This is a genomic window from Mesorhizobium sp. 2RAF45, from assembly GCF_052115225.1.
GTDB lineage: Bacteria > Pseudomonadota > Alphaproteobacteria > Rhizobiales > Rhizobiaceae > Mesorhizobium > Mesorhizobium jarvisii.
The window spans coordinates 114,643-169,895 of sequence record NZ_JBFRGG010000013.1 but is presented as its reverse complement, the minus strand read 5'-3'; the positions used below and the strand labels follow the sequence as shown (position 1 = coordinate 169,895).

Here is a 55,253-nt window from a genome sequence, read left to right as displayed (position 1 = left end):
TCCCCAAGGTTACGGCACTCTCGTTCGCGGGAATCGTTGCAAAGCTAGAAATGATTGTCGGCGCCGACCGGGAGATTGGCGACCCGACGGATTTCCCATGGCCGCACATCGCGTCCGTTTTGCGCGACCTGAAGGCGATTGCTGGCGACCTGCCGGCCTACCGGTCACACGCGCTGCCACCCGCGCAGATGTTGCACGGCATTGGGAGGAGGCAGCCAAGCTCGTCGCGGCCTTGAAGGCGCTCGCGTGAACGGCTCAACTGGCTATATCGACAGCGACCGCGCTAACGTGGAAAGCAGCGATCGGAACGTGGAATGTGCGTACGACTAGCGGCCCGCTTTTAGGGTATCTAGTAAATCCCCCCACTCCTGCATCATTGTGACCCGCTGCTCCCAATAGGTCGCTCGGTTGTAGGTTCGCCGGATGGCGTTCGTGTCCTGGTGCGCCAGGACCGCCTCAATGACGTCCGGATCGTAGTTGCGGGCGTTGAGGATGGTGCTGGCGGTCACCCGGAAACCATGGGCGGTCACTTCGTCCTTTCCGTAGCCCATACGCCGCAGCGCGGCATTCATGGCGTTTTCGGAAAGCGGCCGCTTTGTCGAGCGGATCGAAGGAAAGACCAAGCCGCCGTCCTCGGAGAGCGGCCAGACCTCGTCCAAGACCAAAAGCGCCTGTTTGGATAGCGGCACGTCGTGCGGAGCACGCATCTTCATGCGCTCGGCTGGAATATGCCAGACGGCGTTCTTTAGATTGAACTCGTCGCGCATGGCGCCCCGTACCTCGCCGGGACGGACACAGGTCAGGGCGAGGACCTGGAGGGCGGCTTTGATGGTTGGCCAGCCGTCGTACTCATCGATCGTCATGAGGAGCTGGCCGAATTTCCTTTGATCGATGATCGCGGCACGACCGTTGACTTTCGGCGGTTGGAGAGCGCCTCGCAGGTGAAGAGTCGGGTCTGTTTCCGCCCGTAAGGTGACGATGGCCAGCCGAAAGACGCTGCCGATCACGCCGCGTAAACGTCGCGCTGTTTCTCTTCGACCACTCTTTTCGATCTTCTGGAGGAGCTGGAAAATTTCGGCTGGAGTGATCTCTCTGATCGGGCGCCTGGCGATTGGGCTGGCTAGGTCTTCGAGGAGCCATTTGGTTTTGGTGACGGTAGCCGCCGCAGCGTCCCGTTCCTCCATCCGCGTGATATAGTCCTCGGCGATCAGGCCGAAGGTGGTGCGGGCTTCCGTGATGGCCGCATCCTTCTCCTCCTTGCGTTTGGTGGAGGGGTTGATGCCGGCGATCAGCAGCCTCTTGGCGTCGTCGCGCTTCCCTCTCGCGTCGAGAAGGGACACCAACGGGTATTTTCCAAAGGAGAGGATGTTTTCCTTCTCTAGGTAGCGGTACCGCAATTGCCAGAGTTTGGAGCCGTTGTTCCGGACGAGGAGATAGAGCCCGTCGCCATCAGCAAGGCGATACGGCTTGCCTCGGGGCTTGGCGTTCTTACAGGCGAAGTCGGAGAGCGACATGGGTAACAGACCTCCCAGGTATGGGTAACGTCCGGATCGTTACCCACAAACCGATGCGTTGCAACGGTACGCGGCGGGTCGGTATGAGCAGCTAAGAAAAGCCAACTTATTGATTTTGTTGACTAGCGGGATGCTATGAGAAGCGATGGGAAAAGGAAATGGTGCCCAGAGGCGGATTCGAACCACCGACACGCGGATTTTCAGTCCGCTGCTCTACCAACTGAGCTATCTGGGCCTGTTCCGGCAAACGAAAACGCGTGAACCGGATTTCATGAAGGCGCCGTGGGGCGCCCCTTGAAAGCGCGTGGGTTATAGCACGGGAATTTAGCCTGTCCAGCGCCTAGGTGGCGATTTCCGGCAGGAAAAGCGAGGCTGTGGAAAGGCCGGCTTCCTCAGGCGCTTTCACAACCGCAATGGCGCGCGGGCTGGCCTCCTTCTGCCCTTTGGCCTCTGTCCTAGCGCCGCCATGCCGCGCTGCAACCGCCGGGATCCGTCGTTAGCCGACGGTGGAGATGCCGCGGGGGGGCAACGAGCTGTCGCCCTACCTGGCGCCGGCCACGCCTTTGCGGAAGTCGGAGGGGGTCATGCCGGCCAGCTTGCGGAAGGACTTGTTGAAGGCGCTGAGCGAGCCGAAACCGGAGTCCATGGCGACGCGCAGCACATTGGCATCCTGATGCATCAGAAGCGCCTGCGCGTAGCTCAGCCGCAAAAGGTTGACATATTCGTTGAGCGTCATGCCGGTCGATTTCTTGAACAGGCTCATGGCGTATTTGGGATGGATATCGGCCGCCGCCGCTATGTTCATGCAATCGATGTCGTAGAGGAAATTCTCGGCGATGAAATCGCACATGCGCCCGACATTGCGCGAGGATTGCTGGTCGAACGCACTGCCGGCTTCCTGCCCGGCCGCCGTCTCTGGCACCAGCCTGTAGGGTTCGAACCGCACCCGCTCCAGCCGCAGCAGAAGCTCGTTGACGGCGTGTTCGGCCTTGGCCGGATCGCCCGAGCGGGCATAGCGGTTCCAGCGGGCGAAATTGTCGTTGTCGGATTGGTCGGTGGCGCTGGTCACCAGCGTCGCGCCCGTCATCAGCCGGTGGCGCACGTCCGCCGGCAGATGCAGCCGGAAGAAATGCACCAGCGGCAGATGCGCGCCGGCATAGATGGCGTCGTCGCTGAGATCGTCCATCTGGTGCGGCAGGCCGCCCCAGAAGAAGCACATCTCGCCGGCCGAAAGTGAGATTTCGTGCTCGTTCATGCGGTAGTGCACGCTGCCGCGCACGATGAAATTCACCTCGACCTGGGCATGCCAGTGCGGCTTGAGCATCACCAGCGGAGCGGTGTGAAACATCTGCAGGAGCAGCGGCAGGCCTTCCACGCTGCTGGCCCCCGGCTGGTAAAACGGCCGTTCCGGCATCTTACTTTCCGCCAATTCCGTATTCCCTTTGTCGGCGACAAGCCTTCCGCGCCGAATAGTGTAGCCACGCTCGCAGAGAGAGCAAATGAAATGGGAGGATTTCAATGCGCATCACACTGACTTGCGCCGCGCTCGCGCTTGCCCTGGGCTCAGCCCCGGCCTTTGCGCAGTCCGGCGAAATCACCATCTGGAGCTGGAATGTCGCCGCTTCGTCGCTGAAGGCGACGGTTGCCGGCTTCAACAAGCTGCATCCCGACATCAAGGTCACGGTTCAGGATCTCGGCAACCAGCCGACCTACGACAAGTCGATCGCCGGCTGTGCGGCCGGCGGCGTCGGTCTGCCCGACATCGTCACCATCGAGAACGGCGAAGCCGAGAATTACTGGAGCCAGTTCCCCGACTGCTTCGTCGACCTGCATACGCTGGGCTACAGTGCCGAGGACCAGAAGAAATTCCCCGATTTCAAACGCACCGAACTTGAGGTCGGCGACAAGGCCTATGCCATGCCGTGGGATTCCGGGCCCGTCGCCGCCTTCTATCGCCGCGACTTCTACGAGAAGGCCGGCGTCGATCCGGCATCGATCAAGACCTGGGACGATTTCATCGCCGCCGGCAAGAAGATCCAGGCGGCCAATCCGGGCGTCTCGATGACCAATGCCGATTTCAACGGCGACAGTGAATTCTTCCGCATGATCTCCAACGAGCAGGGCTGCGCCTATTTCGCCGAGGACGGCCAGTCGATCACGGTCAGCGAACCCAAATGCGTCGACGCCATGACCAAGGTCAAGGAGATGAAGGACGCCGGCATCGTCTCGTCCGCCGACTGGGGCACCAAGATCACCAACAACACGGCGGGCACCGTCGCCACCCAAGTCTATGGCGGCTGGTATGAAGGCACCATCCGCACAGAATCGGCCGGCGAGAACGGCAAATGGGGCGTCTATCTGATGCCGAGCCTAACCGCCGACGGTCCGCGCGCCGCCAATCTCGGCGGCTCGTCGCTGGCCATCACCTCGGCCTCGAAGAACAAGGAAGCGGCCTACGAGTATCTGAAATACACGCTCGGAACCAATGAAGGCCAGATCACCATGCTGAAGGAGTTCGGCCTCGTCCCTTCGCTGGTCTCGGCGCTGGATGATCCTTATGTCAGCCAAGGCCTGCCCTATTGGGGTGGCCAGGCGGTGTGGAAGGATATTCTGGGTACCTTGCCCAAGGTCGTCCCCAGCCGCGGCACGCAGTTCCAGAGCGATGCCGAAATCATCGTCCGCGCGGTGCAGACCAAATATCTGGCCGGCGGCTATCCCGACGCCAAGGCGGCACTCGACGATGCGGCAAAACAGATCGCCGCGGCGACCGGACTGCCGGTCAAGTCATAACCTCCCAGGGATGGGGTCCGGGACGACTCTTGCCGCCCGGACCCTGTCGCCTGCGAGCTTGGCTGAAACACCGGATATGAAGGAGGAGGAGCAGGATGCGCAACCGCAACGCCACGGCCTATCGTTTCCTGGCGCCTTATCTGCTGATCTTCTCCGTCTTCTGGGTGTGGCCGATCATCTCGTCGTTCATGATCTCCTTCCAGGCGACACGCACCGTGCCCTGGCGTTTCGCGCCGGGCTTCAACTGGGGCCGTCTGATCGGCGATCCGGCCTTCTTCAACGCGCTGAAGAACACGCTGCTCATCCTCGTCATCCAGGTGCCGGTGATGATCGCGCTGGCCATGGTGATGGCCGTGCTTTTGAATTCGCCGCTCCTCAAGGCGAGGGGCCTCTATCGCTTCGCCTTCTTCGCCCCGGTGGTGGTCGGTGAGGTCGCCTATTCGGCGGTGTTCCGGCTGATGTTCAGCCTCGATTTCGGCATCGTCAACAAGCTCCTGAACAGCATCGGGCTGCCCAAGATCGACTGGTTCTCCAATGTCACGCCGGCCATGGCGCTGATCATGATCGCTGTCACCTGGCGCTGGGCCGGCTACAACGCCATCATCCTTCTGGCCGGCATGCAATCCATCCCCGAGGATGTCTACGAGGCGGCGACGCTCGACCGCGTCAGCAAGCTCAAGCAGTTCTTCCACATCACCTTGCCGCTGTTGAAGCCGGTCATCGTGTTTTGCCTGGTGCTGTCGATCATCGGCACCATGCAATTGTTCACCGAGCCCTTCCTGATCACCGAGCGCGGCGGGCCGGGCGGCGGCACCGAGACGCTCGGCCTGCTGCTCTACCGCCAGGGGTTCCGGTCGCTCAATTTCGGCTATGCCTCGGCCGTCGCCTACACCATGGCGGCGCTGGCGATCGCGATCACGCTGGTGCAGCTGTGGCTGACGAGGGAAAAGCAATGAGTTCGCTCTCCTCCGCCCGCCTGAGGCGCAGCATCGCGCTGCATCTTTTCCTCACACCGCTGGCGCTGATCTGGCTGTTCCCGCTGTGGATGATGGTGGTGTTCTCGACGATGCCCGACAACGGCATCTTCAGCCCCGGCATCGAGCTCTTGCCGCACGGCAATTTCGTCGACAATTTCAACAATCTGCAGCGCGACACCAATTTCGTCGGCGCCATCGGCATCTCCGTCTCGGTGGCGGTGACCTACACCTTCCTGTCGGTGCTGTTGACGTCGATGGCCGGCTGGGCGCTGGCGCGCTACCAGTTCTCCGGCAAAGGCGTGGTCGTCGGCATCATCTTCGGCACCATCACGCTGCCCTATGCGGTGGTGCTGATCCCGCAATTCATCATGGTGGCGCGCGACTTCCAGCTCGCCAACACCTGGGTGGCGCTGATCGTGCCGCCGCTGTTCAATTCACTCGGTGTGCTGTTCATGCGGCAAAGTTTTTCGATGATGCCGGACGACCTCTTCGACGCCGCCCGCGTCGAAGGTGTGAAGGAGTGGCGCATCTTCCTCTTCGTCGCGCTGCCTCTGGCGCGGCCGATGCTGGCCGCACTCGCCATCATCCTGTTCCTCGCCTCCTGGAACAATTACCTCTGGCCGCTTTTGATCAACAGCCAGCCCGGTTCGATGACAGCGCCGGTGGCGCTCGGCACCCTGATCGGCCTCACCAAAGTGTCGTGGGGCGGCATCATGGCGGGCGCCGTGATGCTCACCGTGCCGATGCTGATCGTCTTCGTGCTCCTGCAGCGTCATTTCATCGCCGGCATCGCCGCCGGCGCAGTCAAGTAAGAGGCAGCATGGCAACCGTTACGCTGAGCAATGTGGTCAAGCGCTTCGGCGCCTTCGAAGTCGTCCATGGCGCCTACATCGACATCAAGCACGGTGAGTTCGTCGTCTTCGTCGGCCCGTCCGGCTGCGGCAAGTCGACCCTGCTCAGGATGATCGCCGGGCTCGAGGACATCAGCGGCGGCGAGATTGCCATCGGCGGCAAACTGGTCAACGATGTCGAGCCGGCCGATCGAGGCATCGCCATGGTGTTCCAGTCCTACGCGCTCTATCCGCATATGAGCGTCGAGCAAAATCTCTCCTTCGGGCTGCGCATGACCGGCAACCCCAAGGCCGACACCGACCGGCGGGTGAAGCGCGCGGCCGAGATCCTGCGCATCAGCGAATTGATGGACCGGCGCCCGAGGAAACTCTCCGGCGGCCAGCGTCAGCGCGTCGCCATCGGCCGCGCCATCGTGCGCGAGCCGCAAGTGTTCCTGTTCGACGAGCCGCTCTCCAATCTCGACGCCGAACTGCGCGTCCAGATGCGGGTCGAGATCTCGCGCCTGCACAAGGAACTCGGCGCCACCATGATCTACGTCACGCACGACCAGACCGAAGCGATGACGCTCGCCGACCGGATCGTCGTGCTGCGCGCCGGCCATATCGAGCAGATCGGCCGACCGCTCGATCTCTATGACGATCCCGACAATCTGTTCGTGGCCGGGTTTGTCGGCTCGCCGAAGATGAACTTCATCAAGGCGCAAATCGTCGGGCAGGATGCGCGTGGCGTCGTGGTCGAACTGGCGGGCCAGGAGAAGACCCGTATCACCCAGCCATTGGCCGGCGCCGCGCCAGAAGTGGGCAGCAAGGTCATCGTCGGCGTGCGGCCCGAACATTTCGGCAGCGCCGGGGAAGGCGACACCGACCTTGTCGTCGCCATCGACGTGGTCGAGCATCTCGGCGGCACGAGCTTCCTCTACGCCCGAACGGCCCATGGCGAAGACGTGGTGATCCAGCGCGACGCGGCGAAGGTTCCCACAACCTCCGAAGTCACCGTTTCCATCCGCAAATCCTACCTGTTCGACGAAAAAGGGCTGCGGCTGCGCTGACCGGCCGCCCCCTTCCAGCCTTCAAGGAGAATGACAATGACCGCAACCACGCCCATTCGCTGGGGCATTCTCGGCCCGGGCAGCATCGCCCAGGCCTTCGCCGGCGGCGTGGCCGCTTCGCGCACCGGAAAACTGGTCGCCATCGGCGCGCGCAATCCGAGCAAGCCGAGCCTCGCCGGGAATTTTCCCGGCGCCCGCATCGTCGACGGCTACGAAGCGTTGCTAGCCGATCCCGACATCGATGCGATCTACATCGCGGTTCCACATCCCGGCCATGCGCAATGGGCGATCCGGGCCGCGGAAGCGGGCAAGCACGTGCTGTGCGAAAAGCCGCTGGCGCTGACCGCCTTCGAGGCTGACGCCATGTTCCATGCCGCGCGCAAGGCCGGCGCCTTTCTCGGCGAAGCCTTCATGTACCGGCTGCACCCGCAGACGCTGAAGCTGGTGGAACTGATCAAGTCGGGCGTCATCGGCGAGGTCAGGATGATCAAGTCCAGCTTCGGCTTCGCCATGCCGGGCTTCATGCCGCGGCATCGGCTCTACGCCAATGATTCCGCCGGCGGCGGCATACTGGACGTCGGCGGCTATACCGTCTCCATGGCGCGGCTGATTGCCGGGGCAGCATCGGGACAACCTTTTGCCGAGCCCGACAAGGTGGTTGGCACGGCTCATCTTGGCCAGTCCGGCGTCGACGAATGGGCCTCGGCGCTGCTGCATTTTCCCGGCGGCATCGTCGCCGAGGTTTCCTGCAGCATCTCGCTGAACCAGGACAATGTGCTGCGTATCCTCGGCACCAAGGGCCGCATCGAAGTGCCGGACTTCTGGTTCGCCGGGGGAAATCGCGATGTCGGCCTCGGTCGGATCGACGTGATCGGCGCCGACGGCTCGCGCGAGACGATCAGCGTCGATGAAAAGCGCCATGTCTATTCCTTCGAGGTCGACGGCGCCGGCGAGGCCATCCTCGCCGGGCGGCAGGAGTTCGCCTGGCCGGGCATGGATTGGGCCGACAGTCTCGGCACCTTGCGGGTGCTCGACAGATGGCGCGCTGCCGTCGGGCTGGAGTACGAGATCGAAAAGGCCCCGCTGCGCACCAGCACCATCTCCGGCAGGCCATTGCGGTCGGGCGGCACGGCGATCGGCAAGCGCGCCATTCCGGGCCTGGCCAAGCCGGCGTCGGTGGTGGCGCTCGGCTTCGAGGATTTCCGCACCTTCTCCTCGGGCTCGATCCTGCTCGATGCCTTCTTCGAGGCCGGCGGCAATCTCTTCGACACCGGTTTTGTCTACGGCGGCGGCTACACCGAGACGCTGCTTGGCCAGTGGTTACAGAACCGCGGCGTGCGCGAGCAGTCGGTGATCATCGCCAAGGGCGCGCATTCGCCGCTCTGCTATCCCGACGTGATCGGCAAGCAGCTTGCCCAGTCGCTCGACCGCCTGCAGACCGACCATGTCGACATCTATTTCATGCACCGCGACAATCCGGATGTGCCGGTCGGCGAGTTCGTCGATGCCATGGACCGTGAGGTGAAGGCCGGGCGCATCCGTGGCCCGTTCGGCGGCTCGAACTGGACGATGCAGCGCATGGACGAGGCGATTGCCTATGCCGAGCGCGCCGGCAAGCAGAAACCCGGCGCGCTCTCCAACAATTTTTCGCTGGCCGAGATGCTGGAGCCGATCTGGGCGGGTTGTGTGGCTTCGTCCACCGACGACTGGAAGGCCTGGCTGACATCCAGGCAGATGCCGAATTTCGCCTGGTCGAGCCAGGGCCGTGGCTTCTTCACCGAGCGCGCCGGGCGCGACAGGCGCGACAGCGAGGAACTGGTGCGGGTATGGTATTCGGAGCGCAATTTCGGCCGCCGCGACCGCGCCATCGAGCTCGCCGCGCGCCTGCGCAAGAGCCCGATCCATGTTGCTTTGGCCTATGTGCTCAACCAGCCTTTCCCGTCGGTTCCATTGATCGGGCCGCGCACGCTGGGCGAGTTGGAAGACAGCCTGCGGGCGCTGGACATCGCGCTTTCGCCGGCCGATCTCGAGTGGCTGGACGGCGGCAGCCTTCACGCGGCCTGATAGAACAGGCCGCAAAAAGCGGCGTCAGGTCTCGTCGTCCGACACCCTGACGCCGCGCCTGGCCGGAGTCCGCAGACTGGCATACATGCCGGTGGTGCGGAACTGGCTGGGCGTGGTGCCGTAGAGGCGGCGGAAGACCTTCGAAAAATAATTCGCATCCTCGAAGCCGCTCAGGATGGCGACTTCCTTCACCGGCAGGAAGTCCGCCTTGGTCAACAGCTTCGCCGCCCGCTGCAGGCGCTGCTGCAGCACGAACTCGGCGGGCGGCAGGCCTTCGCTCTCGGCGAAGCAGCGCGAAAAATGGGCCCGGCTGAGACCACTGATCTGGACGAGGTCCGCCACCGGCAGCGGTTTGTCGAGATTGGCGTTGATATGATCGATGACCGGCTGCATGGCGCTCTGTTTTTCGGCAAAGGCATGCGAGCCGAAGACATCGTCATAGAGCGCCATCGCCGCCTCGTAGGCGATAGCGGACGCGGCACCCGCTGAGGCCGCCCCCTTGATGAGGCGCAGGCTGCAATCGGCAAGGTGGTCGATCGTCGCTGGCTTAAGCCGGAACACCGGACCGGAGATGCTGAGGATCGACTTGTGGATGCGCAGCGCCTCCTCGCCGTTCATCGAGATCCAGAAATATTCCCAGCGCTCGTCGCTCGCCAGCCAATAGCGGTGGTTGTGCGGCACCAGCACCAGCAGCGTGTCGTTCTCTTGCAGGCGATAGTTGCGGTTCTCGTAGCGCAGCCGGCCGGTGCCGCTGATCGTGTGCTGGAGCACGGTGAACGGCGTCTGGCCGCGTTTGCGTCCGTCCCAGTCATAGATCTCGTCCTCGCGCACCTCATAGCCGGTGCTTGTCGGCATGGCATGCAGGCGCTGCCGGCCGCGCGGCAGCGAGATCGTGCGCATCGACTGTCCGTTGGCGATCAAATCTCGTAGCACAAAATTACCCTTGAAAGCATAATCCTTCTCTGGTCGCGCTCGTGAATAAGGGCATAATCCCCCTCGAAAAGCGAGAGAGATCCGCAGGCGAGGAGCGGACAGGGAGGTTGGCAGGCCGGAATCCGGCTTGTCCCGTACACCTGCCATGGCATGTGGCTGCGACCCACCCCTGTCATTCCCGGCCTGTCACTGGAATAGGATGAGGTACGGCTGATGAGTTTCAAAATCGCTATCATCGGTGCCGGCAGTGTCGGATTCACCAAGAAACTGTTCACCGACATCCTGTGCGTGCCCGAATTCAGGGATATCGAATTCGCGCTGACCGACCTCAGCGAACACAATCTCGGGATGATCAAGGCTATTCTCGACAAGGTCGTCGAGGCGAATGGGTTGCCAACCAGGGTGACCGCGACAACCGATCGCCGCAAGGCGCTCGAAGGCGCGCGCTATATCATCAGCTGTGTGCGGGTCGGCGGTCTGGAAGCCTATGCCGACGATATCCGCATTCCGTTGAAATATGGCATCGACCAGTGCGTCGGCGACACGATCTGCGCCGGTGGTATCCTCTATGGCCAGCGCAACATTCCGGTGATCCTCGACTTCTGCAAGGACATACGCGAGGTCGCCGCGACGGGCGCCAAATTCCTCAACTATGCCAACCCGATGGCCATGAACACCTGGGCGGCGATCGAGTACGGCAAGGTCGACACGGTCGGCCTCTGCCACGGCGTCCAGCATGGTGCCGAGCAGATCGCCGAGGTGCTTGGTGCGAAGTCCAGGCACGAGCTCGACTATGTCTGTTCCGGCATCAATCACCAGACCTGGTTCATCGATTTGCGGCTGAATGGCCGCAAGATCGGCAAGGATGAGCTGGTTGCCGCCTTCGAGGCGCATCCGGTCTATTCGCAGCAGGAAAAGCTGCGCATCGATGTCTTGAAGCGCTTCGGCGTCTATTCGACCGAGAGCAACGGCCATCTCTCCGAATATCTGCCATGGTACCGCAAGCGCCCCGACGAGATCACGCGCTGGATCGACATGTCGGATTGGATCCATGGCGAGACCGGCGGCTATCTCCGCTACTCCACCGAAACCCGCAACTGGTTCGAGACGGAGTATCCGCAATTCCTCGAAGCGGCGTCGAAGCCGATCGATCCGGCCAAGCGCTCCAACGAACATGCCAGCCACATATTGGAGGCGCTGGAGACCAACCGCGTCTATCGTGGCCACTTCAACGTCAGGAATGACGGCGTGATCACCAATTTACCGCAGGATGCCATCATCGAGTCGCCCGGCTTCGTCGACCGTTTCGGCATCAATATGGCCGCCGGCATCACGCTGCCGGAGGCCTGTGCGGCCACCTGCATGTCCTCGATCAACGTCCAGCGCATGTCGGTCCATGCCGCGGTATCAGGCGACATCGATCTCTTGAAACTGGCCGTGCTGCATGACCCGCTGGTCGGTGCGGTATCGACGCCGGAGGAAGTCTGGCAGATGGTGGACGAAATGGTCGTCGCCCAGGCTCAATGGCTGCCGCAATATGCGCATGCCGTTCCGGCCGCCAAGGAGCGGCTGTCGAAATCCGCGGTCAAGACCCGCGAATGGGCCGGTGCTGCGCGGCGAAACGTGCGCTCGATCGAGGAATTGCGCGCCGAAAAAGCCGCGCTCAAACAGGCCGGCTGAAAAACCCGGGCGCGGCGGCGGACCTTGGGAGGCAGGTCCATCGCATTGAGCCGTCCGAGCAGAGACGAGCAGCAGAAAACGTCTGAACATGAGGGAGGAGACTATGAGAAACCTACGCAGCATTGGCATTGCCGCCGGACTGGCGCTGAGCGTCTCGGTTCCGGCACTCAACGCTTTCGCTTCAGAGCCGACAGTCCCGCCGGTGCCGGCGACCTTTCCGGCCGAGGGCAAGATCAAATACGTGGCGCGCGACTCCATCCTGGAGTTCAAGGCCCTGCCGGAATATCACGAGCCGGATTGGGTGACCGAAAAATACGTCAAGACCGGCAAACTGCCGCCGGTCAAGGACAGGTTGCCGAAGGAGCCGCTGGTCTTCAAGACGGCCAACATGCCAAACGGCATCGGCGTCTATGGCGACACCATGCGCCATGTCATCGGCGGCCGGCCCGAAGGCTGGAACTACGGCGCCGGCCAAACGCAGGGCTGGGGCGGCATCGATATCGGCCTCTCCGAATGCCTGACGCGCACGGCGCCGCTGTTCCAGGTCGAAGCCAAGGACACCGAGCCGCTGCCGAATCTGGCCAAAAGCTGGGACTGGTCGAAGGACGGCCACAAGCTGACCATGCATCTGATCGAGGGCGCGAAATGGTCCGATGGCGTGGCCTTCAACGCCGACGACGTCATGTTCTATTGGGATGACGAGGTGGTCGACCCGAACGTCTCGCCGCTCAATGGCGCGACGCCCGAAACCTTCGGCGTCGGCACGACGCTGAAGAAGATCGACGACTACACTGTCGAATGGACGTTCAAGGACGCCTTTCCGAAACAGTACCTCTACGCCATGGCTTACGGCACCTTCTGTCCCGGCCCGGCGCACATATTGAAGCCGCAGCATCCGAAATATTCGAAGAACACCTACGACCAGTTCAAGAACGCCTTCCCGCCGGAATTTATGAACATGCCGGTGATGGGCGCCTGGGTTCCGGTCGGCTACCGGCCGGACGACATCATCGTCATGCGCCGCAACCCCTACTACTGGAAGGTCGATGAAAAGGGAAACCAGCTGCCCTACCTCAACGAACTGCAGTACAAGCTGTCGACCTGGGCCGACCGCGACGTCCAGGCGGTCGCCGGCTCGGGCGACTTCTCCAACCTCGAGCAGCCGGAAAACTTTGTCGCCTCGCTGAAGCGCGCCGCTGAAGCGAACGCGCCGGCACGGCTCGCCTTCGGTCCACGCCTCATCGGCTACAATCTGCGCATGAATTTTTCAGCCAACGGCTGGGGCAACCCGGACGAACGCAGCCAGGCGGTTCGCGAGCTGAACCGCAACGAGGATTTCCGCAAGGCCATCACCATGGCGCTCGACCGCAAGGCGCTGGGCGACTCCCTGGTCAAGGGGCCGTTCACCGCCATCTATCCCGGCGGCTTCTCCTCGGGCACCAGCTTCTATGACCGCAAGTCGACCGTCTACTATCCGTTCGACCTCGCTGGCGCCAAGGCCGAACTCGCAAAGGCCGGCCTCAAGGATACCGACGGCGACGGTTTCGTGAACTTCCCGGCCGGCACCGCCGGCGGCAAGAACGTCGAGATCGTGATGCTGGTCAACAACGACTACGGCACAGACAAAAGCCTCGCCGAAGGTGTTGTCGCCCAGATGGAAAAGCTGGGCTTGAGGGTCGTGCTCAACGGCCTCAACGGCACCCAGCGCGATGCCTCGCAATACTCCGGCCGCTTCGACTGGCTGATCAGGCGCAACGACCAGGAACTGACCTCGGTCGTGCAGAACACGGAGCAGCTCGCGCCTGTCGGTCCGAAGACCAGTTGGAACCACCGCGCGCCGGAAAGCGGCGAGGTCGACCTGATGCCTTTCGAAAAAGACCTGGTCGACATTGTCAACAAGTTCGTCGCGTCGGAAGACAATGACAAACGCGCCAGCCTGATGAAAGAGTTCCAGAAGATCTCGACCGAACATGTCTACAATGTCGGCCTGACGGAATATCCCGGCGCGCTGATCGTCAACAAGCGCTTCTCGAACATTCCGCAGGGCACGCCGATCTTCATGTTCAACTGGGCCGAGGATTCGATCGTCCGCGAACGCGTCTTCGTCGCGGCCGACAAGCAGGCGAAATACGAATTGTTCCCGCAGGAGCTCCCGGGCAAGCCCGGAGACAAGGGTCCGATGTAAGTTTACCTCCCCTGACCAAAGGAGACCCGGCCGCGCCGCTGGCGCGGCCGGGGCAAACCAACCCTCCGAACGACCCTCGATGGGAGCGTCCGGCGAAATGAGGAAGCCGACCGTCCATGCTGCGATTCTTGACTATGCGCATAGCGTCGGCAATACCGGTCCTCGCAATCCTGAGCCTCGTCACCTTCGCCATCATCCAGGCACCACCTGGTGACTATGCCGACTACATCCGTTCGCAGCTGGTCAACCAGGGCGGTGCCTCCTTCGCCGAGGCCGATGCGCAGGCCCAGGCCTACCGCGTCGAACACGGCCTCGATAAGCCGCTGCCCGTCCAGTACCTCAACTGGATCGGCGGGATCATCACTCGCGGCGATTTCGGCTACAGCCTCTACTACAACAAGCCGGTCGCCGATGTGGTGGGCGAGCGCCTGCCGCGCACGCTGCTCCTGGCGCTGGTCTGCCATTTGCTTGCCTCGGTGCTGGGCATCACCTTCGGCATATGGGCGGCGACAAGGCAATACACCTGGATCGACTCGACGCTTTCGGCCATCGCCTTCCTCGGCATGACCGTGCCGCGCTTCCTGATGGCGCTGATCATCGTCTATCTGCTGGTCTTCCAGTTCAACGTGTCGGAGATCGGCTCATTCTTCTCGCCGCAATATGGCGGTGCGCCATGGTCGTGGGCGAAGTTCGTCGACCTGGTCAAGCATGTCTGGCCGGTGGTCGCGATCGCCACTTTCGGCGGCCTCGCCTACAATATGCGGGTCATGCGCGGCAATCTGCTCGATACCCTCAACGCGCAATATGTCGAAACCGCGAGAGCCAAGGGCCTGACCGGCAGCGCCGTCGTCATGCGCCACGCAGTGCCCAATGCGCTGCATCCGCTCGTCATGTATCAGGGTGTGGTGTTGCCCTACATGCTCACCGGCGAGATCGAGACGGCAATCATCTTCGCGCTGCCGACCGTCGGCCCGGCGGTTGTCGGTTCGATGGCGGTCGGCGATGTCTACGTCACCGCCACCTTCATGATGGTGCTGGCGGCGACGCTGATCGTCGGCAACATCATCGCCGACATGCTGCTCGTCCTGCTCGACCCGCGCATCCGCCAATACGGAGAGAGCTAGATGCTGGCCCGCGATCCATCACCGCCGCCGCTGCCCGCCGAAGGGCCTATCGTCGCCAAACCGGCGCGCGGCAATGAAAGCTATATCGCGCTGGTCTGGCGCCGGCTGAAGCGCTCCTGGACCGGCATGGCCGGGCTTTGGCTCGTGGTGCTGCTGCTGGTCATGGCCGTGTTCGCCGAGTTCCTGGCGCCGATGGACCCGAAGGCGACCGATGTCGGCTTCGCGCCGCCGCAACTGCCCTCCTTCCACGATAAGGACGGCAATTTCGTCGCGCGGCCGCGGGTCTATGCGCTGGCCGATTCGGCCGACCTCGATCCGGTCACCTTCCAGCCCGTGGTCGGCCCCGACTACGACCATCCAAGGCTGCTCGGCTTCTTTACCGAGGGCGCGCCTTACAAGCTCTTCGGACTAATACCGGCGAACCGGCATTTCTTCGCCTCGATGGACGGCCAGCCGGTGCATTTCCTCGGCACCGACAAGTTCGGCCGCGATGTGCTGTCGCGCGCCATCCATGGCTCACGGGTCTCGCTGATGATCGCGCTGACGGTCGTCTTTATCATAACCGTCATCGGCACCACCGTCGGCACTGTTTCCGGCTATTTCGGCGGCCGGTTCGATATCTGGATGCAGCGCTTCGTCGAACTGGTGCTCGCCTTCCCGCAGCTGCCGCTCTATCTGGCGCTGACGACGCTGATCCCCGTCACCGCGCCGACCAATGTCTTCCTCGCTTTCGTCATCATCGTCATGTCGGCGCTGGGCTGGGCGCAGATGTCGCGCGAGGTGCGCGGTAAGACGTTGGCGCTGGCGCGCATCGAATATGTGCGCGCCGCCATGGCGGTCGGCGCCACCGACCGGCGCATCATCCTGCAGCACATCTTGCCCAATGTGATGAGCCACGTGATCGTCGCCGTCACCTTGGCAATCCCGACGGTGGTGCTGCTCGAATGCTTCCTCGGGTTCCTCGGCTTCGCGGTCAAGCCGCCACTGATCTCCTGGGGCCTGATGCTGCAGGACACCGCGACCTATTCCGTCATCGGCACCTATCCCTGGATCCTGTCGCCAGTCGGTTTCGTGCTCGCCACCGTCTTTGCCTTCAACGCGCTGGGCGACGGCCTGCGCGACGCCGTCGATCCGTATTGAGGTGGCTGGGATGACCGTCGTACTCGCCGAATCCTTCGCCCCCACCGTCCGTCATGACCATGACGGGCGCCAGGACCAGCCCATCATCGACGCCCGCAATATCGAGGTCGCCTTCAAGGTCGAGCACGGTGTTGTCGAAGCGGTCAAGGACATCTCGTTCCAGCTCTATCGTGGCGAGACGATTGCCATCGTCGGCGAATCCGGTTCCGGCAAGTCGGTGACGGCTCGCGCCGTCATGGGGCTGCTGTCGCGCCGGGCCACCGTGTCGCCGAAATCGAGCATCTGTTACGACGGCCAGAACATCCTGAAATTTCCCGAGAGCGAGCGGCGCAAGCTGCGCGGTAACCGCATCTCGATGATCTTCCAGGAGCCGATGAGCTCGCTTAACCCGATCTATACGGTCGGCAGCCAGATCGTCGAGGCGATCCGGGTGCACCGTAAGGTGAGCCGCCGGCAAGCCTGGGCACGGGCGCTCGAGCTGCTGCGGCACGTCCAGATCCCCGAGCCGGAAGCACGGCTCAAGCAATATCCGCACCAGCTTTCGGGCGGTCAGCGGCAGCGCGTGATGATCGCCATGGCGCTGGCCAACAATCCTGACGTGTTGATCGCCGATGAGCCGACCACCGCGCTCGACGTCACCGTCCAGGCGCAAATCCTCAACCTGATCCGCAATCTGCAGAAAGAGCTGCGGATGGCGGTGATCCTGATCACCCACGATCTCACAGTGGTGCGCAAATTCTCCGACTATGTCTATGTCATGCAGCATGGCGCGATGTGCGAGCACAACGTCACCGAACGGCTGTTTGCCGACCCGCAGCATCCCTACACGCAGCGGCTGCTCGCCGCGGAGCCGCGCGGGCGTCCGCAACCGCTTCCTGAGGGCAGCGGCGCCATCCTCGAGGCGAATGATGTGCGCGTCTGCTTCATGCTGCGCCACGGCAGTTTCCTGAAGCCGGACTGGCGCGAGCTGGTCGCCGTCGACGATCTCGGCCTCAAGCTTTGCCGCCATGAGACGCTGGGGCTGGTCGGTGAATCCGGTTCCGGCAAGACCACCTTCGGCCAGGCGCTGCTGAGATTGATCGACACCAGGCGCGGCGAAATCCGTTTCGACGGCCAACCGATCCAGGGCCTGTCGCGCAACGAGATGCGGCCGCTGCGCTCGCGCATGCAGATCGTTTTCCAGGATCCGTTCTCGTCGCTCAATCCGCGCATGACGATCGGCCAGATCATCGAGGAAGGGCTGGTCGTCAACAGCATCGGCGCGACGCGGGCGGAGCGGGTGGACCGGGTGCGTGAGGCGCTGGTCAGCGCCGGCATGCCGGGCGATATCCTGTCGCGGTTCCCGCACGAATTCTCTGGCGGGCAGCGCCAGCGCGTCGCGATCGCCCGCGCCATCGCGCTTGAGCCCGAATTCATCCTGCTCGACGAGCCGACATCCGCGCTCGACCTCTCCGTCCAGGCGCAGATCATCGACCTGCTGCGCAAGCTGCAGGACGAGCGCGGCCTCAGCTACCTCTTCATCTCGCACGATCTCAAGGTGGTGCGCGCGCTGTGCCACCGCGTCATCGTCATGCAGCACGGCAAGATCGTCGAGCAGGGACCTGTCGACGAGGTCCTCACCAATCCCAAGACCGCCTACACCGAACGGCTCGTCCGAGCCGCTTTCGACGTGGCTTGAACATATGCCGGAGGTTAGTATGGCAAGACATCCCAGGATCACTTTCATCGGCGCCGGCTCGACCGTGTTCATGAAGAACATTGTCGGCGACGTGCTGCAGCGGCCAGCACTCTCGGGCGCGACGATCGCGCTGATGGACATCAATCCGCAGCGGCTGGAAGAGAGCGCCATCGTCGTCAACAAGCTGATCGCGACGCTCGGCGTGAAGGCGAAGGCCGAGACCTATTCCGACCAGCGCAAGGCACTTGCCGGCGCCGATTTCGTCGTCGTCGCCTTCCAGATCGGCGGCTACGAGCCCTGCACCGTCACCGATTTCGAAGTGCCGAAGAAATATGGCCTGCGCCAGACGATCGCCGACACGCTCGGCGTCGGCGGCATCATGCGCGGCCTGAGGACCGTGCCGCATCTGTGGAAGATCTGCGAGGACATGCTCGCCGTCTGCCCCGAAGCGATCATGCTGCAATATGTCAACCCGATGGCGATCAACACCTGGGCGATTTCAGAGAAATACCCCGCCATCAAGCAGGTCGGGCTCTGTCACTCGGTGCAGGGCACGGCGATGGAACTGGCGCATGATCTCGGCCTTCCCTACGAAGACATCCGCTACCGCTCGGCCGGCATCAACCACATGGCCTTCTACCTAAAATTCGAGCACCGCCAGCCCGACGGCTCCTACCGCGACCTCTATCCGGATCTCGTGCGCGCCTATCGCGAAGGTGGCGCGCCCAAGCCGGGCTGGAATCCGCGCTGCCCCAACAAGGTGCGCTACGAGATGCTGACCAGGCTTGGCTATTTCGTCACCGAAAGCTCGGAGCATTTCGCCGAATACACGCCCTATTTCATCAAGGAAGGTCGCCCCGATCTGATCGAGAAATACGGCATTCCGCTCGACGAATACCCCAAGCGCTGCATCGAGCAGATCGAGCGCTGGAAAGACCAGGCGCAGGCCTACCGCTCGGCGCAGCGCATCGAGGTCGAGGAGTCCAGGGAGTATGCCTCCTCGATCATGAACTCGGTCTGGACCGGCGAACCATCGGTTATCTACGGCAATGTCCGCAACAATGGCTGCATCACCTCGCTGCCCCGCGACTGCGCTGCCGAAGTGCCCTGCCTGGTCGATGCTTCCGGCATCCAGCCGACCTATATAGGCGATCTCCCGCCGCAGCTGACGGCGCTGATCCGCACCAACATCAACGTCCAGGAACTGACGGTGCGGGCGCTGATGAGCGAGAATCGCGAGCACATCTATCATGCGGCGATGATGGATCCGCACACGGCGGCCGAACTCGACCTCGACCAGATCTGGTCACTGGTCGACGATCTCCTGGCCGCTCACGGCGACTGGCTGCCGGCCTGGGCGCGCGTGAGCCGCAAGACCGAGGCTGCCTGACGGGCGATCTCGGTCTTACTTGGGCTCGTCGGCGTCGGGTTCTTCCTCGTCGTCGCGGGCCTTGATGACATAGGCGCCCTTTAGCCAGCGGTTGAGGTCGATGTCCTTGCAGCGGGCCGAGCAGAACGGAAAGGTGTCGCGCGCCGACGGCTTGCCGCATTCGGGGCAGGGGCGCTTTGGCCGCAGCGGCGTGACTTTGGAGTCGGAATTCATGGCCGTGCGGTCAGCCAGTTCTGATGGATCTTGAAGCCTTCGCCCGATAGCAGGGCCACCGTCTCATAGAGCGGCAGGCCGACGATGTTGGTGTAGGAGCCGACCAGCTTGACGACGAACGAGCCGGCGAGACCCTGGACGGCATAGCCGCCGGCCTTGCCGCGCCATTCGCCCGAGGCGACATAGGCTTCGATCTCCTCGCGCGGCAGCCGCTTGAAACGCACCCGCGTCTCGACCAGCCGCTGGCGCAGCTTGCCGCCCGGTGTGATCAGGCAGATGCCGGAATAGACCCGGTGAGAGCGGCCGGACAGCAGCCCGAGGCAGTTGGCGGCATCGTCCAGCGTTTCGGCCTTGGGCAGGATGCGCCGCCCGACCGCGACCACCGTGTCGGCGGCCAGAACGAAGCTTGGCGCATAGTCCGTCTCGGTCTTCAGCGAGGCGAACGCCTTCTCGGCTTTTTCCGTCGATAGCCGCTTGGCCAGCGAGCGCGGATGCTCCGCACGCAGCGGCGTTTCGTCGATATCGGCTGGCAGGATACGGTCCGGCTCGATGCCGGCCTGCTGCAACAGTTCGATGCGGCGCGGCGAACCCGAAGCAAGCACCAGCTTCTGCAAAATGCTCATCGCGGACCAGTCAGGCTTGATCTTACTTGAAGCGGTAGGTGATGCGGCCCTTGGTCAGGTCGTATGGCGTCATCTCGACCAGAACCTTGTCGCCGGTCAGCACGCGGATGCGGTTCTTGCGCATGCGGCCGGCCGTATGGGCGATGATCTCGTGTTCGTTTTCGAGCTTCACCCGGAACATCGCGTTCGGCAACAATTCCGTCACGACACCCGGAAACTCGAGGACTTCTTCCTTCGGCATTCGATACCTTTGCTTGGATGGCAGTTCCAGCGCCCCGGCTGGAATTTCGGCGGAACCTATATGATAATCGTCCGCTTGTGAACACGCTTAATCCGTCGCGTTTTTTGCCTCTGAAGCCAAGAAACGTCGGCTTATGCGCAACTTCAGCCGCTCGCGCACCTCGCGGTAGGCCGCCATGATCTGTTCGCGCGTGCCGCTGGCGCCAGTCGGGTCCTGTGTCGGCCAGTATTCGACCTCGACGGCGAGCGAGCGGGTGAGTTCCAGCGCGGCATGGTGCGCTTCCGGCGCCAGCGTCACGATCAGGTCGAAATAGTCGTCCTCGAGATCGTCCAGCGTTCTGGGATGACGCTCGCCCAGCGACAGGCCCTCCTCCGCCAGCACGGCATCGACGAATGGGTCGCGCTCGCCGGCGCGCACGCCGGCCGAAGCGACGAAGATAGTGGCGGGCAGCATCCGGCGCGCCAGTTGCTCGGCCATTGGCGAGCGCACGGCATTCATGCCGCACACGAACAGGATCGAGCGGGGCAGGGCGCCGGGTGCCAGGGCTAGCCCCGCCAGTGCAGCACGCAGACCAGCGTGAACAGCCGGCGCGCCGTGTCGAAGTCGATGTCGATCTTGCCGGACAGCCGGTCCATCAGCGTCTGCGAACCCTCATTGTGCAAGCCGCGCCGGCCCATGTCGATCGCCTCGATATGGCTCGGCGTCGAGGAGCGGATGGCGTCGTAGTAGCTTTCGCAGATCATGTAGTAATCCTTGACGATGCGCCTGAGCGGCGTCAGCGACAGGATGTGGGTGACCACCGGGGTACCGTCCTCGCGGGTAACGGCAAAGACCAGACGCTGCTCGGCCAGCGACAGTTTCAGCCGGTAGGGGCCGGCCCCGCTGTCGTTGACGGGCTGAAAACTGTTCTCCTCGATCAGGTCGAAGATCGCCACTGCCCGCTCATGCTCGACATCGGGCGTCGAACGGCCGATCGATTCATCGAGTTCGACATCGATCAGTTTTGCGCGGGTTTGATCGGAGCCCGTCATCTCGGCCTACATGTTCAGCCGGATGGCGACGGAGCGGCCATGCGCGTCGAGCCCTTCCGCCTTGGCGAGCGCGATCGCCGCTGGCGCGAGCACGCGCAATTGCTCCGGCCCGAGTTTCAAGATCGAGGTGCGCTTGACGAAATCGAGCACGGACAGGCCTGACGAGAAGCGCGCCGAGCGTGCCGTCGGCAGCACGTGGTTGGAGCCGCCGACATAGTCGCCGATGGCTTCCGGCGTGTGGCGCCCGAGAAAGACGGCGCCGGCATTGCGCATCCGCGACAGGAAACCTTCGGCATCGTCGATGGCCAGTTCGACATGTTCGGCGGCGATGCGGTCGACCAGCGGCAGCGCGGCCTCGATGGTCGCGACCTCGATCACCGCGCCGAAATCGCGCCAGCTCGCCGCTGCCGTTTCACCGCGCGGCAGGGTCTGCAATTGCCGTTCGACCGCCTGTTCGACCGCCTTGCCGAAGGCCGGATCGTCGGTGATCAGGATCGATTGCGCCGACACATCGTGTTCGGCCTGGGCGAGCAGATCGGCGGCGATCCAGTCGGGATTGTTGCTGCCGTCGGCCACCACGAGCACTTCCGAGGGGCCGGCGATCATGTCGATGCCGACCGTGCCGAACACCTGGCGTTTGGCCGCCGCGACATAGGCATTGCCCGGTCCGACGATCTTGGCAACCGGCTTTATGGTCTCTGTGCCATAGGCAAGGGCAGCGATCGCATGCGCGCCGCCGACGCGGTAGATTTCGGTCACGCCTGATATGTCGGCCGCCACCAGCACCAGCGGATTGATGATGCCACCCGGCGCCGGCACCACCATGACAACGCGCTCGACGCCGGCCACCCGGGCCGGCACGGCGTTCATCAGCACCGAGCTTGGATAGCTCGCCGTGCCGCCCGGCACATAGAGCCCAACCGCCTCGATCGCTGTCCAGCGCCAGCCGAGCTCGACGCCGGCGGCATCCGTGTAGCGATCGTCCTTCGGCCGCTGCCGCTCGTGGTGGGAGCGGATGCGATCGCGCGCGAATTCGAGCGCTTCGATCGCCTTTGGATCGGCCGTCTCGTAAGCGGCCGCAATGTCTTGCTTCGACACGGCAATGCCGAGGCTCTTCAAATCTGCCCGATCGTATCGTTGCGTATAGTCGATCAGTGCCGCGTCACCTTCGGCGCGCACACGCGCGATGATCTGGCGAACCCCTGCGTCGACGTCCTCGGACACTTCCCGCTTGGTCGTCAGGAAAGCGGCGAAGCGCTGCTCGAAATCGGCGTCGGACTGGCGAAGCGTGATGGCCATGGGGCGCTCAAGCCTTGTGAATGGGGCGCGACGTGGCTTCCCACGCGCCGCCTATGTCGGCAAGGCGGGCCTCGATGCATTCGACATCGAGCATGATGGTGCCGCCGCCCGAAAAGATGAGTTCGACGATGCCGGCCGGCTTGCTGATCTCGATGAAGCTGATCGCCAGCAGGGACAGCACCTCGGCCGGCTTGTCGCGGGCAATGCCATTGGTTTTGGCGCCCAGCACCCGGTCGAAATGCAGCACGGCCTGCCGCCGTTCATTGTGCTGGCGGAACAGACCCGACTTCGCCTCCCAGGCGAAACGGTTCATTGTCAGCACGAAACGCTTGGCCGCAGGCAGGAATTCAAGGTCCGACACCTTCATCACGGCGTCCTGGACATGGGCCGAGACGATGCTCAGATCCTGGTCGTCGAGCGCGATAAGCTTGAGGGCCATGCGGGATTTGTACCTAAGGTTGGTTTCAGCCCTCTGTTAGGCGGTCTTTCCGGCCGGTGCAACCGCGACACGACTTCCGCTCGAGGCAATTGCCTCGGCTTTGCGGTGCTGGCAGGGGGATGAAGGCCGCACGGGCAGCCTCCGTCCGAAGCTGCCGCCGTTCGATCGTCAGGCGGAAATGCGCTCGATCACCGCGCCGCAATTGGACAGTTTTTCCTCCAGCCGCTCGAAGCCGCGGTCGAGGTGGTAGACGCGGTTGACCGTGGTCTCGCCTTCGGCGGCGAGGCCAGCGATGACCAGCGAGACGGAAGCGCGAAGGTCGGTGGCCATGACCGGCGCGCCTTTGAGCTTCGCCACGCCGTCGACGATCGCCGTCTGGCCCGAAAGCGTGATGTGGGCGCCGAGCCGGGCCAGTTCCTGGACGTGCATGAAGCGGTTCTCGAAGATCGTCTCGGTGATGCGCGACTTGCCCTTGGCCATGGTCATCAGGCCCATGAACTGCGCCTGCAGATCGGTCGGGAAGGCCGGGAAGGGCGCCGTCGTCACGTCGACCGGCGAAATGCCGGCGCCGTTGCGCTTCACGCGGATGCCGGAATTGGTCTGGGTGATCTCGGCACCCGTCTGCGAAATCACGTCCAGCGCGGTCTGCAACAGCTCCGGCCGCGCGCCTTCGAGCACGACGTCGCCGCCCGTCATGGCGACCGCCATGGCATAGGTGCCGGTCTCGATGCGGTCGGGAATGACGCGCACGCGCGCGCCCGACAGCGATTCGACGCCATCGATCGTGATGGTCGGTGTGCCGGCGCCGGAAATCCTGGCGCCCATGGCGTTGAGGCATTCGGCGAGGTTGACGATTTCAGGCTCGCAGGCGGCGTTTTCCAGCACCGTCTCGCCCTTGGCCAGCGAAGCCGCCATCATCAGCACATGGGTGGCGCCGACCGAAACCTTGGGGAAGACGTAGCGGTTGCCGACCAGGCGGCCATTCTTGGTCTTGGCGATGACATAGCCGGTGTCGACGTCGAGATCGGCGCCAAGCGCCTGCAGGCCTTCGAGGAACAGGTCGACCGGGCGCGTGCCGATGGCGCAGCCGCCGGGCAGCGACACCTTGGCCTCGCCCATGCGGGCCAGCAGCGGCCCGATCACCCAGAATGAAGCCCGCATCTTCGACACCAGTTCGTAGGGCGCCGTCGTGTCGACGATGTTGCGGGCGGAGAAGTTGATGGTGCGCGAATAGCCTTCATTCTGCTTCTCGCGGCGGCCATTGACCGAGTAATCGACGCCGTGATTGCCGAGGATGCGGATCAGCTGCTCTACATCGGCCAGATGCGGCACGTTTTCCAGCGTCAGCGTGTCGTCGGTTAGTAGCGAGGCGATCATCAGCGGCAAAGCGGCGTTTTTCGCGCCTGAGATCGGAATGCTCCCGGCAAGCTTGTTGCCGCCGACAATTCTGATGCGATCCATTGGAGAATGTCCCTCTCGGCCAAAAAGGCCGGTTCAATCGTTTGAGTATCGGCCCGTCTAGACCATTGGCCGGTGTGGTTCAAGAAATAGGATTTCCACGCATCCGGGCCAAGAGTGGCCGATTTGAGTTAATCTTTCCGTATTTCCTGGGCCGCACCGAGCCCGTCCGGCCTCTGGTCGGCTTCACCCGTGCGGCGCGAGCGCGACTGCGCCTTGCGCTTCTGCAGATTGGCGCGCAATTGCTCGGCGAGCCGGTCCTTGCGGTCCGTGCCGCCCTTTTTCGGTGATATCGTCGTGTCGCTCATCGTCCCGTCCCGGCCGACGACCCGGCCAAACCTGCCGTTCAGGGATAGCCAACATTGTGGCGCCGCCATGTCATTGAAAGCTATCCGGCAAAGGCTTTCACAGAAGCGTTGTTCTTGGCCTTGCGCTTACCGGTTCGATATGGCAGAAGCCCCGCCATCAGCGGCTGCGGTAGCTCAGTGGTAGAGCACTCCCTTGGTAAGGGAGAGGTCGAGAGTTCAATCCTCTCTCGCAGCACCAGATTTCCCTGATTCCCCGAATTGACCCGCTTTGGCGCCCCGGCCGTCGTCAGCTGTGGAGATGCGTCAGCTCGAATCCGGCGTCATCCTGCGCGTCTGAAGCATGTGGCGTCGAAAGGTCACTTTTGGGCGCTATGCATTAGCCGCCGAAAACGAAGGCCATCAGCAACTCCGGCTCGAGCACCGGCGCCCGCACCGCGTTCAATTGCCCCCGGTAGCGGCGGTCGCCCGCGCCGATGACGAAACCGGTGGCGACCGGCGTTTCGCCATTGGCGTCGAGCCGCGCGAATATGTCAGCGACATTGAGATCCAGAGCAAGCTTCAGGTCGTGGCGCGCATCTTCGGTTGGCGCCACCGGCAATTGCCGCCTGACCAGCTGTTGGAACGGCGCGTTGAAGGTCAGGATCCTCTTCGATGATGAGAGCGCAAAAGCCGGTGACGGGCAGCCGACCAGAATGGCGTTGATCGTCTTGATCGACGCAAGCCTTCGCAAGGTGTGGTTTTCGTCGGTCAGTCCACGCATACAGGCCACCCGGATTGCCGAAGTCAGGTTTCCTGAGTTGGCATGGCTCTCGGCGATCTCGTCGATCAGCATGCCGATCGTGCATTTGCGGTTCTCGGCCATCTGCTTCAGCGAGGTCCAGAACGCCCGCTCCAGACGAATGCCGCGTCGCGTGCCGCCGCGCACCACCACCCGGAATTCCAGCCCGAAATCTTCTGTTTCTATGGATGGAAGCAGCCGGTCGCGATCGGCAAGAGGGGAGGTGACGCTATCGTTCACTCATCGCCTCCTCACGTGCCTTGTTGATCGGGTTCAGCAGATAGGGGCTGGTCATGTGTCCGGTTCTTGATGTCGACCGAACAGATCATGCCGGGGATGATCGAATAGGTCTTGCCATTCCGGATCAGCGTCGACCTCTCGGTTGTGACCCCATGGTCGCAGACCTCGAGATTCTTGGTGAGGCGATCGAGATTGGCGTTGGCCTCGTCCAGTTTCTTGGGCGAAGGTGCACTCGCACTCCCGCAGGTCAACATCGTAGCCGCCATCAGAAGATCGAGGCGCCTGCCCAGAGTCGACATGCTTGTCGTATTCATTCAATCCGCCCCAACGTTTCCCCGCCGTCTCTTCGAGCGCGACAACCAAGCCTGAGCTTGCTCGGATTATCCAACAGGTTCACGAAGATATGTGGGAGAATATTAAATTAGAAACATCTAAACGATGGATTTTGGCCACAAGATTGGGAAATGTAGCGAAAATGGCACAAAAACCGGCGCGCAGGGGGGCGCCCAACTGCCGCCAAGTGCGGAAAGGCCGAAGGGCTCAATGCCAGCAGAATCGTATGAAGTTTGCCTGAGCCGAAACGCGGCCGTGGAAAATTGATGACGTTTCAACCAAGATCATACCGCAACGGCACGAATGGTCCGATGCTGAATCGCGGGCTGCCCGGATGAACTCGCAAGCACGTCGTAATGGCGCACTTGCGTTAAGCCTCGCGCAATCTCTGCAATCTATGCTGACGCCAGATTGTCGAGGTAAAAATGAAGCGCAGGCCGATACTACTCTTCGCTTTTCCGGCTTTCATCCTGGTGGTTTTGGCCTGCGAGCGAATGGCGACCATGCTGCTCGGGAGCTATCCCGCCAGCCCCGCAGTGTGGAGAATCTGGCTTGAACTGCGCCCCTTGTCGGCGATGTTCTGGCAACAGATCGACCCATATCTCTACGGTTCGATGGCCCTGGATGCCGTCATCCTGGTTGCGGCGGCACTGGTGTTCTGGAGCGCTTGCCGTGTGAGACCGGCGGCCGCCTTCTTCCTGGCCAACCACGTCGCCCTGCTCTTTGCCGGACTGATGATCGCTTCCAGCAGTCATTCGGAGACAGCGAGCACGGTCGCGGCTTTTCCGATGTCCAACGGTGTCCAATTCGCCCTGAAGATCGATTTTACCTGGCAGAACAGCCTGGTGCTCGTTCTGGGCTTCGCGGCCTGCGCGTACTGTCATGTCGCGTTCCTTCGCGAGACGCGACTGCGCACAGAGTCTCTGGCCCTGCGCCTCATGACTTTGGGACGGGATCTTTAGTCGGGCGCACCGGGCTTCACCGGAACGCGACATGCCTCAATTGATCTTGCGATAATAGACCTTGCCGTCCGGCGTCTCCGTTCGCTGGTAGGCGGGGTTCGGCCCGGGGGGCGCGGCACTCCTGCGCTTGATTGGCCGTGGCGTCTCTGCAGCCGCGGGTTCGGCCGCGACATCGCTGTTGCCGGAAGAGGCGTCCCCCACGGTGCTGGTGACGACGACGGGTTCTGCCGTGCTTGTGCCGCTGTCGTCGCGTGCCGAGAGAGGGTTCTGTTCCAGCCGAGCTAGGTTGCCGTTGATCTCGTTGAACCTGCCCTGCAATTGGCTGTCCAGTCTTTCAAACCGGCTTTGAAAACCGTTGTTGACGGTGTCGAGCCGGGCAACGATCCGCTGTTCGAACGCGCCGAGTTCCTCGAGACGTCCCTCCACGGTGCGCAGGTCGTTGATGCCTCGATAAAGGTAGATGGCGGCGGTCGCGTTCAGCACTGCAAACAGCGTCAACCCGACGCCGACGACGACGGCCAGCCGCGACCGGCTCGCATCCCTGCCGAGCAGTTGCGGTTCCATCGGCTCGGCGGCTACGCTGGGCACATGCGGGTCGCTGATCGTCGTCATTGAACCACCACCTTGGTGCCCACAGGCACGCGCTTGAAAAGATCGATCACATCCGTGTTGGTAAGGCGAAAGCAGCCCGACGTGCCGTCGAATCCGACGCCGGAGGGATCGTTGGTGCCATGGATGCGATAGAGCGTGTCGTGTCCGTCCCGCAGCAGATACAGCGCCCGCGCGCCGAGCGGATTGTACGGACCCGAGGGCACCAGCTCCGGCAGTTCCGGTTGGCGAGCGCGCATTTCCCGGGGCGGGCGCCACTGCGGCCATTCTGTCTTGGCGCCGACCTTCACCACCCCGGTCCAGCCAAATCCGTCACGCCCGACGCTGATCTGGTAGCGCAATGCCTGGCCCTGGCGGGTCACCAGGTAAAGCGCCTTCTCGCTCTTGCGGATGATGATCGTTCCCGGCTGTTCGGTGGTTGTGAAGGCAACCGCCTTGCGCAGGCTGGGGCCCATCGCCGGCAGCGGCGGCCGCTCCGAAAGCCCCGACCGCGCCTCGGCGAAGCCCTGGGCGGACAGCGTCAGCACCAGGCCGAGCACGCAGGTGCCGGCCAGCCTGGGGACGAGGCCGTCTCTACCGGGCAGCGTCATCGAGCCGCTCTTTGAACATCTTCTTCAGATCCTTGTTGAAGCGCGCCCTGCCATCCACTTCGGAGGGCAGGATCGCCCGGTTCAAGGCATCGGTCAGAAGAGCGTTGTCCAGCGCGACCGATTTGATGTGCGGCGCCTTGAATATCTTCTCGAGCTCGCTGCGCGAAAAATGGTTCCCGAACCATTTGCGCTTGTGCTTGTTGGCGACGAGCGTGATGCTGACCGCATTGCCGCGCAGTTCGCGGATTTTCTTGTAGAGCCGCTTGCCTTGCCGTAGCGAAGCGACGTTGAGTTCGAAGACGATGAAGATCTCGTCGCTGGTCGACAGCACCGAATTGTGCCAGGGCGTTTCGATATTGGGCAGGTCGATGACGATGTCGTCGAAGCGGTAGGCGACGAGGTCCAGAAGCCGGAAGACGAAATCGCTGCCGTGCGGCTCGAAGGGCAGTTGCGGCCGCTCGAACGCATAAAGGGTGAGGCCGGAAGGGCGCGTGAGCTTGATGACATCCATCAGCTCGACATCGAGCCTTTCCGGCTGGCTGATAATGCCGGCGAGATCGAACTGGTTGAACAGATTGAGATAGGCGCCGCAATTGGCGCTCTGGAAATCGAGATCGACCAGGCAGGTCGCGGCCGCGCGCTCGGCCGATTTCGAGGCGAGGAATTCGGCCGCCGACAGCGCCAGCGTCGTGGCGCCGGCGCCGCCGCTGGCGCTGATGAAGGTGATGATCCGGCTTTTCGTGCCCTGGTTGCCGGTATCGTGGAAGGTCACCGCGTTGAGCAGTTCCTTGCCGTCGAGCGGCTTGTGCAGCCAGTCCGAGGCGTTCATGCGCACCAAAACGCGCGTCTGTTCCGACGTCAGCTCATCGGAAACCGCGATCAGCGGCACCGTCGCCCACAGCGCGCGCGCCTCGACGATGCCGGGCTTGCCCAGCAGCTCGCCACCGCCGAGATCGAGGATGACGATGCCCGGGCGCGTATCGGCGGGCGGCCCTTTGAGGAAGTCATCCGTCTCGGAAACCTTGACGTCATAGATCGCCAGCGCATCGAGCCGCGTCGCCACATCGCGCTTGAAATTCGGATCCGAAGAGAACAGCGCCACCTGCTTTCGCTTGGTCGGTGTAACCTTGGTGTTGATGGCGTTCATGGATAGGTGCTCTTGACGTCTTCGCCCGTGACCGTGCTCAGCATGGAGGGCATGTTGATGTTGGCGAAACCCATCAGTCCCTGGAGGAAGAAGAACTGGAAGGTCCGGTTCTGCAGGCTGACGGTGATTGTCGGCACCGGCCCGCCAAGCCGGGTCTGATAGCCAAGGCCGGTGGCCGTGTAGGTGACGACGACGTTGCTGCGCAGCAGGCCCGGGAAGAACTGGCACATGCCTGCCCGCTGGCTTGTCGTCGGCGTTGGGCAAACGTCGTCGTTGGTGACTGCCGTGTCACCGCGGAATATGCGGCTGAAATTGGTGGCGTTGAAAGTGCCGCTGTTGGTGCAGGAACCGACAGTTCCGGTGTACGAGCAGGCAAAGGGTCCATATGCCCCTGCAACCACCGGAGAGCCGGGCGTCGTGGTCGGGCCTGCGGTTGTCAGATTGCTTGCGACGGGGTCGGAGATCGACGCCAGCCTGGCTCCGATCTGAACCGCTTTCGTCGCCGCATTCCACTGATAGAAGGCATAACCGAAATCAACGAAGCCGAGGACAAGCGCAAACAGCAGCGTCGAGACAATGGTCATCTCGACCATCGCCGCGCCGTCTTCCGATGTTGCAAAACGCCTGATCATCTCAGAACCGGATCAACCGCTCCTCGTGAAAGCCGCTGAGAGTTATCGGACCGATGCCGATCAAAGCTAGCATTCCGACGCCGGTATACGGGTAGGTGCCGGCAGCCCGGACGATGCAAACCTGGGGGGTTGTGGAACGATACTGCGTGACGCCCGCGACGACCGCGTTATGACAGGACGCGGAGGCGGCGATGGTCACCGTCACATTTGCTTTCTGCCAGCCACTGACACGCGCGTTGCCTGTCCCTGCAACATTGCCGAACACCGCGATGTTGGTGGCGAGGTCGGCGCAGTTGATCGCCGCCAACCCGGAGTCGGTATACATCTGGCTGTTGCAGCGCGCTCCGTAACGGGCGCCGTCAGTCAGACCGGCTTCCATCAACAATTTGTCATGGATCAGGTTGCCAAATTCGAACACGCCGGCCGATAGTGTCAGCATCAGGGGTGCGACGATGGTCATCTCGACCAGTACCGCACCCCTGCTGTCGCGTCGAAATCGATCGATGAGATGGAACAGCATTTTCAGCATGGCCATCACCGATAGAGCTGCGCTTCATCGCGCAGGAAATTGTCGAGCGTGCCACGGCCGCCCTTGCCTGTGATGTCGACGAGTTCGACATAGATATCCTTGCCGTCCTTGATCGGTTCAGTAATGAAGAAACTGCCGAAGGCGTGAACCGGCACATTGTCTGCACGGCCATTGAACCCGCCAATGGCGTTGCAGTCGATAATGGCGCCATACAGGATCCGCCGATCGACCGTCGTTACGGGCGTCTGGCTGCACGACGGCGTGCCGGTTTCGCCGCTCACGGCGGGGTCGCCAACGATGCTGTCGTTGGTGGCTGGGTTCCCGTCGGGGTTAAGCTCGTAACGATACATTTCGTAGCGGGTGGCCCCTACAAGCGCCGAAGGCAAAGCCCCGCGTGTCGGATGATTGACGGTCCAGTAGCGACTTGCATTCCAATCGCCCGTGCCCATGCGACCGCCCATCATGGTGCAGTTGCCGGCGATCTGGCAGGAGTCGCGCTCAAGCCCGACACCCTTGGTAGGGTCGGTCTCGAATGTAGTCTTGGCGTTGTTGCAACTGATGCTCTTCAGCCCCATCCGGACGTTGGCAGCCGGCCCGTCAGTCGTTCCGATGTAACTCTTGCTGATGCCGAAGCGGGCGTTCAGTCCATCTTGCACGGGTCCGGCGTTCTGTCCGGGTTTGGTATCGACGCCATCCTGCGCGTAGCATCCGGACGGTTTCACATTGGCAAGGGACGCTTCCAGGGCATTCGCTCCGTTGCCGTCCGGCGAGGCAAGAAATGCGAAGTTGCCTGGCTGATAGGACCCATCATTCCGTAAGAGGATTTGGCGACGGCGATATTGCTGTGTGTTGGCCGCTTGTTCGAGAGTGATGTCTCCTGCCGTGTTATGGCCATTCACCATCTCATATGGGTTACACATGAACACCGGGGTGTAGTCGCAGACGCTCGACCTGAAGCCGGCGACAGCAACAGCCCCGACGTTGAACGAGTTGTTGGCGGCATTCCCAGTCAGGAACGACGCAGGAAAGATCGCGCTGAAGCCGGTTGGCGTGACCGTGACCTGAACGAAGTGCGTCTCGAGCTCGCCCGTCGCAGGGTCCGTGCTTGCGTAATAGGTAGCCTGGTTCGCGGCCGTTATCTGGGTGCTGTCGGACGCCGGTATGGCCTTTAAAAAACACCATGAAATGTTGCCGGCGCTATTGCATCTCTGCGTGCCACCCGGTTGCCCCGATATGAGGGTAAATCGGCCAGACGTCGAGAAATTGCTTTCGTTGTTGACCAGTGTCGCCATGGCGCGCTCGGCCCGCCCCCAGGCACCTGTGCTGCCGTCCAGTTCCGCCGCGCCAGCCAATGCAAAGGCGTCCGCCGCCTTCTGCAAATCATTGTGCAAATTGTTGACCCGGCTCATGTCGATGGCCAACAGGGAAAAGCCGATAAGCGCCGGCAGCGTGACGCTGACGAGGATCAGCGCTATTCCCCTTTGATCGTGCCAGAACGCGCGAATGGTCCGCAGCATGGCCTTACTCTTTGCTCCCCTGACGCCAGGTTCCCTCGTTTGGCCTGGCGCACTGAAACCGCATCCTTCTGTTCAGTTTACGGCGTTGTGTTCGTCGTCACCGCCGACCCCGCCCCGCCGACATTGACCGTGATGGGCGCCGGCGGCGGAGGTGGTGGCGGAAATTTGTAGTTCTGAGCGACAGCGGCGGCGCGCTGGCCGTCACCCTCTATATGTGTGTTCCTGGAGGCTGGATTGAACGGATCGACCGTCTGCAGAAGCGAATTGTGCCTCTGCGAGTCGCCCGCGGCCAAGGTCACTGAATCGTAGTGATTCAGATAGTCCGCGGCACAGCCAGTCAGCAGGCCGGTGCTCAGGACGAGGATCAAGGCGCTATTTCTTGACATAGAGCATCTTGTCCTTCGATTTGAAGTTCAGCATGTGGCCATAGGGGCCGGTGACGCCGTCGCCCGTTTCATATTTGCGGATCATGTCCTTGTTCACTTCGAGCTGGCCAAGCACGAAGAATTCCGGGTCGTTGGCGGGCCGCGTCTTGTCGAAAGGCGTTGCCAGTTGTTCGCCGGGCTTCACCGGCCGCACGATGTGCGGCGTGACGATGACGACCAGTTCCGTCTCTTCTTTCTGGTTGCTCGAATTGCGGAACAGCGTTCCGATTACCGGCACCTGACCGAGCCATGGCACCTGGTTCTGCAGCTTGGTGGTCCTGCTGGACAGGAGTCCGCCGACCGCGAAGCTCTGGCCGTCGCGCAATTCGACGACGGTGGACAGTTTGCGGTTGGTGAAAATCGGGTCGCCGGCGGTGGTGAAGCCGTTCAGGTCGCTGACTTCCGGCGCCAGGTTCATATGGATCTTGCCGTCGTCGAGTACGACCGGCGTGAACAGAAGATTGACGCCGAATTGCTTGTAGACGATGCTGATCTCGCCGTTCTTGTCGAGAGTTCGGATAGGAACTTCACCACCGGCGTTGAAGCTTGCCTGCTCGCCGGAGAGCGTGGTGAGATTGGGATTGGCAAGCGTGCGCACCGCGCCCTTGGCCTCGAGCGCCTCGATGTACAGATCGACCTTGATATTGTTGTCGATGACGCGGGTGAGCAGCGCGCCGAAGGGAGTCGAGGTGGACAGGAGGTCGCTGAGAAAACCGCCGGTGCCGAGCACCACATTGTCCTTGTCGACGGCGGCAATCCCGGTTCCGACTTGAGTCGTACCTCGGCTGTTTGTGCTCCTGATCGACACGCCGAGATCTCGGCCAGCGTTGCGCTTGGCTTCGAGAATGCGCACTTCGAGATTGACTTGCTGGCTGTCGTCGATCGTGACGGAATTGATGATGTCGTCGGGACCGTATTGCTTGGCCACTTCCAGGATGGCCGCCATCGTGACGCCGTCCTTGACATGACCGCCAAGCCTGACCCTGCCATTGACCGAGGCGACTTCGATGCGCGACCTTGGCGCTACCTGGCGGATCGCCTGTGCCATGTCGCTGACGTCGACGCCGACCTCGATCTGGATGACGCCGAGCGAGCGCTTTTCAGGTGAGAACAGATTGACCGTGGTGGTACCGGCACCCTTGCCGATGACATAGAGCGTGCGGTCGGTCATCGGCTGCGCGTCGGCGATTTTTTCGTCACCGACAACGATATCGCCAAGGGTGGCGTTCACCGCGATCGTCACCGACTGCGACATCGGCAGGAAAACGCGATGAACGCTGGGGTTCGACACATCGATGAATCGGTCTGCGGCATCGGCCACGAGACTCCACGTTGGTAGTGTCGCGAAACAGGACAGCGCGACCGCAGCCATCCTCACCCAAAACCCCTGCATCCCCGTCTCCCCGATTGCAGCCTCATTTTTTTGGCTGCACCTTTATATCATGGCTGTCGCGGCACGTCATACGTCTCGAGCTTCACCCCTCGAAAAACGCCCACGGTGGCACGCGACGGCGGCTCGGGTGTGACATATTTGACGACTTCCCGCACTTCCGGGGCGGAGGCCACCGCCGGAGCCGGCTTGACCTTGCCCAACTCGTCGAGCTTGCTACCCACTCGCTCCACGGCCTGTGCCAATCCTGCGATCTTCTCGTCGGCGCGCTTCTGCGCATCTTCCGCGCGCTGACGATCGGCCGCGGCAGCAGCATCGGCCGCAGCCTGCTTGGCGAGTTCGGCTTGCTTTTTGGCGACGTCGGCCGGCATTTCGCCGGTCAGGTCGGAAAGCGTCACCCGCTCCGTCGTTTCGCCCTTGCTGGCGGCGGCCTGGCGAAGCGCCAGCGACAATTGGCCGGCGCCTGCCGCCAGGGTCAGCTTCTGCGCGTCCTTGGTGCTGGCCTCGAGCGTGACCGATTTGACGACCGTCGGGCTGTCCTTGCTTTCGTCGGCCACCTGGTCGACGGCAAGCACCTTCATGCCCTGCAGCAGCACGTCGACAAAACTCTGGTCCGTGCCGTCACTGTCACGCACGGTGCGCGTCAACAACACATCGACCCTGTCTCCCGGGAAGACGAAACCTGCAACACCAAGCACGTCGTTGACGCGTATGGACACGGCCTTCATGCCTTCGCCGAGCACCGCCGAAAGCGTGGCGCGCTGGCCCGGGCCGGTGATTTTGCTTGCGAGAACCGGTTCGTTGACGCCGATCGCCTGCAAAGCCTGTTTGGGCCCCCCACCAACAGGAACGTCCTTAGTCAGAAGCTCTTCTGTCGTCTTATAAGCGCCGGCCGGAACCGCGCCAGACGGCCATTCGACTTCACGAAGCTTGTCCGCTGACAGTGTGTCGCCAAACTTCAGCGCCACTGCCGCCACGACGACGGTATCGCGCTCTACATCTCCTGTTCGTGCCATTGCGCTGCGCTGATTGGCCAGCCAGATATTGGCAAGCACCACCGCCAGCACGCCGAACACGCCGGCGAGAACGACCATTATGACAGTATTTGCGCGCATTTTGTTGCCCCGCCCGCGTTTGCTTTGGTTCATCAACGCCGGGTAACTTCCCCGGCGTTGACAACAGTTTCAAGATATCACGGCAACGTTGCCGCCAGCGATACCCACTGGGTGCCCACCCATGCGCCGACGGTTATGATCGATGCGATCACAGCAATGGTGATGATGCCGAGCAGGATTGTATACTCGACCATAGCAGCGCCGTTTTCGTCATCGCGGAACTGCCGGGTCATCGTCATGAGCTTTTTCATGCCAATTTCTCCGTTTGGAGTCGAACCCGACGAGACGAGCCGAGGATGAAATCCATACCCAAGCATCCCCCGTCTTCTTCAAGTTTAATGCTTACCCAATAATCGACGCCGAAGATGTCCTCGGCGCCGATAAGACCGTCTAGAGTCAGATCACGGCAGCGTCGTCGCCAGCGTCACCCACCGGGCGCCGACCCATGCGCCGACAGTTATGATCGATGCGATCACAGCAATGGTGATGATGCCGAGCAGGATTGTGTACTCGACCATAGCAGCGCCGTTTTCGTCGTCGCGGAACTGCCGGGTCATCGTCATGAGCTTCTTCATGTCAATTTCTCCCTTTGGAGGTTGAACCCGACGAGACAGAGCCAAGGATGAACCCCATACCCAAGCATCCCCCGTCATCCCGATCCTAGGTCCCGAGAAATTGCGGAGTCAAACCAGATTAACGGTTCCTTAACCTCCCAATACATGAACTTTCGATTTAAGCGCGGCCTTAAATTTCAGCAAGAGCTTGATTCGTTTAATTTTTCAAGCGTCCTTAACCATTCGTTCACAATTGTGCCTTCTCGCTAATTAAGGGATCGCTACTTTATCTATATGGCATATTCCTTTATATCTAAGGGGTTATAGCCTATTATGGAGCGGACGCCGATGTTGGAGCACGCAAGGGGCGTGGGCGCTCCAAAGCCTAGTGCGCCAATCATGTTTGACGGTGCGGAAGGCCGGAAACAAAAACGATATTTTCTGGCGCCGCTTGTTAACTATGTTGAAAGTATTGGCCGCATGTGAGGCGCCTCGGCGCTTGTGCGTCGCTTGGTTAACGTTTAGTTTCCGCTAATATGCGCTGGAGGGGTATAAGGGATTATGCTGGGGCGGTTCATAAAGGGTGGCGAGGCGCGGATCGAGCCAAAGCAGGAGTCGATAGCGGTCCTCCAAGTTGCGGGCGGCGCCCCGCTCGTTGCCGATCTCGAACCGCATGGCGACGAGTTTCTGGCGCTGAAAGTCGATCTGCATCGACATCTCATTGACCGGTTCAATCTCGCGTCGCTCGAAACTGCGTCGAAGGATGAGATCCTGAACGAAATCCGTCCCATCGTCCGCGAATTCGTGCGCGGTCGCAACCTTCCGCTGAACGCACGCGAACTCGACCAGCTGACCAGTGACACCGCCGACGAAATGCTGGGTTTGGGGCCGATCGAGCCGTTGCTCAAGGACGATTCTATTGCCGACATTCTGATCAACACCCACAAGCGTGTCTTCATCGAGCGATATGGCGTGATCGAGGAAACCGCGATTCGCTTCCGCGACGAGGCCCATCTCCTGCGCGTCATCAACAAGATCGTCTCGGCTATCGGCCGACGCGTCGATGAATCGGCGCCGATGGTCGATGCCCGGCTGGCAGACGGCTCACGCGTTAACATCGCGGTGCGGCCGATCTCAGTGGACGGCCCGCTGGTCTCCATCCGTAAATTTTCCAAGAACCCTTATTCTCTCGAACGTCTGATGGCGTTCAACTCGATCCGACAGCCGATGGTCGATCTGCTGCGCATCGCGGTACAGTCGCGCAAGTCGATCCTGGTTTCCGGCGGCACCGGCAGCGGCAAGACGACCTTGCTCAACGCGTTGTCGAGCTACATCCCGGCCAGGGAACGTCTGATCACTATCGAGGATGCGGCCGAATTGCAGTTGCAGCAGCCGCATGTCGGCCGGCTGGAGACGCGTCCGCCCAATGTCGAGGGCAAGGGCGAGGTGCGCCAACGCGAATTGCTCAAGAATGCGCTGCGCATGCGGCCGGACCGCATCATTGTCGGCGAGGTTCGCGGCGAGGAGGCTTTCGACATGCTGCAGGCGATGAACACCGGCCATGAAGGCTCGATGACCACCATCCACGCCAACACGCCGCGCGATGCGATCTCGCGGCTGGAGCAGATGGTCGGCATGGCCGGCATGCCGATGACCAACGATTCCATTCGCGCGCAAATCGCATCGGCCATCGACATCATCGTACAGACACAACGGCTCTCGGATGGCGGCAGGCGCGTCACTTCCATATCGGAACTGACCGGCATGGAAGGCAACGTTGTCCAGCTGCAGGAAATCTATCACTTCGTTCGCCGCGATGTCCGCGCCGATGGAGCGATTGTCGGTGAATTTCGCGCCACCGGTGTACGGCCGCGTTTTGCCACTGAAGCCGCGGCGATGGGGTACCATTTCGCAAAAGATGCGTTCAATCCGCAGGTCCCACTCTGATGCCCACCGGTCAGACCCTCCTCTACTTCATCTATGTGCTGGCGGCCGCATCCGTTATTCTCGCCGCGGAGTCCTTCTATCTGTCCTTTGCGGGGCGGCGGGCGCGTGCAGGCGCAATCAATCGGCGTCTGGAGCGACTGGGAGAGGAATCGCCGGCGGAACAGAGTTTGCAAGGACTGTTGCAGGAACGCGGCCTGACCGCATCGGGCGACTACCTTTTCGGCGCGGTTGCGCTGAATCGGCTTTACACGCAATCAGGCATCACTGGTAATCCGCTCGCATTTGCGTCGATGTTCCTGCTCGCTGGCTTGGTGTTGGCATTGTTGCTGTTATTGCTTATGGGCTTCTCAGTTGTGGTCGTGACCATAGCTTTCCTATTTATCGGGTTCGCCTTGCCACTTCTCGTTCTGCGACGTGCCCGGAATAAGCGAATCCAGAAATTCGCGTCCCAGCTTCCGGACGCGCTCGATATGATTGTTCGGTCGCTGCGTGCCGGCCATCCAACCACCGTGGCCATTGCTCTGGTTGCGCGCGAGATGCCCGACCCGCTCGGGACCGAATTCGGCATCGTGTCAGACGAAATAACCTTCGGCCTGAGCTTAGAGCAAGCGGTGCGAAAGCTTTCGGAAAGGGTCGGCTTCGAGGGGCTTCACCTTCTGTCGGTGGCTCTCTCAATCCAGGCAAAAACCGGTGGTAACCTGACGGAAATCTTGTCGAATCTCGCCTCCGTGTTGCGCGGGCGGCGGACGCTCCGGATGAAGATAAAGGCCCTTTCCGCCGAGGGACGCATGTCTGCTTGGATCATTTCCTTGTTTCCGGTTCTGATGCTCGGCATCCTCGCGGGTCTCGCCCCGAGCTATTACGGAGATGTATGGGGAAGCCCACTGATTTTTCCGGTGTTTCTGATCTTCGGTCTCTGGGCGCTGCTGGGGGACTTTATCATGTACCGGATGGTCAATTTCGATTTCTGAGGGAGCGGACTTGCTGACCAATATTGGAAACTCGGCCCTTCTGCTCTCGCTTGCGGTCTTTCTGGCAGCGGCTGCACTTTTCATGGTGGCCGCGTTGGTTTTGATGCCGGCTCTCCAAACCAGAAGAATGGTTGCGCAAAGCCTTTTATCCGAGGGTATCAGCAATCGGCGATCGCTCGGCGCGCGGCAGGAACTGACTAAGATTTCAGCGCAGCGGCCTGTCGATGCCTATTTTCGCGCCGTGGAGAAGGAACGCGGCGAGCCAAACGCGCTTGAAGCCAAGTTGTTCCGGGCCGGATTCTATCAATCTAGCGCCCCGATGATTTACACATTTTCTCGCCTTGCCGCCGTGTGTGTCGGATTCTTGGTGACGTACGCGCTTCTTTCTCGCGTATTGCCTCATCAATTGCCAGGCGTCATGGCCTTTGCCGGTTCGGCGCTATTAGGTCTTGGCTGCATCGTCATTCCTAGCATCGCGCTCGACCGATTCGAGAATGGACAAAAGCAGATTTATCGTCGCGCCTTTCCGGACTTCATGGATATGATGATCACCTGCGCCGACGCCGGCATGAGCTTGGAGGCGGCGGTTGAGCGCGTCGGCGCTGAACTGGCCGGCACCCATAAATGGCTCGGTATCCAGCTTTCGATCATGAATCTGCAGCTGCGAGCCGGCAAACCGCTGCGTGAAGCGCTGCGTGAGCTTGCCGACCGCATCGGCCTCGAGGAGGCCCGGGCCTTGGCGGTTTTGTTTCGGCAATCAGAAGAACTAGGGACCAGCCTGACGGAAGCCCTGCGTGTTTATAGTGACGAGATGCGCACGCAACGGATCCTCCGTGCTGAGGAGCGCGCCAACGCTTTGCCGGTCAAGATGATGATTCCATTGGGCCTATGCATCTTCCCTGTCGTGATGATGGTGATCATGTTACCGGTGGTCATCCGCATGAAAGGCATTTTCTTCTAATTGCGCATATGCTTTGGTTCTAAAACGGAGTCGGGGGACTCTTGGGAGACAAAATGACAAGGCCAATGCGCCTCGCAGTCGTAGCCGCAGCCAGTCTGTTGATGGCGCTCGCCGGTTGCCAAACGAATGGTGCGGACACCAGCGATGGTGTCGTGCGCACCAATGAGCCGTCGAAAGGCGACGTGACGGCCTTTGGCGATGCCTTCGACGGACTGAAGACAGTCAGCAACGTCGAATATTATGCTTCGGACCAGGCTGTCGCCGAAGCCACGAACCAGTTTCGCGCCGAAAATTATGGCAATGCTGGTGCCTTGTTCTTCAAGGCGACGCAACTGGCCCCGAATGATGGCGGCGCCTGGATGGGGTTGGCCGCTTCGTGCGATCGCATCCACCGCTTCGACCTTGCCGACCGGGCCTATAGCAAGGCCTTCAAGCTGGTTGGCGCTTCAGCCGAATACTACAACAATGTCGGTTATTCCTACCTGCTGCGCGGCAAGCTGCAGGACGCACGCACTAGTTTCCTCAAGGCCTATGAACTGGCACCCAAGGATCCGACCGTGGCCAACAATCTGAAGCTCCTGGCCTCCAGCGTGCAGAATATCGAGCGTTAGAGCGCCTACATGTTGCTTGCCGCGTCGCTGCTGCTGAAGGCGATCGCCATCCCGCTGCTGGCGAGGATCGCCTGGCTCGACTTCACCACGCAGAAAATATCTAACCGCGACGTGCTGTTGCTTTTGTGCCTCGGGCTTGGATCGCTGCAGCTTGTATCAGTTCAGACCGAATCGTGGTGGGACATGGGCCTGAGCGCGATAGCCGGCCTAGTGCTGTTTCTCGCGCTATTCCCGTTCTGGGCCTTGCGCAGGGTCGGGGCCGGCGATGTCAAGCTGATGGCGGTCACGCCGCTCCTGATCGGCGGCACCGATCTCGTTGCGTTTTCCCTGCTGCTGCTGGTTTTCGCCCTCGCCACGGCGTTGATCGTGAAAAACCCGTTCATGTTGCCCCAAAGCGCCTTCCGCCTTTACGTTCAGCATCTTGATCGTAAGGGCGTTGTGCCGTTTGGCGTGCCGATCTCGCTCGCGTCGATCTGCATGATCGCCTTGCAGGTCGGATACGGCTTTATGGTCCCCGGCTCTCTATCGATGTGATAACCGCGCCGGTATTAACCTTTCGGAAACCATTAGCTTGCTCTAAAGTCGGCGAAATGATTGGATTGTACGTTCTTGGCGGGGCGTCGTATGATTTATTTCAATCTTAAAGCGCTTTTGATCGCGGTTCTGATCTTCGTTCCGTTAGAGTATCTGTTCGCCCTCAGGCCAGGCCAAAAGATATTGCGGAAGGCGTCCTTCAACGATTTGCTTTATGCGTTGTTCAACAGCATTCCGGCAACGATCGGATTGGCCGCGATTCTTACTTTGGTGATGAGCGCCGTCGGAAATCTTGTGCCGCTATTTGTAGGGAACGCCGTATCATCACAGCCGATTTGGCTCCAGGTGGCAGAGATCATCGTCATCGCGGACATTGGCTTTTACGCGGCACACCGGACCTTTCATGCCGTCCCGTTTTTGTGGCGCTTTCATGCGATCCATCACAGCATTGAAGAACTTGACTGGCTGGCGGCGCACCGGAACCATCCGGTTGACTTGGCTCTGTCGAAGGCCGCGTCACTCGTGCCTGTATATTTGTTGGGTTTCAGTAGCCCGGCAATCGCCTTGTTCGTGTTGATTTTTCACGCTCACGGTCTGTTGTTGCATGCCAACATTAAGCTGAACATCGGTCCACTTCGGTGGTTGATCGCGTCACCCCAGTTTCATCACTGGCACCATGCTCAGGAACGCGCTGCATACGACAAGAACTTCGCGGGTCAGCTTTCATTTATCGACGTGCTATTTGGAACGATGTACCTACCTGGCAATACAGTGCCGGAGCGCTACGGCGTCGACGACCCCGTCCCACCGACTTACGTCGAACAACTCGCCTACCCACTAATCCCGAAGGGAAAAGCCAGTGAAACCACCGTCACAAGAGATGCGTGATTTCATCGGGCGCGCAACGATGATACTCTACTTCACGATCTGCGCGACCTTGAAGGCCGGAACTCTGGTCAGAGCTCTTCGCTACGCAGAATGGACAATTCCGCGGATTATAGACGGCATTGCAGACGTTGCCGCTCTTGGTTTCCTCGTGCTTATTGTTGCGACGACAGTGACGCGTCTGCCGCCGCTGAAAACGGCGCGGGGAATTGAACCCCGGGTTTCTGCATTGATCGGGTGCTTTGCCACTGTAACTCTGATTGCTGTCCCTCGCCTACAGACGCCTCCACAGCTTCAGGTCGTTGCGGACCTCGTTACCATCGCGGGTTTTGCACTTTGCATCTGGTGCCTGTGGTGGCTCGGCAGATCGTTTAGCATCACTGCGCAGGCCAGACGGCTCGTTACGGCGGGCCCCTACCAGATTGTGCGGCACCCGCTCTATGCCTGCGAAGCAATCGTACTGCTCGGCGTTATCCTGCGTAATCCAACATGGATGACGATCGCGATCGGCGCGACCGCTCTCGCGTTCCAATATCGACGGCTGGTCAACGAGGAGAAGGTCTTGCGAGCGGCGTTCTCCGAATACGATGCGTACAGTCGAAGGACCCCCATGCTAATTCCATTCTTGTCGTTATCTTGGAGGTGGCGAAATGCGCCCCCGTCTCCAAAAACGATGCAGGCACCACCCCGCTGAGGCGATTGGCGCCCGCCATTGATGTTGCAGCGTTCTCCCGGCACCTAGCGAGGGCGTAATGGTGCAAATTAACCGTCCGAAACCCGTCTTCTTGCCGGAGCGCCGACGACATGGTTTATTATTGAAATGGGGGAAGTTCGGCGGTTAGTTTTTTTATCATTGGGTTTGACAGCACTTGTTGCAGCAGCCGTATGCGTTTGGCTGCCTTATTCGAGCGTCTATCTTGATCCTTCAAACAGCTGGATCGTCGCGAAGGTAACGGGTCTTGTCGTTGTTTTATATGGAATTGTCGCCCTAGTCGCCCACCGCATCCGGGGCGACGAGTCTCGTCCTGCTCAATTGATCCGAACTTTGGTCGGAACAGGACAGACATTGCTGCATTTGTGTGCTCTTGCGATACCGTTCGGGCTTGCTGTCGGGGTCTTCATTTGCCTCGCTTCAGCCAACAACAGGCCATTGCTTGATGGAAACCTGGCGGCTCTTGACAGAACGCTCGGTTTCGACTGGCTTGCCTTCTTGGAATTGACCAATCGCAGCCCGACTGCCAGTGCTGTACTTGTCGCGGCGTATCATTCGATCGGTTTGCAGATGATCATTGTCGCGGTGGTTCACGCGTCCATGCATCGGCTGGATCGACTGCTTGAATACTACGTCGTCAGCGCGGTCTGTTTGACGATCGTTGGCGTCGTTGTGGCGATGGTCCCGGCTGCTGGCGCCTATGCATTCTTCAAGCCATCGGCCGCCACGTTCAGCAATTTCACCGCTCATGCCGGGATGTGGCATCACGAGACTTTGCTGAAGTTGCGATCCGGCGAACCGTTCGCACTGCTTTTGAGTGAGGCCCAACCGCTCGTCACATTCCCGTCTTTCCACACGAGCCTTGGCGTTCTGATCGCGTATTCGATGCGATACTTCCGGGTTGTCTTTTGGCCGGTGGTGCTCTTGGAAATCACCATGATCGTCAGCACGATGCCGGAAGGTGGACATCACATGGTCGACCTGATTGCTGGGGCAGCCGTCGCGGGAGTTTCCATCTTTGTTGTGAGATCGGTCGCGTATCGTACCGGCTCGGCCATTCAGGGTACCAACTTACCGCAACGCCCAATTTCTATGGGCCGAAGCTGATCGCCCCCCGGAGGCGTAAACGCCGAGATCGGCCAGGATGATGATCTCTATGACCTGGAGCCATGTCGCCTGACCGCTCACTGTCATCGTTACCTTCTCAGGTACCAAAGACGCCGAGACACCCATTGCCGCTGCCGCCATCAGGATAATGCAGATCTTGAGGAACGCACCATTGACGACCACCTAGATCACATCGGTGCCGATGCCCTTGCGGAATATCTTTTGTTGTGTCTGCAGGGCGAGCATGTGCTCAGGTCTTGGCGACCGTGTTATCCGCCCTGCAGGTTTTCCTGACGGTCGGCCGCCTCCCGCCAAAAGGAACCGCGCAGGGAATCGAACCAAGGGTCACCTCGGTGGCCGGAACGTTCATGATCGTCGTCGCAATGTATCTGACCCCGGCATTGGAAAACGCGACCGTGCAAATGGTGGCGCTCGGCTTGATTTTCATCGGTATGGTCAGTTCTGTTTCTTGCCTCTACTGGCTCGACCGCTCTTTCTCCATTATGGCTACAGCCCGGCAACTGGTTGCCTCTGGTCCATATTCCATTGTTCGCCATTCGCTTTACATCTGCGAGGCGACATTCATTCTCGGAATGATCCTTTCGAATTGTTCAGTGCTGATGGTGGCGTTAGGCGCGGTGCAATTTCTTCTGGAGTATCGCCGTGCCAGGAACGAGGAATGCATTCTTCGACAGACATTCCCCGAATATGATGAATATGCCCGGCGTGTCCCAATGCTTCTGCCGCGTTTCCGTCGTGCGGAAGTGCCTCCACCCGGCTAGTGATAGACCGCTCCAGATGATAGCTGCGCCGACACCTTGCCGAGCAAGCACGTCGACGGCTAGATAAACGACCACAGGGGGAGAAGGCACCATGGCACTTCACCTTTCGGCAGATACCCCGGCCTCAGTCGCGGCCGCTCCGCAAAAATATCTCTTTGGCCCGTTCATCGACTTCTTCATGCTTGGCGGAAGCGCGCTTGTCATCCTGCCGGTCCTGTATTTCCTGCCGCTGCGGTACGAAGCCACCGTGACGCTGACGATGTTCTTGCTCTCGCACCTCATAAACCAGCCGCATTTCGGTCATTCGTACCAGATCTTCTACCGCAATTTCGCGCGCAAGATGCGTGGCGACGGCTACAGCCGGAGCCTTCAGATCCGCTATATTCTGGCCGGCATTGTCGTCCCGCTGGCCATGTTTGCCTTCTTTGCCTATGGCTCGCTGACGAGCAACGCCCGGTTGCTCGGCAATGCGACCAACGCCATGGGCTTTTTCGTCGGCTGGCACTATGTCAAGCAGGGCTACGGCATGCTGATGGTGGATGCCGTGCTGAAGCGCAAATTCTTCAGCGATCAGGACAAGAAGGTGTTGCTGTTCAACGGCTACGCCGTCTGGCTGTTCGCCTGGCTTCAGACGAATGTGGTGATCACCCAAAGGCAGTTCTGGGGCCTGGACTATTACACCTTCGCGGTGCCGCCATGGCTCATCACCGTCGCCATGGCGATCGCTGCCGCTTCGTCGGCGGCGACCACCGTGATGTTCATCAACCGCTGGCGCAAACATGGTGGCGCGCTGCCCTATAACGGCGTCGTCGCCTATGTCGTGTCCCTCTATGCCTGGATCCTGTTCGTGACGCTGAACCCGCTCTGGTTGCTCGTGGTGCCGGCGATGCATTCGTTGCAGTACCTGGCCGTGGTCTGGCGCTACCAGACCAATGTCGAGCGCGACCGCGCGGATGCCGGCGAGAAGCCGCAGTTGAAGGTCTTCTCCATTCTCGGACCGCAGTACAGGCTGCGGGTGCTTGCCTTCATCATGGCCGGCGCGGTTCTTGGAGCGCTCGGTTTCTGGCTGGTGCCGATGGCGTTGACCGACCTGGTTCCCTACGACAAGGCGGTGTTCGGCTCGTCGCTCTTCCTCTTCATCGCCTGGATATTCATCAACGTGCACCACTACTTCCTGGACAATGTGATGTGGCGGCGCGGCAATCCGGAAGTCTCGAAATATCTGTTCCGCTGAAGCGATCGGCTGAATTCACTCCAGGCAGCGCGCCGCTGTCGGGAACGCCCATTCCGCGCGAACACGATTCGTTAACCAAGATGCTGTTCATCGACCGGACGCAGGACGGATGCCCGCCTGCCTGGTGAAACCTGCGTGTCCAGGGTTCGAAAAGAAGGCTCCGGCTCCGGCGACGACGTCAAATCGCCCGAAACAAGAACAATGTGCAAGGCATGCCTGTGATTGAAAGCGAACAGAACGCGCCCGGCGCCTCCCATCGTTGGACATGGTTGCCGGCCATTGTCGTCGCGTTCCTTTGCCTGTGCGTCACCAGTGCGTTCGCTGGGACGCGTGCCTTGAAGATCCAGCATCTCCATACGGGCGAGAAGGCGGAGGTCGTCTTCAAGCGCAACGGACGCTATGATCAGGCAGGTTTGAAGAAGATCAATTTCATGCTGCGCGACTGGCGCCGCAACGAGCCGACCAGGATGGATCCGCGCCTGCTCGACCTCGTCTGGCAGGCTTATCGCGCCAGCGGCTCGAGCGCCTATATCCATGTCGTCAGCGCCTATCGCTCGCCGGCGACCAACGCCATGCTGCGCAGCCGCTCGAAGGGCGTGGCGCGGGAAAGCCAGCACATGGTCGGCCGGGCCATGGACTTCTTCCTGCCAGACGTGCCGCTGAAGAAGCTGCGCGACATCGGCCTCAAGATGCAGGGCGGTGGTGTTGGTTATTATCCGACCTCCGGCTCGCCTTTCATTCACATGGACGTCGGCAATGTGCGGCATTGGCCGGGCATCAGCCGCCAGGAACTCGCCAGGGTCTTCCCGAACGGCAACACGCTGCATGTGCCGAGCGACGGCAAGCCGCTGCCGGGCTATGACCAGGCGCTTGCCGCCTACAAATCGCGCAAGGCCGCCGGCACGCCCAACATCGAGCTGGCAAGCGCCGACGGCGGCCAGCGCAAGTCGCGTGGTCTGCTGGCGACGCTTCTGGGCGGGCGCGGCGCCGACGAGTCCGAGGACGTCGCGGAAGCAGCGCCCTCGCCACGCAAACCGGCCAAGTCCGTTGAACCCAAGAACGCCGGGCAGGGCATCGCCATCGTGCCGCCGGAGGCAGCCCAACGGGCGAAGATGGCTTCCGCCGCCGAAGAACCGTTCGCTGAGCAAAACAGCAAGACACCCGAAGCGATCGTCATGGCGATGGCGCCCAGTGCGGTGCCGTTGCCCGCCTTCGCTCCGCGCGCCGCCGCAACGGCGAGCATTCCAACCCCGCAAACCGCGCCGGTCGCGATGGCCAGCGCGTCCACGTCGCAGGCCGAACTCTCCGCGGCCAAGCCGGTTGTGGCCAATGCCGAAAGGCCCTTGGGCAAGACGGATGCCGCTGGCGCCAGCGTCGCGCCGGATGTGGTGGCGCTCAACATCCCGTTGCCGATATGGCGGCCGCAAAGCCAGACGAGCCCGGCGCATCCGTCGAAAGCAGCCAAATCCGCCGATGCTGTCGCTGCCTTGCTGGCCATGCATCACCGCGATACCGTCCTTGATGGATCGACCGCTCAGCAGCTTGCCGTGCCGGCACCAAAACCCGAGGATCGCGTCAGGACCAGCCCCAAGGCCGATCGTGTCCAGCCACGTCTCGATCCCGAAGCCACCGCCGTAATTGTGCCCGTGGGGACAGGTCGCGGCATTGTTGGCGGAGCCGGCACGGCAGCGGCGCCCGTCATTGCGGCCAATTTCATCCGCACGGCGCCGGAGCAGGTCTATCTCGACGGATTCGAGCCACGAGGACAGACGTCCGATCACCGCCGCTTCACCGGCTCCGCGGTGAAATTCCTGCCCATCGCCAGCTTCAAATAAGGGGGCGAGCACTCCCGAGCGAATGCCATCCCGTCGCCATGGCATTGGCGGGACGCGGTGTGCCAATATCGGCATTTGCACTGGCGGCTCGCCTGTGATCCAAGGCGACGACAAATCCCAGGCTTTGCAGTTGGAGCGCTGAATGACCGGATGGACACGCCGTGGGCTCTTGAAAACGGCCGCCGTCGCGGGCGCAACCGGAGTGGGGCTTTCGTCTATCGGCAGGCTTGGCAGCCTGGCCGTGGCCAGCCCGGAGCCGGTGGTGCTGCAGACGGCCAAAATCCAGGCCAGGCTGATGGATATCGGTCCGACCAACAATGTGCTGACCTATGGCAATGCCGGAATGCCGCCGGTGCTGAGGATGAAGAAGGGCGAACCCTTCGCGGCGCGCCTGGTCAACGCCATCGATGATCCCACGACCATCCATTGGCACGGCATTCGCCTGCCCAACAAGATGGATGGCGTGCCCTTCCTGGTGCAGCCCTATGTCTACACCGGCGACCATTTCGACTACGCCTTCACGCCGCCCGACGCCGGCACCTTCTGGTATCACCCGCATTGCAACACGCTGGAGCAGATGGGCCACGGCCTGACCGGCGTGATCGTTGTCGAAAACCCGAATGATCCGAAATTCGAAGCCGAATTCGTCCTCAATCTGCGCGACTGGCGTCTTGGCGACGACGGCCAGTTCATCGACCAGTTCCGGCCGCGCGATGCCGCGAAAACCGGCACTTACGGCACGGTGCGCACCGCCAACTGGCTCGACCAGCCGCAATACGACGCGCCGGCCGGAGGTCTGGTGCGGCTGCGCGTCGCCATCACCGATGTCACCCGCATCTATGCCTTTCGCGTCGACGGTGCCGAGGCGATCGTGATGGCGCTTGACGGCAATCCGGTGCCTGAGCGCTTTTCACCCGATGCCTTGCTGCTTGGGCCGGGGCAGCGCATGGAACTTGCCATCCGCATGCCAGACCAGGAAGGCGCGGTGGTGAGCCTGCGGGATGTCAGGGGCACCAAGCCCAAGATCCTGGCGACCGTGCGGGCGACGGGCAGCTCGCTCAAACGGGATGTTCGCGATGTTGCGCCGCTGGAGGTCAATCCGGTGGCGGAAGTGGACCTCAGCGCCGCCCAGCACATTTCGCTGGCTCTCAGCGCTACGGCGGAAAACGTCCCGAGCGATGGCATCTGCGGTTCGCTAGGCTACAGTTTCTGGGCCATCAACAAGGTGCCGTGGCCAGGCGATACATCCGATCCGACCGCGCCACTGGCCGAATTGAAGCTCGGCAAGAGCTATGTCATCGACATGGAGAACCTGACGCCGCAATCGCATCCGATGCATCTGCACGGTATGGGCTTCAAGGTGCTGTCGTCCTCGACACGTCCGGTGCAGCCGCTGATTTCCGACACCTATCTTATCCAGCCCAACGAAAAGGTTCAGCTCGGCTTCGTCGCCGACAATCCCGGTGACTGGCTGCTGCATTGCCACATCATCGAGCACCAGAAATCGGGCATGACGAGCTACGTCCGGGTGGTTTGAGCCAGGTTTGAACGGTTTCGTTGGCAAAAGCGGGTGGTTCCCTGCTATTGCCGCATCCAAAACCAAGAACCATGGATATCTCACGCATGACCAATGTCGCCTTGACCGGGCTTGCCCGCGATCTCGCCAGCCGAGCCGCTGAGGGTCGTCCGGTGCGCATCGGTGTTATCGGTTCGGGCGAGATGGGCACTGACCTCGTCACGCAAGGCATGCTGATGCCGGGCATTTCCGTCTGCGCGGTCTCTACCCGACGCCCGCACACCGCGCGTGACGCCATCCGCATCGCCTATGGCGACGAGGCGATGGCGGTCGAGGCGGACGCGGCATCGAAAGTCACCGCGGCCATCGAGGCGGGAAAGATCGCCGTCACTTCGAATGAGATGCTGGTCACCAATCCGCTGATCGACGTCGTCATCGACGCCACGGGAAAACCGGGCGTCGCCGCCGACTTCGACCTGATGGCGATGGAGCATGGCAAGCATCTGGTGATGATGAATGTCGAGGCCGACGTCACCATCGGCTGCTATCTCAAGCAGCAGGCCGACCGGCTTGGCGTCGTCTATTCGGTCGGCGCCGGCGACGAGCCGTCGAGTTGCATGGAACTGATCGAATTCGCGTCCGCGCTCGGCCTGACCATCGTCTCGGCCGGCAAGGGCAAGAACAACCCGCTCAACCACGACGCCATGCCCGACGACTATCGCGAGGAGGCGATCCGCCGCAACATGAACCCGCGCATGCTGGTCGAGTTCGTCGACGGTTCGAAAACCATGGTCGAGATGTGCGCCATCGCCAACGCCACCGGGCTGGTGCCCGATGTGCCCGGCATGCATGGCCCGAAGGCCCACCGCGACGATCTCGTCAAGGTGCTGATCCCACGCGAGGATGGCGGGCTGTTGTTGAAAAAAGGCGTCGTCGACTATACCACCGGCAAGGGTGTGGCGCCCGGTGTCTTCGTCATCGTCGAGGCCACGCATCCGCGCATCATCGAGCGCATGGACGATCTGCATATCGGCCACGGTCCCTATTACAGCCTGTTCCGGCCCTATCATCTGACCTCGCTGGAAGTGCCGCTCACCGCTGCCCGCATCGTGCTTTTCGGCAAGCCCGACATGGTGCCGCTGCCAAGGCCCGTCGCCGAGGTCTGCGCGGTCGCCAAGCGGGACCTGGCTGCCGGCGAGACCTTCGATGCGATCGGTGAGACCTGCTATCGCTCCTGGACGATGACCGTCGGCGAAGCCCGCGCCCAGCACGCCGTGCCGGTCGGCCTGCTCGAGGGCGGCAAGGTGCTGAAACCGGTCCGGAAGGGCGAATTGCTCACCGCCGACAATGCCGCGCCCGACCAGACGACGAGACTGTTCGCCTTGCGCCGGCTGCAGGACGAGATGCTGTACGGGGCGAACTGAGTTTTACTTTCCCAACTCGATCGACCGCAGCCGAGCCGCCTCGACTGCCTGCGTCAGCAAATTGGTCAACCGGTCTTCGCCCATCAGCACGGCAAGCGCCGCAGCCGTCGTGCCGTTGGGGCTGGTCACCTGCTGGCGCAGCACGCCGGGTTCCTCCTGGCTTTCGGCGGCAAGCGAAGCAGCGCCATAGACGGTCTGCATCGCGAGCAGCCTGGCGGTTGCGCTAGGCAGCCCCGCCTTCTCGGCGGCCACGGTCAGCGCTTCGATGAAGTGGAAGATATAGGCCGGCCCGGATCCCGACACGGCGGTCACCGCATCCATCAGGCCTTCGTCGTCGATGGTGGCCACTTCGCCGCTGGCCGACAGCAGGTCGGCGACAAAGCGCTTGGTATCATCCGAGACCAGCGGGTTGGAAAACACCACCATCATGCCTTTGCCGATGGAGGCGGGCGTGTTGGGCATGCAGCGCACAACAGGCGCGCGGTTGCCGAGGATGTCTTCGAAGGTGGCGACCGGCGTGCCGGCGGCGATGCTGACAAAGGTGGTGCGGCCATCGCCGAAACGCTTGTAGGCGGCGGTCACGTCGCGGATCACCTGGGGTTTTACCGCGATGACGACGAGATCGGGCACCGCATCGGCTGGAATCTCACCGGCGTCCGCTGATGTGGCGCAGCCAAGCGTTGCAGCGCGCTGGCGCAGCTCCGCATTGGGCTCGATAACGAAAACCGCCGAGGGCGCGAGCTTGCCGGATTTCAGCCAGCCCGAAAGCATGGCGTAGCCCATATTGCCGCAGCCGGCGAGAACAAGCCTGTTCGTCATCGAAAGCCCTCCGAAGGAAGGCTTTGACATAGACGCTCACGCTTCAGGGGGGAAGCCCCGTCAGGCGGGACGCGAGCCACGCACCGCGAACGGCCGCAGCGACACTTGCCTCAGGCCAAGCACGCCGAGCACGAAGAACAGCCAGACCGGGTCGCCGCGATGGAAGAAGAAGCTTTCTAGGAAAGCGTTGAGCGCGGTGAACAGCACCACCATCATGAAGAAGTCGCCGAGATAGATGTTTTCCCTGCGCAGCGGAATGCGCATGTAGTCGCGCAGCGGCGCGATCAGGAAAGTGTAGACCGCCACGCAAAGGGCGGGGATGCCCATCAGCACGGCGATGTCGAGATAGCCGTCATGGCCATGCACGATGGTCCGGATGTCCCACGGCCTATCGAAAGGCTGGTCCTGGTTGAGCAGCAGCGGCGTGCCCCAGAAGCTTTCATAGCCGTAGCCGGTCCATGGCTTCTTCGCCAGCATCGAGCCGGCGAACTCCCACAACGTGGTGCGGCCGGTATAGGTCATGTCGGGAAAATAGATCGCCGCCAGATGTTTCACCGGCGGCAGGAAGACGATGCCCAGCGTGCCGACCGCCGTGGCGATGATCGCCAGCGCGAACAGGATCGGCGTGCCGAGCCGCATGCCCATCAGGCTCGGCAGCACGACAATCAGGATCGAGAACGGTACCAGGCCGGCGGTGGTCTTGGAGCCGGTGTGCAGCATGAAGATCATCGCCGCGCAGAATATGCCTGCGCCCCACCAGCGTTGGCCGCGCCGGTAGAGGTAAAGGCCGGCAAAACTGAAGCAGGCCATGATCGGACCGGCGATGTTCTTGTGGGTGAACACGCCGCGCCATAGGCCGGCGTGTTCGGGCTCCTGGGAGTCGGCTGTGTGCAGCGCCTCATGCGGAAAGACGATCAGGCCGACATAGGAAAGGCCCATCACCACCACGGCGGTGAAGATGATGATTTTCGAGAAGGATTCGGCATCGCGCGGCAGCGCCAGGATCGTTGCCATGGTCAGGATGCCGATCATGGTGAAGGAGGCGGCGCGCATCGCCGCGGGCGGGTCGGTCGCCAGCACCACCGACAGGAAGAAGAAGCCCAGCATCAGCCCCCAGGACGGGCTGAACAGCGAGCGCACGATGCGCGGATCGGCAAAGGCCATCAACGAGAAGATCGAAACGGCGCCGAGCGAGCCGAAGCCGAGCTGGTTGACGATGTCGCCGCCGTCGCCGGTCAGCTCGGCGCCGGCCGGCTGGAACGGGCGGAAGGACACCATGATGACGGTGAACAGCAGTGCGGCGACGGCCGTCGCCACGCCGTCGCGCGTGAACGCGTCGCTGAGCGGGGCGCGCTCAGTTTTTCTCGGGCTGGCGATACTGCTCATTGGCATATCCGAATTCGGCCAGCACGCGGCCGAGCGCCACATGGACGGGGTAGATGGCGATCGCCGGCGATCCTGTGCGCGCCAGCCGGACCAGGCCACGAAACGGCGCGGCGGCCAGCAGCGCCAGGCTTTTCGCCAGCACCCTGGCGCCGGCCAGCGGCGTGCCGGCGCGCTTCTTCTTCTCGACCAGCGTCGAGATCACGCCGTTGCGCAGGCTGCGGGCCCGGATCCAGTCGGGCTCGACGCGCCGCGCCGGGACGGTCTCGCGAACCTTGGCCTCGGTACACCAGCCGAGCACAAAGCCCTTCTGCGCCGCACGGCTGAGAAAGTCGGAATCGCCGCCGCCCATGAAGTTGAATCTGAGATCGAGGAAGGGCGGCCCCATGGCGATCAGCACGTTGCGCCCGACCAGAAGATTGCCGGACGAATAGAGCGCCGGCACGCGCCCGGTTTCCCGGTAGGGCGGCGCGAACACCGGATGCTCCGCCCATCTCGCATGGACAGCGTCTGCGAAGACAGGCACTTGCGGGCCGCCGACAATATCGGCGCCGAGCGTCTCGGCAGCCGTGCACATGCGTTCCAGCCAGTGCGGATCGGCGATCTCGTCATCGTCGATGACCAGCAGATGCCTGAAGTTCGGAAAGTGCAGCATCGCCGTCTGCCAGCCGGCATTGTAGGCGCTGCAATTGCCGCGCTCATGCGCGATGATGACCATGCCCGGCATCCCGCCACGCTCGAACAGCGGCAGCACCGCCTTGGCGCCTTCCCGCGCCTCGGCTTCGTTCTCCATGACGATGACGGCAAAGCGCCTGCCGGTCCGCTGCGCGCGCAGCGAAACCAGCGTTTCCAGCACCTGTTCGGGCCGCTTGAAGGTAGGCAAGGTGACGACCGCTTCGACAGCCTCGACGTTAAGCCGGGGAGACCGTCCAGCGATCGATACCGAACCATCCGATGGCAAAGGGATCATCCGTGTCCAGCCACATGGTGAGTCGCGTTCTGGTAGCACCACGGTGATAAGGTTTCGTTAATCACCTTGCACGGAGAGGCCCGTCGGGCAGGGGCTTTCGGCCGTTGATTGTGCTCGCTTAATCAAGGGTTCACCGCGCTTTGCTACCGGCTACACCACAGGATAGGTGAGATGCATCTGCTGTTCGCCACATCGATCGTGCCCGACGGCGCTCTCGCCTCGGGCTACGAGATCGCCAATGCTGCGATCATCGCTGCGTTGCGGCGGGCCGGCGCGCGCGTCACGGTCATCGGTTTCACCTGGCCCGGGAAGGCCGCGGCCGACCCGGAAAACACCGTTGTGCTGGGTGCGATCGACGTGCGCACGGAAAGCGCCTCGGCGCCGCAAAAGCTCGCTTGGGTCGGCAAGGCGATGCTGTCGGGCCTTACCTTCGCCTCGGTCAAGCTGCGTGCGGTATCCGAGCACGAAGTGCAGGCCGCTCTCGAACAGGCCGGGCCGTTCGATGGCTATGTGCTGAATTCCGTCCAGTTCGCCGGCGCCTTCGAAAAGCTCTTCGAAGACAAGCCTTCGATCTTCGTCGCCCACAATGTCGAGCATCTCTCGGCGCGGGAGAACGCGGCTGCTGCCGCCGGCCCCTTCCAGCGCCTGCTGTTCCGCCGCGAGGCAAGGCTGCTCAAGGTCGTGGAAGAGCGTCTCTGCCGCCGCGCACGCTATGTCTTCACGCTGGCCGAGGAAGACCGGGCGGCACTCGGTGTCGCCGCCGCCGACCGATCGGCGGTGCTGCCGCTGGTGACCGGCGCCGAGGCGCCAACCCGGAACGGCCCGCGCCGGATTGAATGCGACGCTGCCCTCATAGGCACCTGGACCTGGCAGCCGAACCGCATTGGCCTTGACTGGTTCCTGGGCAAGGTGGTGCCGCAACTGCGGCCCGATTTCCGCATCCGCATCGCCGGCCACGTGCCTTCGGGCGTCACCTCGGCGCATCCGGGCGTCGAGTTTGTCGGCCGTGTCCCGGATGCCAGGGCGTTCGTGTGCGGCGCGGCCGTCGTCCCGCTGATCAGCACCGCCGGCAGCGGCGTGCAGCTGAAGACCATCGAGACCTTCGAACTCGGCCTGCCTTCGGTCGCCACCAGCCGCTCATTGCGCGGCATCGACTATCGCCCCGACAATTGCGTCGTCACCGACGATCCGGCCGGCTTCGCCAGGGCCCTGGAGGCCGCGGCCGCCGATATCAGGGACGTCGATGGCGGCGCGTTCCGTCATCGGCAGGTCAAGGCGCTGGATGTCGCCATCCGGCATGGCTTGGAAAAACTCGGGGCCGTCAGGCAGGAGGTGTTTGCATGAATATGCACACCGCCCGCGCGGCCTTCGGGCTCGACAGCTTGAAGAGGATCCTCGGCATCTCCGTGCTCGCCATCCGCTGGGACGATGCCATCGCCCTGCTTGCCCGCCTGATTGCCGAGCGGCGCTTCACCAAGGTCAGTTTCCTCAACGCCCACAATGCCAACATCGCCTATTCAGACCCGGTCTTCGCCGAGGCGCTCGACGATTTCCTCATCCTGCCGGACGGCATCGGCGTCGATCTCGCCGCGCAGCTTCTCTATGGCGCGCCCTTTCCGGACAATCTTAACGGCACCGATTTCGTGCCGGCCTTCCTGCAGGCCTCGACGCGGCCGATGACCGTCGGCCTGCTTGGCGCGACGCGTGTCAACGCCGAGGCGGCGTCGGTCAAGCTCGCGGCCCTTGCCGTGCAG

The 55,253-nt window shown here is 61.9% G+C and carries 56 protein-coding genes and 2 tRNA genes (2 of these 58 only partly in view); 29 read left to right on the top strand and 29 right to left on the bottom strand.

The annotated features are described in order from the left end of the window. Positions 1-236: the end of a hypothetical protein gene (locus AB4Z43_RS26895; protein ID WP_441939660.1), read on the top strand. Its footprint begins 289 nt before the window's first position; 236 of the gene's 525 nt are visible here — the last part of the coding sequence; its start codon lies off the left edge, out of view; its stop codon occupies positions 234-236. A gap of 90 nt (positions 237-326) precedes the next feature. Here AB4Z43_RS26895 and AB4Z43_RS26890 read toward each other — a convergent pair whose 3' ends face one another. The 3 genes from AB4Z43_RS26890 to AB4Z43_RS26880 form a co-directional block, all read right to left on the bottom strand. Further along, a complete protein-coding gene (locus AB4Z43_RS26890) occupies positions 327-1,514 on the bottom strand; it encodes a tyrosine-type recombinase/integrase (RefSeq protein WP_441939659.1) in 1,188 nt (395 codons plus the stop codon). 159 nt (positions 1,515-1,673) lie between these two features. Further along, a tRNA-Phe gene (locus tag AB4Z43_RS26885) sits at positions 1,674-1,749 on the bottom strand. Positions 1,750-2,055: 306 nt separating this feature from the next. Next, positions 2,056-2,928: a helix-turn-helix domain-containing protein gene (locus tag AB4Z43_RS26880; RefSeq protein ID WP_064980434.1), complete on the bottom strand. Its 873-nt coding sequence runs from the start codon at positions 2,926-2,928 to the stop codon at positions 2,056-2,058. A gap of 104 nt (positions 2,929-3,032) precedes the next feature. Here AB4Z43_RS26880 and AB4Z43_RS26875 point away from each other — a divergent pair, with 104 nt between their 5' ends. From AB4Z43_RS26875 to AB4Z43_RS26855, 5 genes are all read left to right on the top strand, one after another. After that, entirely contained in the window at positions 3,033-4,304 is a 1,272-nt protein-coding gene (locus AB4Z43_RS26875) for an ABC transporter substrate-binding protein (RefSeq protein WP_038644532.1), read from the top strand. 95 nt (positions 4,305-4,399) lie between these two features. Then, entirely contained in the window at positions 4,400-5,260 is an 861-nt protein-coding gene (locus AB4Z43_RS26870) for a carbohydrate ABC transporter permease (RefSeq protein ID WP_038644534.1), read from the top strand. After that, a complete protein-coding gene (locus AB4Z43_RS26865; protein ID WP_441939656.1) occupies positions 5,257-6,093 on the top strand; it encodes a carbohydrate ABC transporter permease in 837 nt (278 codons plus the stop codon). The genes AB4Z43_RS26870 and AB4Z43_RS26865 overlap by 4 nt, the downstream gene beginning before the upstream one ends. Before the next feature lie 8 nt (positions 6,094-6,101). Beyond that, positions 6,102-7,181 (top strand): ABC transporter ATP-binding protein, encoded by a 1,080-nt coding sequence (locus tag AB4Z43_RS26860; RefSeq protein WP_441939654.1) that lies wholly within the window; start codon positions 6,102-6,104, stop codon positions 7,179-7,181. A 36-nt stretch (positions 7,182-7,217) separates the two neighbouring features. Beyond that, positions 7,218-9,245 carry an aldo/keto reductase gene (locus AB4Z43_RS26855; protein WP_441939652.1) on the top strand — a complete coding sequence of 676 codons (2,028 nt, stop codon included), beginning with the start codon at positions 7,218-7,220 and terminating at the stop codon, positions 9,243-9,245. Positions 9,246-9,269: 24 nt separating this feature from the next. On the opposite strand, the gene AB4Z43_RS26850 is transcribed toward AB4Z43_RS26855, so the two are convergent. Beyond that, positions 9,270-10,325: an AraC family transcriptional regulator gene (locus AB4Z43_RS26850; RefSeq protein ID WP_019860418.1), complete on the bottom strand. Its 1,056-nt coding sequence runs from the start codon at positions 10,323-10,325 to the stop codon at positions 9,270-9,272. A 66-nt stretch (positions 10,326-10,391) separates the two neighbouring features. Here AB4Z43_RS26850 and AB4Z43_RS26845 point away from each other — a divergent pair, with 66 nt between their 5' ends. From AB4Z43_RS26845 to AB4Z43_RS26820, 6 genes are all read left to right on the top strand, one after another. Next, on the top strand, positions 10,392-11,858 hold the full coding sequence (locus AB4Z43_RS26845; protein WP_019860416.1) for an alpha-glucosidase/alpha-galactosidase: 1,467 nt from the start codon (positions 10,392-10,394) through the stop codon (positions 11,856-11,858). Between the two features lie 103 nt (positions 11,859-11,961). Beyond that, positions 11,962-14,043, top strand: coding sequence for an ABC transporter substrate-binding protein (locus tag AB4Z43_RS26840; RefSeq protein WP_441939649.1), 2,082 nt, complete (start codon positions 11,962-11,964; stop codon positions 14,041-14,043). Positions 14,044-14,159: 116 nt separating this feature from the next. Then, a complete protein-coding gene (locus AB4Z43_RS26835; protein WP_441939647.1) occupies positions 14,160-15,167 on the top strand; it encodes an ABC transporter permease in 1,008 nt (335 codons plus the stop codon). Then, positions 15,168-16,307, top strand: coding sequence for an ABC transporter permease (locus tag AB4Z43_RS26830; RefSeq protein WP_019860413.1), 1,140 nt, complete (start codon positions 15,168-15,170; stop codon positions 16,305-16,307). A 10-nt stretch (positions 16,308-16,317) separates the two neighbouring features. Further along, entirely contained in the window at positions 16,318-17,985 is a 1,668-nt protein-coding gene (locus AB4Z43_RS26825) for an ABC transporter ATP-binding protein (protein WP_064980429.1), read from the top strand. A 19-nt stretch (positions 17,986-18,004) separates the two neighbouring features. After that, positions 18,005-19,375 (top strand): alpha-glucosidase/alpha-galactosidase, encoded by a 1,371-nt coding sequence (locus tag AB4Z43_RS26820; RefSeq protein WP_441939645.1) that lies wholly within the window; start codon positions 18,005-18,007, stop codon positions 19,373-19,375. 15 nt (positions 19,376-19,390) lie between these two features. On the opposite strand, the gene yacG is transcribed toward AB4Z43_RS26820, so the two are convergent. The 9 genes from yacG to AB4Z43_RS26775 all read right to left on the bottom strand — a co-directional run bounded on the left by yacG (position 19,391) and on the right by AB4Z43_RS26775 (position 24,987). Beyond that, the gene (yacG, locus tag AB4Z43_RS26815; RefSeq protein ID WP_019860409.1) at positions 19,391-19,588 is read right to left on the bottom strand and encodes a DNA gyrase inhibitor YacG; all 198 of its coding nucleotides are present in this window, start codon (positions 19,586-19,588) and stop codon (positions 19,391-19,393) included. Further along, positions 19,585-20,211, bottom strand: a complete 627-nt coding sequence (locus AB4Z43_RS26810) for a Maf-like protein (protein WP_038644546.1) — start codon at positions 20,209-20,211, stop codon at positions 19,585-19,587. The genes yacG and AB4Z43_RS26810 overlap by 4 nt, the downstream gene beginning before the upstream one ends. 22 nt (positions 20,212-20,233) lie before the next feature. Further along, positions 20,234-20,452, bottom strand: a complete 219-nt coding sequence (infA, locus tag AB4Z43_RS26805; protein WP_006200926.1) for a translation initiation factor IF-1 — start codon at positions 20,450-20,452, stop codon at positions 20,234-20,236. Positions 20,453-20,539: 87 nt separating this feature from the next. Beyond that, positions 20,540-21,010, bottom strand: a complete 471-nt coding sequence (locus tag AB4Z43_RS26800) for an arsenate-mycothiol transferase ArsC (protein ID WP_080643811.1) — start codon at positions 21,008-21,010, stop codon at positions 20,540-20,542. After that, entirely contained in the window at positions 20,998-21,483 is a 486-nt protein-coding gene (locus AB4Z43_RS26795) for a UPF0262 family protein (protein WP_019860406.1), read from the bottom strand. The genes AB4Z43_RS26800 and AB4Z43_RS26795 overlap by 13 nt, the downstream gene beginning before the upstream one ends. Before the next feature lie 6 nt (positions 21,484-21,489). Continuing rightward, positions 21,490-22,782, bottom strand: a complete 1,293-nt coding sequence (hisD, locus tag AB4Z43_RS26790) for a histidinol dehydrogenase (protein WP_038644550.1) — start codon at positions 22,780-22,782, stop codon at positions 21,490-21,492. 7 nt (positions 22,783-22,789) lie between these two features. After that, on the bottom strand, positions 22,790-23,221 hold the full coding sequence (locus AB4Z43_RS26785) for a DUF2948 family protein (RefSeq protein WP_441939642.1): 432 nt from the start codon (positions 23,219-23,221) through the stop codon (positions 22,790-22,792). A gap of 168 nt (positions 23,222-23,389) precedes the next feature. Further along, a complete protein-coding gene (murA, locus tag AB4Z43_RS26780; RefSeq protein ID WP_010914066.1) occupies positions 23,390-24,682 on the bottom strand; it encodes a UDP-N-acetylglucosamine 1-carboxyvinyltransferase in 1,293 nt (430 codons plus the stop codon). A gap of 128 nt (positions 24,683-24,810) precedes the next feature. Then, complete coding sequence (locus tag AB4Z43_RS26775) at positions 24,811-24,987, bottom strand: hypothetical protein (RefSeq protein ID WP_084791397.1); 177 nt, start codon at positions 24,985-24,987, stop codon at positions 24,811-24,813. Positions 24,988-25,150: 163 nt separating this feature from the next. On the opposite strand from AB4Z43_RS26775, the gene AB4Z43_RS26770 reads away from it, so the two are divergent. Then, positions 25,151-25,225 (top strand) — tRNA-Thr (locus AB4Z43_RS26770). A gap of 138 nt (positions 25,226-25,363) precedes the next feature. On the opposite strand, the gene AB4Z43_RS26765 is transcribed toward AB4Z43_RS26770, so the two are convergent. Continuing rightward, on the bottom strand, positions 25,364-26,005 hold the full coding sequence (locus AB4Z43_RS26765) for a ribbon-helix-helix domain-containing protein (protein ID WP_441939640.1): 642 nt from the start codon (positions 26,003-26,005) through the stop codon (positions 25,364-25,366). An 11-nt stretch (positions 26,006-26,016) separates the two neighbouring features. Further along, positions 26,017-26,319 (bottom strand): hypothetical protein, encoded by a 303-nt coding sequence (locus tag AB4Z43_RS26760; protein ID WP_441939638.1) that lies wholly within the window; start codon positions 26,317-26,319, stop codon positions 26,017-26,019. A 444-nt stretch (positions 26,320-26,763) separates the two neighbouring features. On the opposite strand from AB4Z43_RS26760, the gene AB4Z43_RS26755 reads away from it, so the two are divergent. Beyond that, complete coding sequence (locus tag AB4Z43_RS26755) at positions 26,764-27,300, top strand: hypothetical protein (protein WP_441939636.1); 537 nt, start codon at positions 26,764-26,766, stop codon at positions 27,298-27,300. 36 nt (positions 27,301-27,336) lie between these two features. On the opposite strand, the gene AB4Z43_RS26750 is transcribed toward AB4Z43_RS26755, so the two are convergent. The 11 genes from AB4Z43_RS26750 to AB4Z43_RS26700 form a co-directional block, all read right to left on the bottom strand. Next, positions 27,337-27,912, bottom strand: coding sequence for a hypothetical protein (locus tag AB4Z43_RS26750; protein ID WP_441939634.1), 576 nt, complete (start codon positions 27,910-27,912; stop codon positions 27,337-27,339). Next, positions 27,909-28,499 (bottom strand): L,D-transpeptidase, encoded by a 591-nt coding sequence (locus AB4Z43_RS26745; protein ID WP_441939632.1) that lies wholly within the window; start codon positions 28,497-28,499, stop codon positions 27,909-27,911. Before AB4Z43_RS26745 ends, AB4Z43_RS26750 begins: the two co-directional genes overlap by 4 nt. Then, positions 28,483-29,646: an AAA family ATPase gene (locus tag AB4Z43_RS26740; RefSeq protein WP_441939630.1), complete on the bottom strand. Its 1,164-nt coding sequence runs from the start codon at positions 29,644-29,646 to the stop codon at positions 28,483-28,485. Before AB4Z43_RS26740 ends, AB4Z43_RS26745 begins: the two co-directional genes overlap by 17 nt. Next, complete coding sequence (locus AB4Z43_RS26735; protein WP_441939628.1) at positions 29,643-30,278, bottom strand: TadE/TadG family type IV pilus assembly protein; 636 nt, start codon at positions 30,276-30,278, stop codon at positions 29,643-29,645. Before AB4Z43_RS26735 ends, AB4Z43_RS26740 begins: the two co-directional genes overlap by 4 nt. Position 30,279: 1 nt before the next feature. Beyond that, a complete protein-coding gene (locus AB4Z43_RS26730; RefSeq protein ID WP_441939626.1) occupies positions 30,280-30,807 on the bottom strand; it encodes a TadE/TadG family type IV pilus assembly protein in 528 nt (175 codons plus the stop codon). A gap of 5 nt (positions 30,808-30,812) precedes the next feature. Beyond that, positions 30,813-32,324 carry a TadE/TadG family type IV pilus assembly protein gene (locus AB4Z43_RS26725; protein WP_441939624.1) on the bottom strand — a complete coding sequence of 504 codons (1,512 nt, stop codon included), beginning with the start codon at positions 32,322-32,324 and terminating at the stop codon, positions 30,813-30,815. A 77-nt stretch (positions 32,325-32,401) separates the two neighbouring features. Continuing rightward, on the bottom strand, positions 32,402-32,692 hold the full coding sequence (locus tag AB4Z43_RS26720) for a hypothetical protein (RefSeq protein WP_441939622.1): 291 nt from the start codon (positions 32,690-32,692) through the stop codon (positions 32,402-32,404). A 4-nt stretch (positions 32,693-32,696) separates the two neighbouring features. Beyond that, positions 32,697-34,142 (bottom strand): type II and III secretion system protein family protein, encoded by a 1,446-nt coding sequence (locus AB4Z43_RS26715; RefSeq protein ID WP_441939620.1) that lies wholly within the window; start codon positions 34,140-34,142, stop codon positions 32,697-32,699. Between the two features lie 47 nt (positions 34,143-34,189). Beyond that, positions 34,190-35,254, bottom strand: a complete 1,065-nt coding sequence (gene cpaB / locus AB4Z43_RS26710; RefSeq protein WP_441939618.1) for a Flp pilus assembly protein CpaB — start codon at positions 35,252-35,254, stop codon at positions 34,190-34,192. Positions 35,255-35,331: 77 nt separating this feature from the next. Then, the gene (locus AB4Z43_RS26705; protein WP_441939617.1) at positions 35,332-35,505 is read right to left on the bottom strand and encodes a Flp family type IVb pilin; all 174 of its coding nucleotides are present in this window, start codon (positions 35,503-35,505) and stop codon (positions 35,332-35,334) included. Between the two features lie 150 nt (positions 35,506-35,655). Then, complete coding sequence (locus AB4Z43_RS26700) at positions 35,656-35,829, bottom strand: Flp family type IVb pilin (protein WP_441939615.1); 174 nt, start codon at positions 35,827-35,829, stop codon at positions 35,656-35,658. Positions 35,830-36,369: 540 nt separating this feature from the next. Between AB4Z43_RS26700 and AB4Z43_RS26695 the strand changes: the two genes are divergently transcribed. The 13 genes from AB4Z43_RS26695 to AB4Z43_RS26635 all read left to right on the top strand — a co-directional run bounded on the left by AB4Z43_RS26695 (position 36,370) and on the right by AB4Z43_RS26635 (position 50,327). Next, on the top strand, positions 36,370-37,755 hold the full coding sequence (locus tag AB4Z43_RS26695) for a CpaF family protein (RefSeq protein WP_441939614.1): 1,386 nt from the start codon (positions 36,370-36,372) through the stop codon (positions 37,753-37,755). Next, positions 37,755-38,726 (top strand): type II secretion system F family protein, encoded by a 972-nt coding sequence (locus tag AB4Z43_RS26690; RefSeq protein ID WP_441939612.1) that lies wholly within the window; start codon positions 37,755-37,757, stop codon positions 38,724-38,726. The genes AB4Z43_RS26695 and AB4Z43_RS26690 overlap by 1 nt, the downstream gene beginning before the upstream one ends. Positions 38,727-38,808: 82 nt before the next feature. After that, a complete protein-coding gene (locus AB4Z43_RS26685) occupies positions 38,809-39,687 on the top strand; it encodes a type II secretion system F family protein (RefSeq protein WP_441939670.1) in 879 nt (292 codons plus the stop codon). A gap of 53 nt (positions 39,688-39,740) precedes the next feature. Continuing rightward, a complete protein-coding gene (locus tag AB4Z43_RS26680) occupies positions 39,741-40,298 on the top strand; it encodes a tetratricopeptide repeat protein (RefSeq protein WP_441939610.1) in 558 nt (185 codons plus the stop codon). A gap of 9 nt (positions 40,299-40,307) precedes the next feature. Further along, entirely contained in the window at positions 40,308-40,832 is a 525-nt protein-coding gene (locus AB4Z43_RS26675) for a prepilin peptidase (RefSeq protein WP_441939609.1), read from the top strand. A gap of 90 nt (positions 40,833-40,922) precedes the next feature. Further along, on the top strand, positions 40,923-41,720 hold the full coding sequence (locus tag AB4Z43_RS26670; protein WP_441939607.1) for a sterol desaturase family protein: 798 nt from the start codon (positions 40,923-40,925) through the stop codon (positions 41,718-41,720). Then, the gene (locus tag AB4Z43_RS26665; protein WP_441939605.1) at positions 41,692-42,411 is read left to right on the top strand and encodes a methyltransferase family protein; all 720 of its coding nucleotides are present in this window, start codon (positions 41,692-41,694) and stop codon (positions 42,409-42,411) included. The genes AB4Z43_RS26670 and AB4Z43_RS26665 overlap by 29 nt, the downstream gene beginning before the upstream one ends. A gap of 159 nt (positions 42,412-42,570) precedes the next feature. Next, a complete protein-coding gene (locus tag AB4Z43_RS26660) occupies positions 42,571-43,536 on the top strand; it encodes a phosphatase PAP2 family protein (protein ID WP_441939603.1) in 966 nt (321 codons plus the stop codon). A gap of 368 nt (positions 43,537-43,904) precedes the next feature. Next, on the top strand, positions 43,905-44,318 hold the full coding sequence (locus tag AB4Z43_RS26655; RefSeq protein ID WP_441939601.1) for a methyltransferase family protein: 414 nt from the start codon (positions 43,905-43,907) through the stop codon (positions 44,316-44,318). 91 nt (positions 44,319-44,409) lie between these two features. After that, a complete protein-coding gene (locus tag AB4Z43_RS26650) occupies positions 44,410-45,552 on the top strand; it encodes a hypothetical protein (protein WP_441939599.1) in 1,143 nt (380 codons plus the stop codon). Positions 45,553-45,764: 212 nt separating this feature from the next. Next, positions 45,765-47,387 carry a DUF882 domain-containing protein gene (locus AB4Z43_RS26645; protein WP_441939597.1) on the top strand — a complete coding sequence of 541 codons (1,623 nt, stop codon included), beginning with the start codon at positions 45,765-45,767 and terminating at the stop codon, positions 47,385-47,387. 142 nt (positions 47,388-47,529) lie between these two features. Next, complete coding sequence (locus AB4Z43_RS26640; RefSeq protein WP_441939595.1) at positions 47,530-48,924, top strand: multicopper oxidase family protein; 1,395 nt, start codon at positions 47,530-47,532, stop codon at positions 48,922-48,924. Positions 48,925-49,010: 86 nt separating this feature from the next. Then, positions 49,011-50,327, top strand: a complete 1,317-nt coding sequence (locus AB4Z43_RS26635) for an NAD(P)H-dependent oxidoreductase (RefSeq protein ID WP_441939593.1) — start codon at positions 49,011-49,013, stop codon at positions 50,325-50,327. A gap of 3 nt (positions 50,328-50,330) precedes the next feature. Here the strand turns inward: AB4Z43_RS26635 and proC are convergent, their stop codons facing one another. Genes proC through AB4Z43_RS26620 form a run of 3 tightly spaced genes read right to left on the bottom strand, consistent with a single transcriptional unit; the run spans position 50,331 to position 53,499 of the window. Further along, a complete protein-coding gene (gene proC, locus AB4Z43_RS26630; RefSeq protein WP_010914096.1) occupies positions 50,331-51,146 on the bottom strand; it encodes a pyrroline-5-carboxylate reductase in 816 nt (271 codons plus the stop codon). A gap of 60 nt (positions 51,147-51,206) precedes the next feature. Beyond that, the gene (locus tag AB4Z43_RS26625; protein ID WP_441939591.1) at positions 51,207-52,532 is read right to left on the bottom strand and encodes an O-antigen ligase family protein; all 1,326 of its coding nucleotides are present in this window, start codon (positions 52,530-52,532) and stop codon (positions 51,207-51,209) included. Further along, the gene (locus AB4Z43_RS26620; protein WP_441939590.1) at positions 52,501-53,499 is read right to left on the bottom strand and encodes a glycosyltransferase family 2 protein; all 999 of its coding nucleotides are present in this window, start codon (positions 53,497-53,499) and stop codon (positions 52,501-52,503) included. Before AB4Z43_RS26620 ends, AB4Z43_RS26625 begins: the two co-directional genes overlap by 32 nt. A 171-nt stretch (positions 53,500-53,670) precedes the next feature. On the opposite strand from AB4Z43_RS26620, the gene AB4Z43_RS26615 reads away from it, so the two are divergent. Together AB4Z43_RS26615 and AB4Z43_RS26610 are read left to right on the top strand one after the other, a co-directional pair. Further along, the gene (locus AB4Z43_RS26615) at positions 53,671-54,843 is read left to right on the top strand and encodes a glycosyltransferase family 4 protein (protein WP_441939589.1); all 1,173 of its coding nucleotides are present in this window, start codon (positions 53,671-53,673) and stop codon (positions 54,841-54,843) included. Then, on the top strand, positions 54,840-55,253 hold the 5' portion of the coding sequence (locus AB4Z43_RS26610; RefSeq protein WP_441939587.1) for a WecB/TagA/CpsF family glycosyltransferase. 381 nt of this gene lie beyond the right edge of the window; the window shows 414 of its 795 coding nt (coding positions 1-414); the start codon lies at positions 54,840-54,842; its stop codon lies beyond the right edge, outside the window. Before AB4Z43_RS26615 ends, AB4Z43_RS26610 begins: the two co-directional genes overlap by 4 nt.

Excerpts from the sequence above, each read along its gene's own strand:
- AB4Z43_RS26890 (WP_441939659.1), bottom strand. The coding sequence starts at position 1,514 with ATGTCGCTCTCCGACTTCGCCTGTAAGAACGCCAAGCCCCGAGGCAAG.
- AB4Z43_RS26880 (WP_064980434.1), bottom strand. The coding sequence starts at position 2,928 with ATGCCGGAACGGCCGTTTTACCAGCCGGGGGCCAGCAGCGTGGAAGGC.
- AB4Z43_RS26875 (WP_038644532.1), top strand. The coding sequence starts at position 3,033 with ATGCGCATCACACTGACTTGCGCCGCGCTCGCGCTTGCCCTGGGCTCA.
- AB4Z43_RS26870 (WP_038644534.1), top strand. The coding sequence starts at position 4,400 with ATGCGCAACCGCAACGCCACGGCCTATCGTTTCCTGGCGCCTTATCTG.
- AB4Z43_RS26865 (WP_441939656.1), top strand. The coding sequence starts at position 5,257 with ATGAGTTCGCTCTCCTCCGCCCGCCTGAGGCGCAGCATCGCGCTGCAT.
- AB4Z43_RS26860 (WP_441939654.1), top strand. The coding sequence starts at position 6,102 with ATGGCAACCGTTACGCTGAGCAATGTGGTCAAGCGCTTCGGCGCCTTC.
- AB4Z43_RS26855 (WP_441939652.1), top strand. The coding sequence starts at position 7,218 with ATGACCGCAACCACGCCCATTCGCTGGGGCATTCTCGGCCCGGGCAGC.
- AB4Z43_RS26850 (WP_019860418.1), bottom strand. The coding sequence starts at position 10,325 with ATGGCAGGTGTACGGGACAAGCCGGATTCCGGCCTGCCAACCTCCCTG.
- AB4Z43_RS26845 (WP_019860416.1), top strand. The coding sequence starts at position 10,392 with ATGAGTTTCAAAATCGCTATCATCGGTGCCGGCAGTGTCGGATTCACC.
- AB4Z43_RS26840 (WP_441939649.1), top strand. The coding sequence starts at position 11,962 with ATGAGAAACCTACGCAGCATTGGCATTGCCGCCGGACTGGCGCTGAGC.
- AB4Z43_RS26835 (WP_441939647.1), top strand. The coding sequence starts at position 14,160 with ATGCTGCGATTCTTGACTATGCGCATAGCGTCGGCAATACCGGTCCTC.
- AB4Z43_RS26830 (WP_019860413.1), top strand. The coding sequence starts at position 15,168 with ATGCTGGCCCGCGATCCATCACCGCCGCCGCTGCCCGCCGAAGGGCCT.
- AB4Z43_RS26825 (WP_064980429.1), top strand. The coding sequence starts at position 16,318 with ATGACCGTCGTACTCGCCGAATCCTTCGCCCCCACCGTCCGTCATGAC.
- AB4Z43_RS26820 (WP_441939645.1), top strand. The coding sequence starts at position 18,005 with ATGGCAAGACATCCCAGGATCACTTTCATCGGCGCCGGCTCGACCGTG.
- yacG (WP_019860409.1), bottom strand. The coding sequence starts at position 19,588 with ATGAATTCCGACTCCAAAGTCACGCCGCTGCGGCCAAAGCGCCCCTGC.
- AB4Z43_RS26810 (WP_038644546.1), bottom strand. The coding sequence starts at position 20,211 with ATGAGCATTTTGCAGAAGCTGGTGCTTGCTTCGGGTTCGCCGCGCCGC.
- infA (WP_006200926.1), bottom strand. The coding sequence starts at position 20,452 with ATGCCGAAGGAAGAAGTCCTCGAGTTTCCGGGTGTCGTGACGGAATTG.
- AB4Z43_RS26795 (WP_019860406.1), bottom strand. The coding sequence starts at position 21,483 with ATGACGGGCTCCGATCAAACCCGCGCAAAACTGATCGATGTCGAACTC.
- hisD (WP_038644550.1), bottom strand. The coding sequence starts at position 22,782 with ATGGCCATCACGCTTCGCCAGTCCGACGCCGATTTCGAGCAGCGCTTC.
- AB4Z43_RS26785 (WP_441939642.1), bottom strand. The coding sequence starts at position 23,221 with ATGGCCCTCAAGCTTATCGCGCTCGACGACCAGGATCTGAGCATCGTC.
- murA (WP_010914066.1), bottom strand. The coding sequence starts at position 24,682 with ATGGATCGCATCAGAATTGTCGGCGGCAACAAGCTTGCCGGGAGCATT.
- AB4Z43_RS26775 (WP_084791397.1), bottom strand. The coding sequence starts at position 24,987 with ATGAGCGACACGACGATATCACCGAAAAAGGGCGGCACGGACCGCAAG.
- AB4Z43_RS26760 (WP_441939638.1), bottom strand. The coding sequence starts at position 26,319 with ATGAATACGACAAGCATGTCGACTCTGGGCAGGCGCCTCGATCTTCTG.
- AB4Z43_RS26755 (WP_441939636.1), top strand. The coding sequence starts at position 26,764 with ATGAAGCGCAGGCCGATACTACTCTTCGCTTTTCCGGCTTTCATCCTG.
- AB4Z43_RS26750 (WP_441939634.1), bottom strand. The coding sequence starts at position 27,912 with ATGACGACGATCAGCGACCCGCATGTGCCCAGCGTAGCCGCCGAGCCG.
- AB4Z43_RS26745 (WP_441939632.1), bottom strand. The coding sequence starts at position 28,499 with ATGACGCTGCCCGGTAGAGACGGCCTCGTCCCCAGGCTGGCCGGCACC.
- AB4Z43_RS26740 (WP_441939630.1), bottom strand. The coding sequence starts at position 29,646 with ATGAACGCCATCAACACCAAGGTTACACCGACCAAGCGAAAGCAGGTG.
- AB4Z43_RS26735 (WP_441939628.1), bottom strand. The coding sequence starts at position 30,278 with ATGATCAGGCGTTTTGCAACATCGGAAGACGGCGCGGCGATGGTCGAG.
- AB4Z43_RS26730 (WP_441939626.1), bottom strand. The coding sequence starts at position 30,807 with ATGCTGAAAATGCTGTTCCATCTCATCGATCGATTTCGACGCGACAGC.
- AB4Z43_RS26725 (WP_441939624.1), bottom strand. The coding sequence starts at position 32,324 with ATGCTGCGGACCATTCGCGCGTTCTGGCACGATCAAAGGGGAATAGCG.
- AB4Z43_RS26715 (WP_441939620.1), bottom strand. The coding sequence starts at position 34,142 with ATGCAGGGGTTTTGGGTGAGGATGGCTGCGGTCGCGCTGTCCTGTTTC.
- cpaB (WP_441939618.1), bottom strand. The coding sequence starts at position 35,254 with ATGCGCGCAAATACTGTCATAATGGTCGTTCTCGCCGGCGTGTTCGGC.
- AB4Z43_RS26705 (WP_441939617.1), bottom strand. The coding sequence starts at position 35,505 with ATGAAAAAGCTCATGACGATGACCCGGCAGTTCCGCGATGACGAAAAC.
- AB4Z43_RS26700 (WP_441939615.1), bottom strand. The coding sequence starts at position 35,829 with ATGAAGAAGCTCATGACGATGACCCGGCAGTTCCGCGACGACGAAAAC.
- AB4Z43_RS26695 (WP_441939614.1), top strand. The coding sequence starts at position 36,370 with ATGCTGGGGCGGTTCATAAAGGGTGGCGAGGCGCGGATCGAGCCAAAG.
- AB4Z43_RS26690 (WP_441939612.1), top strand. The coding sequence starts at position 37,755 with ATGCCCACCGGTCAGACCCTCCTCTACTTCATCTATGTGCTGGCGGCC.
- AB4Z43_RS26685 (WP_441939670.1), top strand. The coding sequence starts at position 38,809 with ATGGTGGCCGCGTTGGTTTTGATGCCGGCTCTCCAAACCAGAAGAATG.
- AB4Z43_RS26680 (WP_441939610.1), top strand. The coding sequence starts at position 39,741 with ATGACAAGGCCAATGCGCCTCGCAGTCGTAGCCGCAGCCAGTCTGTTG.
- AB4Z43_RS26675 (WP_441939609.1), top strand. The coding sequence starts at position 40,308 with ATGTTGCTTGCCGCGTCGCTGCTGCTGAAGGCGATCGCCATCCCGCTG.
- AB4Z43_RS26670 (WP_441939607.1), top strand. The coding sequence starts at position 40,923 with ATGATTTATTTCAATCTTAAAGCGCTTTTGATCGCGGTTCTGATCTTC.
- AB4Z43_RS26655 (WP_441939601.1), top strand. The coding sequence starts at position 43,905 with ATGATCGTCGTCGCAATGTATCTGACCCCGGCATTGGAAAACGCGACC.
- AB4Z43_RS26650 (WP_441939599.1), top strand. The coding sequence starts at position 44,410 with ATGGCACTTCACCTTTCGGCAGATACCCCGGCCTCAGTCGCGGCCGCT.
- AB4Z43_RS26645 (WP_441939597.1), top strand. The coding sequence starts at position 45,765 with ATGCCTGTGATTGAAAGCGAACAGAACGCGCCCGGCGCCTCCCATCGT.
- AB4Z43_RS26640 (WP_441939595.1), top strand. The coding sequence starts at position 47,530 with ATGACCGGATGGACACGCCGTGGGCTCTTGAAAACGGCCGCCGTCGCG.
- AB4Z43_RS26635 (WP_441939593.1), top strand. The coding sequence starts at position 49,011 with ATGACCAATGTCGCCTTGACCGGGCTTGCCCGCGATCTCGCCAGCCGA.
- proC (WP_010914096.1), bottom strand. The coding sequence starts at position 51,146 with ATGACGAACAGGCTTGTTCTCGCCGGCTGCGGCAATATGGGCTACGCC.
- AB4Z43_RS26625 (WP_441939591.1), bottom strand. The coding sequence starts at position 52,532 with ATGAGCAGTATCGCCAGCCCGAGAAAAACTGAGCGCGCCCCGCTCAGC.
- AB4Z43_RS26620 (WP_441939590.1), bottom strand. The coding sequence starts at position 53,499 with ATGATCCCTTTGCCATCGGATGGTTCGGTATCGATCGCTGGACGGTCT.
- AB4Z43_RS26615 (WP_441939589.1), top strand. The coding sequence starts at position 53,671 with ATGCATCTGCTGTTCGCCACATCGATCGTGCCCGACGGCGCTCTCGCC.